The sequence below is a fragment of the Lysobacter sp. P5_C4 genome (genome assembly GCF_054049695.1).
Window position 1 is genome coordinate 453291 of sequence record NZ_JBFULX010000002.1, and the last position, 55708, is coordinate 508998.

The window sequence follows — 55708 nt, forward strand, 5'->3', positions numbered from 1 at the left end:
GCCGACGCTGGTGTACGCGTCGAGGTCGTAACGATAGCGACCGACGAAATCGTCCGCCGATTGTTCGAGGAAACGGAAGGACGACCCCAGCGGACCCGGCACGAGCAACTGCGTCGTCGCATCGCGCGCGAGGATCGCGCCGTAGGCCTGGCCGCCGTTTCGCCCGGTGATGCGCAGCCCGCCGTCGGGGTCGGCGATCTGGCGCGTGTAGAGCACCTGCAGCGGCGTGGTGAAGTAGTCCGCGCCTTCCAGGAAGAACGGCCGCTTCTCGGGGAAGAACAACGCGAAGCTCGTGTTGAGGTCGAGCTGCGCCTGGTCGGTTTCGACCTGCGAGAAATCCGGGTTCAGCGTTGCGTTGAGCGTCAGGTTCGGACTCGGCGCCCAGGCGACATCGACGCCGGGCTCGATGTCGGTGCCCTCGCCGGTCCATTCCGCGCCGGGGCGCGCGCGCTCTTGCGCGTGCAGCATCGTGAGCGTCGGCGTGATCTCCAGGTTCTTGCCCTGCTTCACGCCGACGAACCCCTCGACCTTGTCGAACGTGCACGTCAAACACTTCGAACCGCGTTCCACGCGATTGCTGAAGTATTGGTAGCGGAAATCGCGAGGCCGCACGCGCAGGAAGGTCGCGCCCCAGCGGCGCGTGCCGTCGGTGTCGCGGAAGCGCAGCGTCGCGAAGGGAATGCGGATTTCGACGTCGTAGCCGTGCTCGGTCACCTTCGCGGCGCTTTCCCACAAGCCATCCCAGCTGTCGTCCTCGGAGTTGGTCGACTCTTCCTTGATCAGGTCGGCCTGCACGCCGAAGGGATTGACGAAGAACTCGTACGCACGACGCTGGTCGTCGAAGGTATCGAGCATCACGCCGACGAAATCGTCGCTGTAAAGCGCGTCGCGGTCGCGCAGGAACGCGCGCAGCTTCGAAGGGTCGGGGTCTTCGGCGTGGAAGGCGATCAGCAGTGCATCGTCGGTGTAGGCCATGCGCGCGGTCGTCTTCACCGGCGCGGGCGTGTTGTCGTTCGGCGTGACTTCGAAGACCAGGTCGACCGGCGTCGCAGTGGCCCACGCGGCATCGTCGAGCACGCCGTCGACGACGATGTCGGACGGCGCGCGCGGAATGTCGCGCACGATCGTTTGCGTCGCGGGCGCGGCGGGCGCCGCGGTCTGCGCGAAGGTGGGAGTGGTCGCGACCAGGGCGACAAGGCAGAACAGGGCGCGCCGGAGCGGGCCGCACGAAGTCAGGGCAGGCATGGGCGCGGAGCATGGCGATTCGCCTCGCGCGGCGAGCGTGCCGGAAGTCGGGGCGCGGAGGCATTGCGTCCCGCTCCGCATCGCCCCTCACCAAAGGCCGATGGAGCGGTGCCGATGCGACGCGCAGCATCGCCCGCACACCAACCCTGAGGTTCCAAGCAATGCAACGTTCCTGGCTCGCCCTCGCCCTGCTCGCCGCCCTGCCGTTTGCGGCATCGGCCAAGGGCTCCGACCTGTCCTACACCTACGTCGAAGGTGGTTACGTTCACAGCGATACCGGCCGAGACGCCGATGGCTGGGCGCTCAACGGCTCCTGGGCCTTGAACGAGAACTTCCACGTCTTCGGCAGCTACGCCGATCACAGCATTGCCGTTTCGGACGCCTACTCGGACCTCGAAACCACGCAGTGGTCGCTCGGCGCCGGCTATCGCCACGGCCTCGGCGACAACGTCGACTTCGTCGGCCGACTGGCCTGGACCATGGCCGATTCGGACTACACCCGCTACGGTCGCAAGTTCAGCAACGACAGCAACGGCGCTTCCATCGAAGGCGGCGTGCGCGCTGCGATGGGCAAGCACTTCGAAGGCTACGCACTCGGTGGATACGGCGACGTGGCGTACGGAAACGGCGAGTTCTACACCCGCTTCGGCGCGCAGGCCAAGTTCAACCCATCCTTCGGCATCGCGGCCGACGTGAAGTTCATCAGCGGTGATACCCAGTGGTTCGTCGGGCCGCGCATGCGCTGGTGATTCACGCCGGTCAGGCCCATGCCATCGCACCCGCAGCCCGGCTTCGGCCGGGCTGCGTCGTTCAGGGGTCCTTTGCGCGTGCGGACGTCGTCGAGGCTACACTCGGCCGCCTCGGTTCCCCGGAGATTCCGCCCGCATGCGCCACGCCCCCCTGATGCTGTCCCTGGCCGTCACGCTCGCGCTCGGCGCCTGCGCGAAGAACGAAACCCCTGCGACGCCGGGCACGCCCGCCGCGGCCTCCACCGCAGCCGCCGCCCCCGCCACGCAGGCCGCCGCCGTGACCGACGAACACTCCTATGCGCAGCCGGACAAGGTCCGCACGACCGATCTCGCGCTCGATCTGAACCTCGACTTCGCCAGGAAGACGTTGTCGGGCACCGCGACCTATTCGCTCGACTGGGTCGACCCCGCCGCCACGCAGCTCGTGCTCGATACGCGCGAGCTGACCATCGCGAAGGCCGAAGGCCTGGGCGCCGACGGCCAGTGGGCGCCGTTGCAATTCAAACTCGCCGACGGCGCCGACAAGGTACTCGGCACCAAGCTGACCATCGAAACGCCGCAGCGCCCCAAGCAAGTGCGCGTGACGTACACGACCTCGCCGACCGCCTCGGGCCTGCAGTGGCTCGAACCGTCGATGACGGCCGGCAAGAAGCAGCCCTTCATGTTCAGCCAGTCGCAGCAGATCCACGCGCGCTCGTGGGTGCCGTTGCAGGACACGCCGATCGTGCGCTTCAGCTACACCGCGCATGTCACCGCCCCGAAGGACGCGATGGTGCTGATGAGCGCCGACAACGATCCGAAGGCCGCGCGCGACGGCGACTACAGCTTCAAGATGCCGCAGAAGATCCCGTCCTACCTGCTCGCGATCGCGGCCGGCGACCTGGTCTTCCAGCCGATCACCGACCGCGCCGGCGTGTGGGCCGAACCGGGCACGGTGAAGCCGGCGGCGTCCGAATTCGCCGATACCGGCAAGATGATCGACACCGCCGAGAAGTTGTACGGCCCCTATCGCTGGGACCGCTACGACATCCTCGTGCTGCCGCCGTCGTTCCCGTACGGCGGCATGGAAAATCCGCGCCTGACCTTCGCCACGCCGACCGTGATCGTCGGCGACAAGTCGCTCGTCTCGCTCGTCGCCCATGAGCTTGCGCACAGTTGGTCGGGCAACCTGGTGACCTTCTCCACCGCGAAGGACGCCTGGCTCAACGAAGGCGTGACCAGCTACGTCGAAAACCGCATCGTCGAAGCGCTGTACGGCAAGCCGCGCGCCGACATGGAGCTGGTGATCAACCGCAACGAGTTGAAGACCGAATACACCGAAGAGAACAAGCCGCTGCAGAAGCTCGCGGGCAAGGCGGGCGAACTGAAGGATCCGGACGACAACCTCAGCTCGACGGTCTACACCAAGGGCGCCTGGTTCATGCAGTTCCTGGAACAGCGCGTCGGTCGCGAAAACTTCGATGCGTTCCTGCGCGGCTACTTCGACCACTTCGCGTTCCAGTCGATCTCCTCGCAGCAGTTCGCCGACTACGCGAAAGCCAACCTGCTCGACAAGTACCCGGGCAAGGTGACGCAGGATGAGTTCGACGAATGGCTGTACCAGCCGGGCGTGCCATCCGATGCACCGCAGATCGCATCGCCGCGTTTCGACGCGATCGACGCCGCGCGCAAGGCGTGGTTGGAAGACGGCACGCTGCCGGCCAGCGACGCGACGGGCAAGTGGACGACGCAGGAGTGGGTGCACTTCATCGAAGGCATGCCCACCACGCTCAACACCAAGCAGATGGAAGAACTGGACAAGGCCTACAAGTTCACCGGCACGCCGAACGGCGAGATCGCGCAGCGCTGGTATCCGCTCGCGGTGCGCAGCGGGTATACGCAGGCGAACGAAGCAATCGCAGCTTTCCTGCAGAAGATCGGCCGTCGCAAGCTGATCATGCCGACGTACAACGAACTGGTAAAAACGCCGGAAGGCCTGAAGCTCGCCGAGGACACCTTCGCCAAGGCCAAGCCGGGCTACCACCCGATCACGACCGGTTCGGTGCAGTCGGTGATCGACAACGCGAAGTCCAAGCCGGCGCAGTAACCTGATGACGCGACCCCGCCAAGTCGCCCTCGCGGCCGCCCTCGTGGCGGCCGCGTTGCTTGCGTTGTTCGCGTACGTGATCGTCCAGCCCGATGCGGCGATCCGCATGGAGTTCGCGCGGCAGCGCTTCGACGCGAAGTTGTCCAGGCAGACGAGGGAAGTGGCGGGCCATCGCTGGGTCTACGCGACGCGCGAAGCGAAGACGGCCGATGCACCGACCATCGTGATGGTGCACGGCTTCGTCGGCAGCAAGGAAAACTTCTACCCGGTCGCGCGTGCGCTTGCCGGCAAATACCGGCTCGTGATTCCCGACCTGCCGGGCTGGGGCGAAAGCCAGCGCATCCCGCGCGAAAACTACGGCTTCCTCGCGCAGAGCGAGCGGGTCGCAGCCTTCATTCGAAACGTTTCGCCAGGCAAGCCCGTCGTGCTCGTCGGCCATTCGATGGGCGGTGGCATCGCGGCGCTCGTTGCGGCGGGGCATCCGGAACTGGTGTCGCGTGTCGCGTTGATCGATGCCGCCGGCGTGCGCTTCGACGCCAACGCATTCGGCAAGGACGTCCTCGCCGGGCAAAATCCCTATGCGGTGAACGACCGCGCGAGCATGGCGCGGTTCTTCGCCACCGTCTTCCATCGCGCGGAAGCCAGGCCGTGGGTGCCGTGGCCGGCCGACAAGGCCTACATCGCGCGGCGCGTGCACGATGCCGCGTTCGAGCAAGCGGTTCTCACCGCGATCGGCCGCGGCCCCGAACGATTCCTGCCCGGCAACGAAGCCGCGCGCATCACGCAGCCGGCGTTGCTGCTGTGGTGTCGACAGGACGCCGTGATCGATCCCAGCGCCCTCGCGCTGTACGCTCGGCAGATTCCGCAGGCGACGGGCGTATTGCTCGACGATTGCGGCCACATGTCGATCATGGAGCGGCCCGAAGACGTCGCCATCGCCATCGACCAACTCATCGAACGAGGCCAGCCCCGATGAACGCCCGCACCTGCACCACGCTCGCCGCCCTGCTGCTGCTCGCCGCGTGCGGGCCGAAGGAAGATCCGCAGGCAGCCGCGAAGGCCGCGGCCGCCGAAACGGCGCGCGTCGAACAACTCGCCGCGTCCAAGGAAAAGGAATTCGACGATGCGTTCGCGCGGAGCGATTGGAAGCTCGCGCGCGGATACGGCGATACGCTGCAGATGGATTACCCCGCTTCCGCCGCCGCAAAGCGGATCCAGCCGAAACTCGACGAAGTGCGCAGCCATCTCCACGCCGAGGAAGACGCGCGTCGCCTCGCCGCGTTGTGGGCCTACCAGGTGCAGCCTGCGAAAGGCGGCACGCAGATCTCGGCGGCGATCTATTCGAAGCAGGAAGTCGACACCGGCGGCGGCAAGCGCCCCGTGCGCCTGATCTTCCGCGACCACCCCGACTGGGGAAAGAGCGCGTATCTCGTGCTCGAGAAAGGCGACTTCGATTGCTACGCAGGCTGCAGGGTGAAGGTGACGATCGACGACGGCAAACCGAAGGCGATGGCCGCCTCGCGCCCGAAGACCGACGAGGCCATCGCGATGTTCATCACCGACCAGGGCGCGTTGTGGCGCATGGCGCGGCAGGCGAAGACGGGGCTTTCGATCGAATTCCCCGTGAAGGCCGGCGGCACGCGCACGGCGGTGTTCGAAACCGGCGGCGTGGACAAGGGCAAGCTGCCGAAGTGGAATTGATCCGACGAACGATCACGCCGGGTTAGCGCGACGGGTCTAAGCTCGACATCCCCACCGGAGCGGAGGCGACCATGCTGTCACCGCGCCTGCACAACTATCTCGACCAGCAACATTCCCACTATTCCACGCTGGTGCACGACCGCACGGTCACCGCGCACGAGACCGCGAGCGCGGCGCACGTCAGCCGCCAGTTGTTCGCCAAGACCGTGATGCTGAAGGTCGATGGCACGCTCGCGATGATGGTGATGCCCGCGGCGTATCGCGTGGACCTGACGCGCCTGTCGCGCGCGCTCGGCGGCCGAATCACGGAGCTCGCCGAGGAAACCGAATTCAAGGGTGCATTCCCCGACTGCGAAGTCGGCGCGATGCCGCCGTTCGGCAATCTCTACGGCCTGCCGGTGTTCGTCGATTCCCGCCTTGCCTCGCAACGCGAGATCGCGTTCAACGCGGGCACGCACACCGATGCGGTGCAGATGCCCTACAAGGAATTCGAGCGCCTCGCGCAGCCGGAATTACTCTGGCTGGCGCACGTGATGTGATGCGTCAGAGCGCGTAGCCGAACTGCTGCGCGAATTGTTCGCTGAAGTCCTGGTAATCGAAGCGCTGGTTCTGCGTGCCCGGGTGTTCCACCTTCAGTGCGCCCATCAGGTTGCCGATGCGGCCGATCGTCATCCAGTCCGCGCCCTTTTCGATGCCGAAGATCAGGCCTGCGCGGAATGCATCGCCGCAACCGGTGGGATCGGTGACGCGGCGCTCGTGCGCGGGCGGCACGTCGTAGGACTTGCCCGGCGTGTGGATCTGCGCGCCCTGCGGGCCGCGCGTCACGATGTAGGCTTTCACGCGCGAAACGATGTCCTTCTCGTTCCAGCCCGTGCGCTCCTGCAACAGGTTGGATTCGTAATCGTTGACGGTGACGTAGTCGGCGAGTTCGATGAAGTCGCGCAGTTCCTGCCCGTTGAACAACGGCATCGCCTGGCCCGGATCGAAGATGAAGGGAATGCCGCCCTCGGCGAATTCCTTCGCGTTCTGCAGCATGCCTTCGCGGCCGTCGGGGCTCACGATGCCGAACGTCACGCCCTGCACGTCCCTCACGTGGTTCTCGTAGCTGCGCATCATCGCGCCGGGATGGAAGGCGGTGATCTGGTTGTTGTCGTGGTCGGTGGTGATGAAGGCCTGCGGCGTGAACAGCTCGTCGATCACCTTGACCTGGTCCAGGCGGATGTCCTGCTCGACGAACCACTCGCGGTACGGGCCGAAATCCTGGCCGACGGTGGCCATCGGGATCGGATCGCCGCCCAGCAGCTTGAGGTTGTAGGCGATGTTGCCCGCGCAACCGCCGAACTCGCGACGCATCCTCGGCACGAGGAAGGAGACATTCAGGATGTGCACCTTGTCCGGGAGGATGTGGTTCTTGAACTGGTCGGGGAACACCATGATGGTGTCGTAGGCCAGGGAACCGCAGATCAGGGCGGACATCGGGAAACCTTGTATTCGGGCCGGGCTGGGCCCGCGGGGCGCACAGGGTAGCGGCCCGTTGCCCGCAAGGCCAGATCGGCCCGCTTTGCGGGCGATTCTGCGGAGGCCGTCGAATTGCCCGAAATCCCCGGAAAAAACGCGCACTCCGCGCTTGCTGGGGGGCAGGGGGAAGGATAGGCTAGCGCACCTTCGCGGCACGATTTCCAGTGCCGCCCGCATGCAGGCGACTCCCCCCGAATGTTCAAGTTCCTCGGCCGCTACTTCTCCAGCGACCTGTCCATCGATCTGGGCACGGCCAACACCCTCATCTACGTCCGCGGGCAGGGCATCGTGCTCAACGAGCCGTCCGTGGTCGCCGTTCGCCAGGATCGCCTCGGCGGCGGCACCAAGACGGTGGCCGCCGTCGGCACGGAGGCCAAGCAGATGCTCGGCCGCACGCCCGGGCATATCACCACGATCCGGCCGATGAAGGATGGCGTCATCGCCGACTTCACCTACACCGAGGAAATGCTCAAGCACTTCATCCGCAAGGTGCACAAGTCGCGCCTGCTGCGCCCCAGCCCGCGCGTGCTGGTGTGCGTGCCCTGCGGTTCGACGCAGGTCGAGCGCCGCGCGATCAAGGAATCGGCCGAAGAAGCCGGCGCCCGCGAGGTCCACCTGGTCGAAGAACCCATGGCCGCCGCCATCGGCGCCGGCATGCCCGTGACCGAAGCCTGTGGCTCGATGGTCGTGGACATCGGCGGCGGCACGACGGAAGTCGCGGTCATCGCCCTCAACGGCATCGTGTATTCGCAGTCGGCCCGCATCGGCGGCGACCGGTTCGACGAGGCGATCATCGCCTACGTGCGCCGCACGCAGGGCATGTTGATCGGCGACGCGACGGCCGAACGCATCAAGCTGGAAATCGGTTGCGCCTACCCGCCGAAGGAAGTGCGCACGATGGAGATCTCGGGCCGCCACCTGGCAGAGGGCGTGCCGAAGATGATCACGATCACCTCCAACGAAGTGCTCGAAGCGCTGCGCGAGCCGCTCGCCGGCATCGTCGCGGCGGTGAAGCAGGCGCTGGAGCAGACCCCGCCGGAACTGTGCGCCGACGTCGCCGAGCGCGGCATCGTGCTGACCGGTGGTGGCGCGCTGTTGCGCGACCTGGACCGCCTGCTGAGCGAAGAAACCGGCCTGCACGTGCAGGTGGCCGATGATCCGCTGACGTGCGTGGCGCGTGGCGGTGGCCGTGCGCTGGAGATGCTCGACATGCACGGCAACGAGTTCTTCGCGCCGGAATAACCGTATTCGGGGATGGGCCGCTCGCGGCCCATGACATCTCAGGCCAAGCCGCTCAAACCACACTACCAACGTGCCGCCCTACGCCGGTCCCGCAGCTGCCCGCCCCGGCGAAATCGTCGGCACGCTTCGGCTGCTGGCGTATCTGGCCGCGGCGTTCGCGCTGATCCTGCTCGACCATCGCGGCGGCTGGTTGTCGCAGGTCCGCCAGCAGGCGCAGGCGTTCGTGCAGCCGATGTGGGCCGTCGCCGGCTGGCCCGGCGCGGTCATCGACTCGATCAGCGACGACGCCGGCACCCGCACCTCGCTCATCGAAGAAAACCGGCGCCTGCGCAACCAGATGTTGGTCGACAGCGCGCGCATGGCGCGCCTGCAGGCGGCCTCCGCCGACAACGATCGCCTGCGCCGCATGCTGGGCGTCGTGCAGCGTGGCGGCCTGGACGTGCAACTCGCGCCGATCCTCGACATCGACCTGGATCCCACGCGCCAGCGCCTGGTGCTCGATGCGGGCAGCAGCGATGGCGTGCGCGTCGGCCAGGTCGTGATCGATGCCGGTGGCGTCGTCGGCCAGGTCATTGCCACCACCACACTGCACTCGACTGCCTTGTTGCTCACCGATCCCGACCATGCCGTGCCCGTCGCCGTGATGCGCAACGGCGTGCGCCTGGTCGCCTACGGCACCGGGCGGAGCGATCGCCTCGCGCTCGCGAGCATCCCCCTGTCGAGCGACGTCAAGGTGGGCGATGTCGTCGTCACCTCGGGCCTCGGCGAACGATTCCCCGCGGGCTTTCCCGTGGGCAGGATTTCGGCGCTGCGCCCCGACGACAGCCGTGCCTTCCTCGTCGGCGACGTCACGCCCGCCGCACAACTCGATCGCGGCCGCGACGTGCTGCTGCTCCGCAGCGCACCCGAGCGCCCGGTGATCGGACCGGCACCGGCGCGCACCGCGCCCGCCAGCGCAGCAACGGCCGTCGTGCCCGCATCCACCGTCGTCGTGCCCAGCAGGGCGTCCCTCAAGGCCCGCTCGCCGGCTGCAAGGACGTTGCCCGCACCGGCCACCACCGGAGCACGCCGCCCGTGAGCCGCGAACGCGCCGCCTGGGTCCTGCCCGTCAGCATCGTCGTCGCGCTGCTGCTCGGCCTGCTGCCGTTGCCGACGCAGGTGGCGCCGCTGCGGCCGTACTGGCTTGCGCTCGCGCTCGCCTACTGGGTGCTCGAAGAACCCGATCGCGTGGGCCTGGGCTTCGCATTCGTCGTCGGCCTGATCGCGGACCTGTGCTTCGGCAGCCTGCTCGGCGAACAGGCGCTGCGCCTGACGATTCTCGCGTTCATCCTGCAGCGGTTCCGCGCGCGGCTGCGGTTCTTCCCGCTGTCGCAACAGGCACTGGCGATCGGCGCGCTGTTGCTCAACGATCGCATCGTGACCACCGCGCTGCACCTGGCGCTGGGCGAAGCCTTGCTGCCGCCGCTGTCGTGGGTGGCCCCCGGTATCGGGATGGTGTTGTGGGCGCCGTTGTTCCTGCTGTTCGACACGCTACGCCTGCGGGCGTGGCGCAACCGCTGAAGGCCGTCGCATGCGCCGCCGCCAGCTGAAGAATGCATTCGCCGAGGCGATGCGGTTCCGAAATCGCGCGCTCATCGCGTTCGCGGCGGTCTCGCTCGCCCTGTTGGGGCTGGGCGGTTGGTACTTCCGCCTGCAGGTACTCGAACACGACGAATACGCCACGCGCTCGGAAGCCAACCGCATCAAGCCGCGCCCCGTCGTGCCCGGCCGCGGGTTGATCCTCGACCGCAAGGGCCGCGTGCTCGCCGAAAACGTGCCGGCCTTCCGCCTCGACGTCGTGCCCGACCAGGCGGGCGATACGAAGCAGCTGGTCGCCAATCTCTCGAAGATCGTCGCACTCGATCCCGAGGAACTCGAACGCTTCGACGTCGAACGCAAGGGCAAACACGGCTGGCGCCCGATCACCCTGAAGATGCGCGTCGGCGAGGAAGAAGCCGCGCGCTTCGCGGTCGACCGTTGGCGTTTCCCCGGCGTCGAGCTCGTGCCGTATCTCAATCGCCATTACCCCTACGGCGATCTGCTCGCGCACATCATCGGTTACGTCGGCCGCATCGACCAGGCGGACCTGGCGAAGATGGGCGAAGTCGATGCAGCGCTCACCCACACGGGCAAGACCGGGCTGGAGCGCTATTACGAAGACGCGCTGCGCGGCAAGGTCGGTTACGAGAAGATCGAAACCAATGTCGAGGGCCGTGCGCTGCGTCGCCTCGGCCAGGTGCCGGCGGTGCCTGGTGCGGACCTGCGTTTGTCGATCGACCTGGATTTGCAGAAGGCGATGGTCGCCGCGTTCGAGGATCACGACGGCTCGGCGGTCGCGATCGACCCGCGCACCGGCGAAATCCTCGCGATGGTGAGCCTGCCTTCGTACGACCCGAACCTCTTCGTCAACGGCATCTCGCATACGCAATACAAGGCGCTGATGGACGACCCGTCGCGGCCCTTGTTCAACCGCAACGTGCTCGGCGGTGGGCCGCCGGGTTCGACGGTGAAGCCGTTGATCGCGCTCGCCGGCCTCGACAGCGGCCTGCGCCGTCCCGAAGACAAGGTGTTCTCCACCGGCGAATTCCACATCCCCGGGCAGAAGCGCGGCTATCGCGATGCGCATGGCGGCGCCGGTTGGACCGACCTGCGCAAGTCGATCGCAGCGTCGGTGAACTTCTACTATTACAAGCTCGCCTACGACATGGGCATCGACCGCTTCTCCTCGTACATGCACAAGTACGGGTTCGGCGGGCCGTCGGGCATCGACCTGGCCGGCGAAACCAGCGGCATCGTGCCGTCGGCGGAATGGAAGGCGGGGCGTTCGAAAGAGCCTTGGTATGCCGGTGAAACCGTGATCGCGGGCATCGGGCAAGGCTATTGGGTCGCGACGACGTTGCAGCTCGCGCGCGGCGTGTCCGCGATCGCCAACGGCGGACGCCTCATGCGGCCGCACCTGGCTTCGTCGCGTCGCGACGGCTACGACACGCCGTGGTTGCCGATCGCGCAGCCGCAAGCGGTTCGCATCACCGACAACCCCGCCAACCTGCGCGCCGTGCAGGAAGGCATGATGATGACGATGCAGCCGGGCGGCACGGGTTTCAGTCTCGTGCGCGGCGCGCCGTACCTGATGGCGGGCAAGACCGGCACCGCGCAGAAGATCAGCCGCCGCGGCGGCGTGAGCGTGGACCCGCACCAGTTGCCGTTCAACCTTCGCCACCAGGCCCTGTTCGTCGGTTATGCGCCGGCGGACAACCCGACGATCGCGGTCGCCGTCGCGGTCGAACATGGTGGCTTCGGTGCAAGCACCGCGGGGCCGATCGCGCGCAAGATCTTCGACGCCTACCTGCTGGGCAAGATGCCTGAAGTGGCCCCGACGACGCAGGTTCCGGTCGCCGCTGCCGCATTGCCGGCGCCAGCACCCGCGCGATGAACGCCATCCTCCGCATCGGCGTGGATCTCACCGGGCGCATGCTGCGCACGGTGGATCCGTGGTTGCTCGGCGCGCTGCTCGCGTTGATGGGCATCGGCCTGGCCGTGCTTTACAGCGCAGGCGCCGAGACGCCGCACCTGGTGTACGCGCAGGCCGCGCGTTTCGTCGTGGGCTTGCTGGCGATGTGGGGCCTCTCGCGCATTCCGCCCACGCGGCTGCGGCATTGGTCGCCGCTGGTGTACGGCATTTCGCTGCTGCCGTTGCTGCTCGTGCTCGCGATCGGGCAGGGCAAGCACGGCAACCACTGGATCAACCTGGGCTTCTTCTACTTCCAGCCATCGGAAGTGATCAAGTTGAGCCTGCCGATGATGGTCGCGTGGTTCCTGCAGCGCGAACCATTGCCACCGAGTTTCCGCGTCGTGCTGGTCAGCGGCGCACTGATCGCGATTCCCCTGGGGCTCATCCTCCTGCAGCCGGACTTCGGGACGGGAATGCTGGTGGCATCGAGCGGCGTGTTCGCGCTGTTCCTGGCCGGGCTGTCGTGGTGGTGGTTCGTCGCCGCGTTCGCCGGCGTGGCGGCGGTCGCGCCGGCCGCGTGGTTCTTCATGCTGCGCGAGTACCAGAAGGAACGCATCCTGACCTTCCTCAATCCCGAATCCGATCCGCTCGGCGCGGGCTGGAACATCATCCAGTCGAAGATCGCCATCGGCGCGGGCGGCATGACGGGCAAGGGCTGGGGGCAGGGTTCGCAGTCGCACCTGGATTACCTGCCCGAGCACACGACCGACTTCATCTTCGCCGTGCTGAGCGAGGAATTCGGCTGGATCGGCGTGGCAACGGTGCTCACGCTGTACCTGTTCGTGATCGGGCGCTGCCTGTGGATCGCGGCCGAAGCGCGCGATGGCTATTCGCGTCTGCTCGCCGGCGCGCTGGGCCTGTCGTTCTTCGTCTACGTGATCGTCAACGGCGGCATGATCTCGGGCATGTTGCCGGTCGTCGGCGTGCCCATGCCCCTTTTGAGTTACGGCGGCACGTCGGCGGTGTCCTTGCTGGCGGGATTGGGGCTGGTGATGGCGGTGGGCGCGCATCGTCCGCGCCACGCGACCTGAAGCGCACCGCGCCACGAAATCGCGACATGGTTTGCACATTCACGCATCTGCGCTACATTCCGGCGCAATGACGAGACGCGCATTCCCGCGGTACGTCCTGTTGGTCCCCCTGGCGCTCGCCGCCGGATGCGCGACCCAGGCCCCGCCTTCCCCGCAAACCGCAGCGCCGCCCGCCACCACGCAGGTCGCGCCTGCGACGCCGGCCCCCACGCCCGCCGCGCCGATCCCGCCGCAGTTGCGCGACATCAGCGCCGCACGCGCCGAGTTCGTTCGCCTGACCGCGGCGAAGTACGACATCGATCCGGCGTACATCGCGTCGGTGCTCGACAAGGCGCAGACGCGCGACGGCATCATCGCCGCGATGTCGCGCCCGGCCGAAGCCAAACCCTGGCGCGATTACCGCCCGATCTTCATCACGCAAGGGCGCATCGACGGCGGCAAGGCCTTCATGGCGACCAACCGCGATGCGCTGGCGCGTGCCGAAGCCCGCTTCGGCGTGCCGGCGGAAATCATCACCGCGATCATCGGCGTGGAAACCAGCTACGGCGGTAACAAGGGCAGCTATCCGGTCATCGATGCGCTGTACACGCTCGCCTTCAACTACCCCCGCACCGGCGATCCGGCGAAGGCCGCGCGCGAAAACCAGCGCGAAGCCTTCTTCCGCGACGAGCTCGGGCAGTTCTTCGCGCTCGGGAAAGAAGCGGCCCTGGATATCACGCAGCTCAAGGGCAGCTATGCCGGCGCGATGGGCTACGGCCAGTTCATGCCATCGAGCTACCGCCAGTACGCGGTCGATGGCGACGACGACGGCAAGCGCGACCTGTTCGGCAACATCGACGACGCGGTCGAGTCGGTCGCCAACTATTTCGCGAAGAAGGGTGGCTGGAAACGCGGCGGCCCGGTGATGACCGCCGCGCTGCGCGATCCGTCGGCGACCGACTACAGCGCCGAGAACATCGACGTGATGCAGCCCTTCGAAAGCTTCGCGCCGATCGGCTATCGCACGACCTTGCCGCTGGCACCGGCGACGCCCGCGCAGATCGTGCGCTTCGATGGCGTGGGGGGCACCGAATACTGGATGGTGTTCGACAACTTCCGCGCGATCACCAAGTACAACACCTCGCGGTTGTACGCGACGGCCGTGTATCAACTGGCCGAGTCGATCGCCGGGCGCGATGCGCAGGTGGCGCAGCAAACGCAACTGGCCACCGTGCCGGCGCCGCCGGTGCAGGCAGAGCGCACGCCGCCATGAAGCGCGCGCTGCCGGCGTTGTGCCTGCTGCTCGCCGCGTGCGGCGGGGCGCCCACCACCAAGGCGCCGGCGCCGTCGCAGTCTTCCACCACCGTTTCGAAGGCCTCCGCGAACGCACCGGGCGGCAAGCGCCGCTCGCCTTATGCCGCCGCGCAGGAAGATCTCTCCAAGCGTGGCGATTACATCGCCGGCGGCCTGTACGCGCCGGACGTGAAGGACAGCGCACCGCCGCCGATCGAGGACGTGCACCTGATTCCCGAGCCCGATGTCGTGGCCGAACCGCGTTCGCGCTACGGCAATCGCGATTACGCGGTTCTCGGCAAGCAATACCACGTGCTCGACGATCCTGCGGGTTACGTCGAACGCGGCACGGCGTCGTTCTACGGGCAGAAATTCCACGGCCGGCGCACCTCGTCGCTCGAGGTGTACGACATGTACGCCTTCAGCGCCGCGCACAAGACGCTGCCGATCCCGTCGTTCGCGCGCGTCACGAATCTTGCGAACGGCAAGTCGGTGGTCGTGCGCGTGAACGATCGCGGCCCCTTCCACGACGGGCGCGTGATCGACCTGAGTTATGCGGCCGCGGTGAAGCTCGGCGTGTATCCGGCGGGCACCGCGAACGTGGAGGTGCGCGCGCTCACGGTGAACGACCGCGGCCCGGACATGCGCGTCGCCGCGCCCGATCCCGTGCCACCGCCCGTGTCGCCGAGCGCAATGGACCGCATGGTTGCGGCGCTTCCGATCGCGAGCGCGGAAGCGGGCGAACGCAAGCCGACCGCCGCGAACGCCGAGCCCGAACCCACGCCGCCCGGCCCGTGGCGCTTCGACATGCGCCAGGACGGCAAGGCGATGACGGCCGACGAGTTCGACCAATGGATGAAGGAACGCCAGGTGCGTGTTGCGACCGGAAAATCGGGCGCACCGGACCAGCGCCCGCCCGCGGAACCGGCGAAGGCACCCGTTCGGACTGAAACGGCCGCTTCCAATCCGCAGCCGCCCGTACCGGAAACGACACCGGCGCCCGTGGTGAAGGGCGACGCCGTCGTGCTGCAGGTCGCGAGCTTCGCCGCACGCGCGAACGCAGAGCGCGCGCTTGCGATGCTCGAAGGCGCCGGCATTCGCGATGCACGCCTGTTCGACGCCACCGCGTCGGGCCAGAAAGTGTGGCGCCTGCGCGTCGGCCCGGTGCCGGGCGAGCGCGTTGCGGAACTCAGCGCGACCGTCGCAGGTCTCGGATTCGGCCGCCCGAACATCGTGCGCGACTGAATCCCCGGCACGGCGCGGCCGTGACCTCTAGAATTCCCGTCTTCTTTCCCTTTCGCTCGCATTTTTGGAGCCCGCCGTCCTGATGAACGTCCGTCCCCTCGCCGCCCTCGCACTCGCGGCTCTCGCCACTTCCTTCATCGGCCTGTCGCTCGCCCAGGCACCGGCGCCGAAGCCCGCCGCACCTGCCGCAACCGCCGCGCTGAGCGATTCGCTGCCCGTGCCGCCGCCGCCGCAGATCCAGGGCAAGGCCTGGGTGTTGATGGACTTCGCGACCGGCCAGGTCATCGCCGGCCAGAACGGCGATGCGCAGCTGGAACCGGCGAGCATCACCAAGGTGATGACCAGCTATGTCGTCGCCGCCGAGATGAAGTCCGGCAAGGTGAAGGGCACCGATCCGGTGATGATGAGCGAGCATGCGTGGCGCGAAGGCGGCGCCGGCACCGAGGGCAGCTACAGCGGCTTCGAAGTGAACAAGACCGCGCCGCTGGTCGAGATGGAAAAGGGCATGGTCGTGCAGTCGGGCAACGATGCCGCGATCGCACTCGCCGAACACGTCGCCGGCAGTGAAGATGCATTCGCTTCGCTGATGAATGCCTACGCGCAGCGCATCGGCATGCAGCACTCGCACTTCGAAAACCCGCATGGCCTGTCGCAGCCGGGCCATGTATCGAGCGCGCACGACCTGGCGCTGCTCGGTCGGGCACTGATCCGCGATTTCCCGGAAGCGTATTCGTACAACAAGATCAAGGAATACACGGTCGGCCCGATCACGCAGCGCAACCGCAACCTCCTGCTGTGGCGCGATCCTTCCGTCGACGGCATCAAGACCGGCCACCACAGCGGCGCCGGTTACTGCCTGATGGCCTCGGCCAAGCGCGGCGACCAGCGCCTGATTTCGGTGGTCATGGGTTCGACCAGCGAGAACCAGCGCGCCGTGGATTCCCAGGCGCTGCTCAACTGGGGTTTCCGCTTCTTCGAAACCCACCGCCTGTACGAGGCCAACAAGGCGATCTCCAAGCAGAAGGTGTGGAAGGGCGCCGCCGATGAAGTGCAGCTGGGCGTGGATTCGCCGATGCTGGTGAGCACGCCGCGCGGCAAGTACGCGCAGCTCAAGCCGAGCATGGACATCCCGAAGACGCTGGTCGCGCCGATCGCGAAGGGCCAGAAGATCGGCAGCGTGAAGGTTACGCTCGACGGCAAGGTGATCGCGCAGCGCCCGATGGTGGCGCTCAACGCCGTGGAAGAAGGTGGCTTCTTCAAGCGCATGTGGGACGAATTGATGATGTGGTGGAATTCTTGATGCGCTGACGCGCATCAAGAATGGCGCCGTGCCCGCAACACCACCTGCGCCAGTTGCGCATCGGACACATCGGGCCGGCCGAAGACCGCGCGCACCAGCTCGTCGCGGCCGACGGCGCGGTCCCGGTGTTCGATCAGGGCCGTACTGCCGGGGTTGGGTTCGCCGGATCACGGTCCCATAATCCCGCGATGGAGATCAAGTCCGACAACCCCGACCACGGCTTCCAGTTCCCGGGCACCTTCGAGCTCTCCGCCATGGGCGCCGCGGCCGCGGACCTGCAGGCCGAACTTCCACGGCTCCTGATGGACGCCGGCATCGACGTGGTGAGCGAATCGGTCAGCTGGAAGCATTCCTCCAACGGGAAGTACGTTTCGGTGCGCATCGCCTTCAAGGCCGACTCGCGGGCGCAATACGACGCCGCGCACGCCGCCCTGCGCGCGCATCCCGAGGTGAAGTGGACACTTTGAGCGTCGCCGCCGCGCCGCAGGCCGGCACCGCGCGCGAATCGCAGGCGCGCCCGGCCCATGTGCGCGACCTCGGCCGCAGGCCCTATGAACCCGTCTGGCGCGCGATGCAGGCCTTCACCGATTCGCGCACCGATCAGACGCCCGACGAAATCTGGCTGGTCGAACACGACCCCGTCTTTACCCTGGGCCAGGCCGGCAAGCCCGAACACGTGCTGATGCCGGGCGACATCCCGGTCCTGCACGTCGACCGGGGCGGCCAGGTGACCTACCACGGCCCGGGCCAGATCGTGGCCTACCCGTTGCTCGACCTGAAGCGGCTGAAGGTGGGCGTGCGCGAGTACGTCAACCGCATCGAACAGGCGATCATCGACACGCTGGGCGACTGGAACATCCTCGCGCAGCGCCGCGACGGCGCGCCGGGCGTCTACGTGAACGATGCGAAGGTCGCCGCACTGGGCATCCGCGTGCGCCGTGGCTGCACTTTCCACGGACTGGCCTTCAACATCGCGATGGACCTGGAACCCTTCCACCGCATCAACCCGTGCGGCTATGCGGGTTTGCAGGTGGTTTCGATGGAAGACCTGGGTGGGCCAGGCAACCTCGACGCCATCAAACCCCGGCTGCTGGACCACCTCGCCGTACAATTCGGCTTGCAGCTCCAGCCTGCCTCCCCCGAATTATTCGTGGCACCGTCCCCATGAGCGAAATCGAGTCCAAGGCCATCCCGCTGACCATCGTCGGCGACGCCGCACCGTCGCTGGTGCCCGGCGCGAAGCAGATCGCCGGCGACAAGATCGCACGCTCGCCCGTGCAATTCGCCGACACGCCCGTGCTGCGCAAGCCCTCGTGGATCCGCGTGCGCATCCCCTCGGGCAATTCGGTGGCCAACCTCAAGGCCAAGTTGCGCGAGAACCGCCTGGTCACGGTGTGCGAGGAAGCGAGCTGCCCGAACATCCACGAGTGCTTCAGCCACGGCACGGCGACCTTCATGATCCTCGGCGAGGTCTGCACGCGCCGCTGCTCGTTCTGCGACGTCGCCCACGGCCGCCCGAAGCCCCCGGATGCCGGCGAGCCCCTCCACCTGGCGACCACCATCGCCGACATGGGCCTGAAGTACGTCGTGATCACTTCGGTCGACCGCGACGACCTGCGCGACGGCGGCGCCCAGCATTTCGTCGACTGCATCAGCGCGGTGCGCCACCACAGTCCGCGCACGAAGATCGAAATCCTCACGCCCGACTTCCGCGGCAAGGGCCGCATGGACCGCGCGCTGGAGATCCTCGCCACCAACCCGCCGGACGTGTTCAACCACAACGTCGAGACGGTGCCGGACCTTTATTCGAACGTGCGGCCCGGCGCGGACTACGCCTGGTCGCTCACGCTGTTGAAGAAGTTCAAGGCGCAGCACCCGGAGGTCGCCACCAAATCCGGGATCATGCTCGGCCTGGGCGAGACGATGGAACAGGTGCAGGCCACGCTGCGCGACATGCGCGCGCACGACGTGGACATGGTCACCATCGGCCAGTACCTCCAGCCCAGCCCGCACCACCATCCGGTGCTGCGCTACTGGACGCCCGAGGAGTTCAAGGCACTCGAGGTCTACGGCATGTCGCTCGGTTTCACCCACGTGGCCTCGGGCCCGTTGGTGCGCTCGTCGTACCACGCCGACCGGCAGGCGATCGACGCCGGCTTCGTGGCGGCGTAAAGGCGCGGTTCGGGTTCGTCTTCGGATTCCGTTAACGCCACGCGAAAGCGGGCGTCCGGCATGAATGGTCCCCCTGGGCTGAACGCGCAGTCTCATCTTTTGCCGCTGGCGCGCGCCGGAAACTTTCGGCACTGTCGGCCTATCGATGCTCGGTCGCAGTCTGGACTTGCCGTCGAACCCGCGGCACCCCGTTTGTTCCCTTGTCGGCCCGCCCCACCGGGCCCGGAAGCGCCCATGAAGCTCAGCAAGACCCTGCCCGTCCTCACCATCGCCCTCGCGCTGTCGGCACCGATCGCGCTGCTCGCGCGCGCCGACAACGACAGCAAGCTGCCCGACGGCCCCAATGCCGCGCAGGCGAAGACCGCCGAACTGGTCTATGGGCTGTTGTCGGACAGCCGCTTCGCCTACCGCCCGCGCAACCTCGACGACACGCTGTCGAAGGACATCTACAAGCGGTACATGGAAGCGATGGATCCGGGGAAGCTGTTCTTCACCGCGCAGGACGTCGCGAAGTTCGCGCCGTACCAGACGCAGCTCGACGATGCGATCAAGAGCGGGTCGATGGACGCGCCGTACGCGATGTTCGCCATCTACAAGCAACGCGTGGCCGAGCGCACCGCGTTCGCGCGCAAGGCATTGAAGACCGACAAGTTCGATTTCAGCGGCACCGACCGCTACGACTACGATCGCGAAAAGGCGGCGTGGGCCGACACGGCGACGCTCGACAAGATCTGGACGCAGTCGGTGCGCAACGACTGGCTGCGCCTGAAACTCGCCGGCAAGGCGCCAGACGAAATCCGAAAGACGCTCGACAAGCGTTACGGCAACCTCGTCAAGGGTGTCGAGGATCTCAACGGCGAAGACATCTTCCAGACCTTCCTGACCTCGTACGCGAACTCGATCGACCCGCATACCGATTACTTCAACCCGCGCACCGCGGCCAACTTCAACCTGACGATGTCGCTGTCGCTGGAAGGCATCGGCGCGGTACTGCAGAAGCAGGACGAAGTGGTGGTGATCCGCGAGATCATCCCGGGCGGCCCGGCCTCGCGCAGCGGCAAGCTCAAGCCGGGCGACCGCATCGTCGCCGTCGGGCAGGGCACGTCGGGCGAAATGAAGGACGTGGTCGGCTGGCGCATCGACGATGTCGTCGAACAGATTCGCGGCAACAAGGGCACGCCCGTGCGCCTGGACGTCGTGCCGGCCGAATCGCCCGCCGATTCCAAGCCCGAGCGCCTGGTGCTCACGCGCGACAAGGTGCGCCTGGAAGAACAGGCCGCGAAGGCGCAGACCATCACCGTGCCGGGCGCCGATGGCGCCGCGTCGCGCAAGATCGGCGTGATCAAGCTGCCGGCCTTCTACCAGGACTTCGAAGGCCGCCGGAAGAACGCGAACGACTATGCGTCGGCCACGCGCGACGTCGCCAAACTGCTCGCGCAGCTCAAGGCGCAGAAGGTCGACGGCGTGGTGCTCGACCTGCGCAACAACGGCGGCGGTTCGCTGACCGAGGCGGTCGAGCTGACCGGCTTGTTCGTCGATCGCGGCCCGGTGGTGCAGGTGGTCGAATCCGGCGGACGCGTGAGCGTCGAGGACGACACGCGCGCCGGCGTCGCGTGGGATGGCCCGCTTGCGGTGCTCACCAATCGTGGTTCGGCCTCGGCCTCGGAAATCTTCGCCGGCGCGATCCAGGATTACGGCCGCGGCCTGGTCATCGGCGAAACCACCTTCGGCAAGGGCACGGTGCAGAACCTGATCGACCTGGACCGCTGGCCGCAGAACGACGGCGACAAGTACGGCCAGGTGAAGCTGACCATCGCGCAGTTCTTCCGCATCAGCGGCGGCAGCACGCAGCACAAGGGCGTGGTGCCGGACATCGCGTTCCCGGTCTCGGTGGATGCCAGCGAGTTCGGCGAAAGCACCTACGACAACGCCTTGCCGTGGTCGCGCATCCAGGCGGTCGACCACACGCAGTACGGCAACTTCGCACCGATCATTCCGCGTCTCGACTCCCTGCACACCGCGCGCGTGGCGAAGGACAAGGAATTCCAGTGGTGGGCGCAGGACGTGGCGCAGTTCCGCGAGGAGTCGGCGAAGAAGTCGGTTTCGCTCAACGAAGGCGAGCGCCGCGCCGAGCGCGACAAGTTCGAAGCCAAGCGCAAGCAGCGCCAGGCCGAGCGCAAGGCGATGGGCCTCCCGCTGGATCCCTTCGCCGACGACAGCGACGACGGCCTGCAGGCCAACGAACGCAACATCGCCGAAGACGCCAAGCGCGAAAAGCTGGAAGAGAAGCGTCCGGATCCGCTGCTCCGCGAATCCGCCGCGATCCTCGCCGACGCCCTCACGCTGTTGACCAACGACCAAAAGCTCTCGCAGCAGGTGCTGCCGGCTGCGCGCACGCTGGGCCACTGGTCGGAGTGATCCCGAGGCGGCGCGCGGGGTTTCCCTACGCGCCACACGGCAAGAATCGGATAGCGGGCGCCTTCGGGCGCCCGTATCGTTTCCACCCATGGATATGATCGCAACCAAGGCCAGCGACACGACGATCCGCAAACTCGAGCATGCGCGCCGCGTGCTGGAGACGGACGAGCCTACCCTGGAAGCGCTCGCGGACGTCGTGGGCCTGAGTCCCTCGCATTTGCAGCGCAGCTTCACCGCGCGCTTCGGGCTGAGCCCGGCGCAATTCCTTTCGCAGCGCAAGCTCGGCGCACTGAAGTCCGCGCTGCGCGACGGCGACGATGTCAGCGGCGCGTTGTACGACGCCGGTTATGGTTCGCCATCGCGCGTGTACGAAGCCGGTGCCGCGCGACTCGGCATGACGCCGGCGCGGTATCGCGCCGGCGGGAAGGGCGAACGCATTCGCTGGAGCATCGTCGATACCGCACTCGGACAGGCACTGGTCGCGACCACCGAGCGCGGCATCTGCATGGTCGAACTCGGCCGCGATGCCGCGGGCCTGGAGCGCAGCCTGCACATGGAATTCCCGCAGGCGCACCTGGAATGCGTCGACGCTGGCCGCGACGAATTCCTCTCCCCGCGCGTGCGCGCCGTGGCAGACGCGTTATCGGGCAAGCTGGCGCACGTCGACCTCGACCTGCTCGGCACCGCCTTCCAGAGGAAAGTCTGGGATGCGCTGATGCGCATTCCGCGCGGCGAAACCCGCAGCTATTCGGCGCTGGCGGCCGACGTGGGCGCACCGCAAGGCGCGCGTGCGATCGCCAGTGCCTGTGCGCACAACCGCATCGCGATCCTCGTACCGTGCCACCGCGTGGTGCGCAACGACGGCACGCTCGGCGGCTACCGCTGGGGCCTTCCGCTCAAGGAACAACTGCTGCGTCGCGAACAAGCCGCCGCGTAGTTCACTTCTTCCGCTTCACCGGCGCGCGCGTGGGCAGATGCAATCCCATCTTGATGGGCTCGAACACCATGCGCGTCTCGTACCGCTTGAGCGTCTCGTCGCTGCCGAACAAGCGCTCCGCCACTTCGCGCGTATGCGGCAACCCGGTCGTCGCCAGGATCACGAGGTAATCCCACTCGCCGGCGAGCACGTAGCACTGCTGCACTTCCACCGAACTGCGCATGCGCGCATAGAAGGCGGCATGGTGGCGAGCCGATTCGCGCTCCAGCGCGACCAGCACCGTCGCCAGCGTGACGTTGCCGAGCATCGCCGGATTCAATACCGCGACCTGGCGCATCAGGCCCGATTCGCGATACCGCTTGATGCGTCGCTGCACGGCGCTGGCCGACAGGCCCACCTCGTCGCCCAGCGTGGACAGCGTGGCGTCGGCGTCGGCCTGCAACAGTTCGAGCAGCCGGTGGTCGAATTCGTCCAGTGCGAAGGGCGTGGTCGACATCGTGTGCGCTCGCAGGGTGATGCGCGTTCTCGCGCCGTGCAAGATTCTTGCGCGCAAGCGCACGAATTTTCAAGCGCGATTCCGGGCGGATCGCTAGAGTGCTGGCTTCCGACCTCCCCCTCGTCGGGAGCCCCGATGCAGGACCCGATCCTCGCTTCCCTCGCGCAGTTCCCCCAGGTCCTGCGCGCGCACTATGCCGCGATTCCGCCCCGCCACGCCCACTTCCGGCCGGAGGCCTGGGACGGCTGCCCGAGCGAACACTTCGACCCGCTGCACCAGCTCTGGCACGTGCGCGACATCGAGCGCGAGGGCTACCACGTCCGCTTCCGGCGAACGTTGGAAGAGAACGCACCGCTGCTCGCCGACATCGACAGTTACGCGCTCGCCGAATCGAACGGCGAACGTGGCAGCGCGGAACAGGCGCTCGACGAGTTCGAAGCCGCGCGAGCGCAAACCGTTGCGCTGCTCGCGGCACTCACGCCCGAGGAACTCGAGCGTCCCGCGACCTTCGCCGGCTTCGGCCCGGTCACCGTCCGCGGCCTGATGCACCTGTTGTGCAGCCACGACCACCAACACCTCGCCGGCCTGCAATGGCTCGCCTGCCGCATCGATGCGAGCGAGCCGCGCGCGCTTCCCCACGCCTTCTTCGCACAAGCCCCCGCATGAGCACGCCTTTGAAACCCGCCACACCGCTCGCGATCGGATTGGCGCTCGCATCCGTCTACATCCTGTGGGGATCGACCTACCTCGCGATCCGCTTCGCGCTGCACGGCTATCCACCTTTCCTGCTCGCGGCGATCCGCATGGCGATCGCCGGATCGATCATGTACGCGGTGCTGCGCATGCGCGGCGTCGCTGCACCGACGAAGAAGCAATGGATCACGCTCGGCAAGTTGTCGATCTTCATGGTCGTCTTGTCCAACGCGCTGGTGAACAAGGCCGAGACGCAGGTCGGCTCGGGCCTGGCGGCGATCGCGGTCGCGTCGATGCCCCTGTTCGCCGGCGTGTTCGCGATGCTGCGCGGCCGCCATCCCTCCCGCATGGAATGGGGCGGCCTGATCATCGGCTTCCTCGGCGTGATCTGGTTGAGCGTCGGCGGCGCGTTGTCGGGTTCGACGCTCGGTTTGATCTGCCTGATCATCGCGCCGCTCGCGTGGGCGTGGGGGTCGATCTGGTCGCGCGACCAGGATCTTCCGGAGCCCTTCATGGCGGCCGCCGGCCAGATGCTTGTCGGCACGCTATGGCTGATCGTGGTCGCGCTCGTCGCGGGCGAGCGCATCACGACGATGCCGAGTGTTGAATCCACCGCCGCGCTGCTGTATCTCGTCGTCGCCGGTTCGATCTTCGGCTTCACCGCCTACATCTGGTTGCTGCACCACGTGCGGCCGGCGCTCGCGACCAGCTATGCCTACGTCAACCCGCCGCTCGCGGTGTTGATCGGTGCGTTGATCGGTGGCGAATCGTTCACCACGCACGACCTGGGCGCGATGGCCGTGATCCTCGCCGGTGTCGTGCTGATCACGCTGGCGAAGGCGCGTGCCGCATCGCCGGCGTCATCGCAAGCGGACTTGCGCGATGCAGCCGAGGAGCCGGCGGCGTGAGCGAACACACGCTGGACCGTCGCGGCCTGTGGATCGCGATCGCCTCCTTCCTGCTGTGGGGCGTCATGCCGCTGTGGTGGCACCTGATGAAGTCGGTGCCCTCGCTGCAGATCGTGCTGCATCGCATCGCATGGAGCGCCGTGATCGTCGGTGGGTTCTTGTTCTGGCGCGACGGACGCGGTTGGCTGAAGCGCGCGCTGTCGAAACCGAACACGTGGTGGATGCTCGCGCTCTCCGGCGTGCTGATCGGCTTCAACTGGGGGCTGTACATCTGGGCGGTGAACGCCGGCCATGTCGTGGAATCGAGCTTGGGTTACTTCATCAATCCGCTGCTCAACGTGTTGCTCGGCGTCGTCTTCCTGCGCGAGCGCCTCGGGCACGTGCAGTGGGTATCGGTGGCGATCGCGACACTCGGCGTAGCGTGGCTGACGTTCCGCTTCGGCCAGCTGCCGTGGATCGCGCTGGCGCTCGCGGCGTCGTTCGCGCTGTACGGATTGATCCGCAAGCTCGCGGCGGTCGACTCGATCGATGGCCTCGGCGTCGAAGGCGCGTATCTGTTCCTGCCGGTCCTCGCGATGCTCGCCTGGAGCGAAACGCACGGGCAGGGCGGCTTCTTCGACGGCTACGGCATCGCGATGAGCGTGATGCTGATCGTCAGCGGCGCGCTGACCGCACTGCCGCTCGTGGGCTTCGCCTACGCGGTGCGCCGCGTGCCCTTGTCGATCATCGGGTTGTTGCAGTACGTCGCGCCGATGATGCAATTCCTGATCGGCGTGTTCGTCTTCCATGAAGCCTTCGACCGCGACCGCGCGGTGGGCTTCGCGTGCATCTGGATCGCCCTGGCGATCTTCGCCATCGACGGGGCGTTGCGTGCGCGTCGTGCGAACGCACGTGCGGCACTGGTTCCCGCCAACGCGTCACGCTGAGAGGTTGCCATGCTCCAGATGCGCCCCAACTGCGAGTGCTGCGACAAGGACCTGCCGCCCGACGCACACGACGCGGTGATCTGTTCGTTCGAGTGCACGTTCTGCGCCGACTGTGCGACGCGTGTGCTGAAGGGCCGCTGCCCCAATTGCGGTGGCACCTTCGCCCCACGCCCGACGCGCGCGGCGCACCTGCTTGCGAAGAGCCCCGCGTCGACGCAACGCGTGCTGAAGCCCGATGGCTGCAGGCAAGCGGGCTGAGCGACGAACCCGGTGAGAGACGGGCGCGTGCGGCGCCCGTCCCGGTGACGCTTACGGCGCGCCGCGCACCGCGAACTGCTGTGCGACCAGCGTCGAATTACAGGGTTGCATCGTCAGATGCGTGCCGGTCGTCCCCAGCGTAATGCAACGCTGGACACCCGCAATCATGCTGCGCAGCTGCCCGGTCTGTGTCCGCTCCCACTGCTGATTCGACTGGTCGTGGCACGCCTGCGCAACGATACGCGTGCCGTTGCCGGAGAATGCAGCAAGACACAGGTTGCCGACTTCGATCCTGTCGTTCGCGAACCGGAACGTCTGGTTCGGGCGACCACGGCAGGGATACGCCGCGAGCGAACGCCCCGGCGCGATGCTGCCTGCGACTTCGACGCAGTGGCCGTTGACGGCGCTGACCAGCAATGTGTCCTGCGTGACCCGCACGTTGCGGACTTCATGATGGGGCCGCCCATGATGTTCGCCCCAGAGGCCGAACTGCACCTGCGCCGGTAGCGTTTTTGCGACCGCCAGTTGCGTATAGATCGGCTTTCCGTCGACTTTCACGTCCAATGTGTAGCCGGCAACGCCGAAGTTGGGCGTGACCGTCGCATCGACTGCGCGGACGAATCCGCGTGCAACGGCTTCCTCGCGCGTGGCGCAATGCCGCGCCTCGATGCGATCTCCGTGCATGTTGTTGTAGTTGCCGCAGGTGAGCCACATCGGCGCCTGGTCGCGCGCAATCACCGTGTTGTCGGCGCGGACGACGACGCGGTTGTACCTGCCCCAGAACTCGTGGGGACCATTGCATGCGTCGTAATACGGCCCTTCGTAGCCCAACTTCACCATGAGCGCCGACGAAGCGCATTCGAACGCCTTGCCTGCCTGGTGCAACTCCGGACCCTTCGTCGGGTCGAGGAGATGGAACCCGGCGGTGGCGCCGACGTTGTACCGCGTGTCGTACGACAGGAACTCGTACTGGATGCGGATCGGCAGCCGCGTATCCAGCAGCGTGGACGACGTCGCATAGGACATCTGTTCCTTCGAAGGCGCGTTCGCCATCAGGCTCAGCCAACCGCTTCCGTTCATCGACGGCGGTGTACGCAGCGTCTCCGGATTGGCCAGCCAGAACAGTTCGGAGGACAACGCCCAACCCTGGGCCGTCGTCTCATTGGTGAAATCGCCGACGATGTCCTCGGCGGCGGCGCCGCTTGCGAACATGGACAACAGGAGCGCGCTCAGCGCGATCGATCGTTTACAACGATGCATTGTGGGAGGAGTCCTTTTGGGACGCGGGGTGCGCCGCGCGCCACGATGTTGGATCCCTCGCCACTGGCCTATGCGAAGTCTCTACGTTGCAGGCAGAGCCGACCGCCAAAAAAGAGGCCGCGCAGTGCGCGGCCTCCGGATGCAACACCTGTTTGAACGATCACGCCGCGCGCAAGGCCTCCGTCACCGGCAATCGCGCCGCGCGCAACGCCGGGAACAGGCCGCCGACCAGGCCGATGCCCAGCGCCCACTTCAGTCCCGTCCACAACAATTCCGGCGTGACGCGGAACTGGAAGACCACCTGGCTGAAGTTGTTGCCCAGCGTCGACACGGTGTGCCCGTTGAACAGCAGCCACGCGATCGCCGCGCCCAGCAAGCCGCCGAGCAGCGCGAGCAACATCGTCTCCAGCATCACCGCCGTCACCACGGGCAGACCGCGGAAGCCGATGGCGCGCATGGTCGCGATCTCGCGTGCACGTCCCGCCACGGCTGCGTACATGGAGTTCAGCGCGCCGAAGATCGCACCCACCGCCATGATCGTGCCGATCACGATGCCGAGGATCGACAGGAACTTCGTCAGGTTCTCCGATTGCTTGGCGTAGTAGTCGTGCGTGGTCGACACGTCGAGCTTCAGGCGCGGATCGGCGGCCAACGCGCCGCTCAATTGCTTGAAGCCGGTCTTGCCGTCGAGTTTCACCGTCACCGACTGGAAGGCCTGGCGCTGGTAAGCCGGGCCGAGCACGTCGGCATCGGCCCACAGTTCGGACTCATTCGAATCGCCCGATTCGAACACGCCCACCACCGTCCAGATCTGGTTGGCGAGGTTGAGTTGCTTGCCCACTTCCAACCCGCGGAACTGCTTCTGCGCGCCGCGCCCGACGACCATCTCGCGCAGGCCGCCGTTGAACTTGCGCCCCTCGACGACCTTCAGGTTCGGTCGGATGGCCCATGCATCCGGCCCGACGCCGCGGAACTGCACGTTGGTATCGGTGCCGTCGGCCATGCTCTGCAGGTTGACGACCTGCGACAGCTCCGGTGAAACGATCGGACGCCCGTCGGGGCCCCGTGCGATGCCTGCGAGCGCCGAAATCAGCGGCACCTGGTCGCGCGTGATCACCGAGTTGGTCTCGGCCTGCGAACCACCGCGCAACACGATCGCGGTGTCGGTGCCACCGGTGTTCGACAGCGTGGCCCGGAAGCCTTCGCCCATCGCGAGCATCGCGACGAGCACGCCAACGACACCGGCGATGCCGACGACGATGACGAGCGAGGCACCCCAGCGTTGCGGCAAACCCGCGATACCGATGCCTGTCGCCGCACGTGCGAGTCCGCCGCTGCGGGTGGTGAACAACCAGATCAGCACGATCACGGCGAGGCCGATCATCCCGTAGGGCAGGAACGCCGCAACGCCGAGCACGGCGGCCAACAAGAGCAGGAGGAGCAAATTCACGAAGAATTTCATGGGGGTCTCCTCAGCGGCCCGCGAGGGCGTCGACGATGTTGAGGCGCATCGCGCGCAGTGCCGGCAACAAGCCCGACAGCACGCCGAATACGAGCATGAGCAGCAACCCGGTGATCCAGCTTTCTGCCGGCAAGGACTGCGGCAACTGGATGAAGCCGCCGCTGCCCTTCGTCGTGGCGATCATCGCGATGGGCGCGAGCGCCAGGCCGATGACCGCACCGATGGCGACGAGCAGGACCGATTCGCCCAGCACCAGCATCAGGATGCTGCGGTTGGTGAACCCGATCGTCTTGAGCACCGCCAGTTCCGGGATGCGTTCGCGCACGGCTTGCGCCATCGTGTTGCCGGTGAGCAGCAGCAGCGTGAAGAACACCGCGCCCATGATCCCGCTCACGATCATGCCGATGTCGGCGATCTGCTTGATGAACGCCTGGTTGAACGCTTCCTCGGTTTGCGTCTTGGTCTCGTGGTCGGAGTTCGCCGAGAGCTTGTCGATCGCCTTGGAGACGCGATCGGCGCTCCCCGCGTTGTCGAGTTGCACGATGTACCAGCCGACGCGGCCCTTGACGTAATCGTTGGACTCGTCGAAGTAGTTCCAGTGGAACAACATCACCGCTTCCTGGCCTTTCCGCTTCTCATCGGCGACATGGAAGATGCCGTCCAGGCGGAAGGTCCAGTCGTTGCTGCCCTTGGTCGGGAAGATCGTCGCCTGCAACGGGATCGTGTCGCCGATCTTCCAGCCGAACTTCTTCGCGAGCGATTCGCCGACGACGGCGCCGACGCGATCGGATTCCCAGGCCTTGCGCTGGTCCGCCGGCAACACGTACTCGGGATACAGATCGAGATAGTCGGGGCCGACGGAGAAGTTCGGGAAGAAGTTCTCCGGCTTCTGGTAGATGCCGCCGAACCATGCCGCGTACGAGGATTTCTTCACGCCCTGGATCGAACGGATCTGCGAATCCAGGCTGTACGGCAGCATCTGCGTCAGCGACAGGCGCGAGGACGCGATCATGCGGTTGGCGCCGGTCACGCTGCCACCGGAATTGAAGGCGACGCGGACCGAATCCAGCATGCCGAACAGGAAGAACGCCGTGATCACCGAGAACAAGGTGAGGAACGTGCGTGTCTTGGAGCGGAACAGGGCCGCCCAGATCAGATGGAAATATTTCATCGCTGGCCTCCGGCGATCAAGCGTGGACGGCTTGTTCGACGAGGTTGCCCTTGTCGAGGTGCAGCGTGTGCGTCGCGTATTCCGCGGCCTTCGGATCGTGCGTCACCATCACGATGGTCTTGCCGTGGTCGCGATTGAGCATCTGCAGCAAGCCCAGGATGTCCTCGGCCGATGCGCGGTCCAGGTCGCCGGTCGGTTCGTCGCAGATGAGCAGCGTGGGATCGGAGACGATCGCGCGTGCGATCGCCACGCGCTGCTGCTGGCCGCCGGAGAGCTCGGACGGGCGATGCTTGCCGCGGTCCTTCAGGCCGACCAGTTCCAGCGCGATCTCCGCGTTGCGCTTGCGCTGCGCGGCCGAGAGCTTGGTGAGCAGCAGCGGCAGTTCGACGTTCTTCTGCGCGGTGAGCGTCGGCATCAGGTTGTAGAACTGGAAGACGAAGCCGACGTGGTTGCTGCGCCAGTTCGACAACTGGCCCGAGGCGAGCTGGTCGATGCGCGCACCGCCCACGGAGATCTCGCCGCCGGAGGGCGTATCGAGACCGCCGATGAGATTCAGCAGCGTGGTCTTGCCCGAGCCCGAGGGCCCCATCAGCGCGACGAAATCGCCCTCGTCGATATCCAGGTCCAGGCCGTGCAGGACGTCGACGGTCTCCGGACCGCGGCGGTACTTCTTGTGCAGGTTGCGGATGCTGACGAGGGTGGACATGCGAACTCCGGGGGGTCTGTGTAGCGGGTAGGGAGTTACTGCGCTTCTGTTTTCTTCTGCTTGATGCGGCCGCCATCGGCGAGCGATTCGGGCGGTGCGAGGACGACGGTATCGCCGCCGGCCAGGCCATCGGTGATCTCGCGATCATCGCCGAGCGTGCGACCGACCTTGACCGCGCGCTGCTGCACCTTGTCTTCGGCGACGACGAAGACGACGTCGTTTCCGCCGCGATCGACGATCGCGCTCGCCGGCGCAAGCACCGTCGGCTTGCGCGGCGCGGCATCTTTCGGCGGCGCGGTTTCCAGGAAGCTGACGCGCACGCCCATGTCGGGCACGATGCGCGCGTCTTTCTGATCGACCGCAACGCGCACCTTCACCGTCGCCTTGCCGCGGTCGGCGGCGGGGATGATGGCGATGACGTGGCCGGGGATCTTCCAGTCCGGATACGCGTTGAGCATGGTCTGCGTCGGCATGCCGGGCTTGACGCGGCCGATGAAGGCTTCGCCCACTTCGACTTCGACTTCCAGCGAATCCATGTCGACGATCGTGCCGATGCCCGTGCGCGTGAAGCCGCCCCCGGCCGACAGCGGCGAAACGATTTCGCCCGGCTGTGCGGCCTTGGCGATGACGATGCCCGCGAACGGCGCGCGCACGATGGTGTTGTCGACACCCTGGTCGGCGATGCGCAGGCGATCGCCCGCGACACGCGCGTTGCGTTGTGCGGTCAGCAATTGCGCGCGCAATGCATCGCGTTCGGCGACGGCCTGGTCGTACTGCGCTTTCGCGACGAGTTGCTGCTTGACCAGTCCGTTCAAGCGCCCGACGTTCGCCTCGGCTTCCTTGAGCTGCGCCTGGACCATGCCGATCTGGCTCTGCGCGGCGCCGACCTGCGAGGACATCAGTGTGCGTTCGGCGTCGGCATCGATCGGATCGAGGGTGGCCATGATCTGGCCGGCTTCGACGTGCATGCCTTCTTCGATCTTGATCTCGCGCACCTTGCCGGTGATCTTCGCCGACACCGTCGCCATGCGGCGCGCGACCATGTAACCGGTCGCGTCGAGCACCGTGGCGGCACTATTGCCGCTTGCGCCGCCGACGGCCGTCACTTGCGCCGTCTCGACTTCCGTCGCGCCGTTGCGCCCGAAGGCCGTCCAGGCACCGACGAGTGCCGCGAACAAGCCGCCGAAAATGGCGAGCAACGCCCAGCGCTTGCGCGAGTGCGGCGCGGGTGGGGGCGCGCTGCGGTCGATGCGCAATTCCTTCAACAGATCGGCGGACGCGTTGGGCATGGTGGTCCAGGGACGGGGGGAGGCGCCTAGTGTGACCAAGCGGGCAGGCGGATGCCATTGCACGGGGCGCAGCGTACGGAAGGCCACGCCTGGACGCACCTGACGCATGTCATGTCCTTTGCATGAAGGTCCGGACTACGACGCCGACCGGTGCAGGCGCAGCATCTTCGCCACATCCTCGAGGAGCTTCGACATGGCCATCGGCGAAGGCGCACTCGCGCGCCTGCACCAGGCAAGCAAGTCCTACGGCAAGGTGCGCGCGCTGGACGGCGTGGACCTGATCCTGCGCGGCGGCGAGCTGCTCGCACTGCTGGGCCCCAACGGCGCGGGCAAGACCACCGCGATCGGCCTGTTCCTCGGACTGCTGCGCGCCGACGGCGGCTCGGTCGAACTGTTCGGCCAGGATCCACAGGACATCGGCGCGCGCCGCCACATCGGCGTGATGTTGCAGGACGCGCAACTGCCGGCGACGTTGCGCGTGGGCGAACTCATTCGCCTGGCCGCCAGTTACTACCCGGCGCCGCGCACCGTCCAGGAAAGCGCGGAGCTGGCGGGTGTCGCCGATCTGTTGAAGCGCCCGTACGGCAAGTTGTCCGGCGGCCAGCAACGCCGCGTGCAATTCGCGCTCGCCTTGTGCGGCCGGCCGAAGCTGCTGTTCCTGGACGAACCGACCGTCGGCATGGACATCGAAGCGCGCCAGAAACTCTGGGCCGCGATTCGCCATCTGGTCGCCGAGGGCAATGGCGTCGTGTTGACCACGCACTACCTGGAGGAAGCAGAAGCGCTCGCCGACCGCGTGTGCGTGATGGCGAAGGGCCGTGTGATCAGCGAAGGCAGCTTGGATGCGCTTCGCGCGCGCGTTGCGATGAAGCGCGTGCGCTGCGTGACGCAACTGCCGATCGAGATCATCGAAGCCTGGCCGGGCGTCATCGAGGTCACGCGCGAAAGCGATCGGTTGTGCATCAACACCGAGCATGCCGAAGCCGTCGTGCGTCGCCTGCTTGCGCTGGATGCGCAATTGAGCGGGCTGGAAGTGCGCGCCGCAGGCCTGGCCGAAGCCTTCACCGAACTCACCCGCGACGATGCCGCCGCGACCTTGCAGGAGGCTGCGTGATGTCCACGAAGCTGTCGATCCGCTCCGAACGCCCGCGCATCGACGCCATGCCGCGCGCCCGCGTCTTCAACGCCTACCTGCAGGAAATGCGCGCCGAATGCCTGCGTTACCTGCGCAACCCGGGCTTCATGCTGCCGACGCTGTTGTTCCCGACCGTGTTCTACATGATGTTCGGCGTGTTCCTCGCGCGCCCGGGCAGCGAGGCCGGGCGTTATCTGCTCGCCGCGTACGGCACGTTCGGCGTGATGGCGCCCGGGCTGTTCGGCTTCGGCGTGTCGCTGGCGATGGAACGCGAGAACGGCTTGCTCACGCTCAAGCGCGCGATGCCGGCGCCGCCGTATGCCTACCTCATCGGCAAGATGGTCATGGCGATGGGCGTCGCCGCGGGTGTGTTGACCTTGCTGGTCCTGCTCGCGGTGTTCGTCGCGCACGTGCCCGTCACGGGTGCGCAGATCGCGGCGTTGTATCTGTCGAACGTGCCGGGCGTGCTGCCCTTCTGCGCGCTGGGGCTGTTGCTCGGCACGCTGGTGAAGGGGCAGGGCGCACCTGCGGTCATCAACATGCTCTACCTGCCGATGGCCTTCCTCTCGGGCCTTTGGTTCCCGCTGGAAAGCCTGCCGAAGACGCTGCAGTCGATCGCACCGGCGCTTCCCAGCTATCACCTCAATGCGCTCGCGCTGGATGCAGTGGACATCGCGGAAGTGAAAGCACTGCCGCATGTCGCGTTCCTGGTGGTGTTCACCCTGGTCGTCCTGTGGCTGGCCGCAAGGCGCCTGCGCAAGGTCGGCTGAAGCTTTAGCATTCACCGCATGCACGCCACCGCCGCGCCCATCCCGCCCCGCATCGCGCAATTCTTCGCGCGACGCGGGTTCACGCCCGCGCCGGATTCGGCGATCGCCGACCTCATCCGCCAGGGCAAGTCGCCGTGGACCGACGCCGTCCACCTGCTCTGGTCGATGTGGGTGTTCGTCACCCCGATGTTCGGCCCGGGGTACACGTGGCAGTGGGTCGCGCTGACGGCGGCGTCGTATCCGGTGTTCATCGCGTTGTATGCCAAGACGCTGCTCTCCTCGCGCCGCGTATCGGATTGTTACGCCTATGGCATGGCTGCGCTGTGTTTCGTGTTGTTGCCCTGGTATTCCTCGGGCATCAGCTACTTCGTGTTCGGCTGCGTGATGCTGCACGCGGGCAAGCGCCACCGCGCGCTCCCGGTGTTCCTGGTGCAATGGCTGGGGCTGAACGTGTTGTATGCGGCGATCTGCATGGCGGTGGGCTATCCGTGGCAGATGATCGCGTGGATGCCGGCCATGACGCTGATCATCGGTGTGATCGTCAACGTCGAACGCATGAGCGCGGACAAGGACATCGCGTTGAAGCTTTCGCACGACGAAGTGCGCCGCCTGGCCGCGACCGCCGAACGCGAGCGCATCGGCCGCGACCTGCACGACCTGCTCGGCCACACGCTGTCGCTGATCACGCTGAAGCTGGAACTCGCGCGCAAGCTGAGCGAACGCGATCCTGTGGGATCCCGGCGCGAAATGGAGGAGGCCGAACGCGTCGCCCGCCACGCGCTGGCCGAGGTGCGTAGCGCCGTCACCGGCATCCGGTCGGCTGATCTGGCCGCCGAACTCGCTTCGGCGCGCCTGCTGCTCGAATCCTCGAACGTGCATCTGGAATACGGCGCACCGCCCGCAGGCCTGCCGCCGGACGTCGAACGCGGCCTGGCGCTGGTGCTGCGCGAAGCGGCGACCAATATCGCTCGCCACGCGCAGGCGACGAACGCGCGTGTCGCCTTCGACACCGATGCGCGCAGCGTGCGCATGTGCGTGGAAGACAACGGCCGCGGTGGCGTCACCGAGGACGGCAACGGCCTGGCCGGCATGCGTGATCGCGTGCGCTGCATGGACGGCACGTTGAGCGTCGAATCGACGAAGGGCAACGGCACGAAGGTCCTGGTGCGCGTGGGGTTGCCCGCGTGATCCGCATCGTGTTGGCGGAAGACCAGGCACTCGTGCGCGGGGCGCTGTCGGCGCTGCTGTCGCTGGAAAGCGACCTGGAAGTCGTCGGCACGGCGCCCGACGGCGAGGCCGCGTGGCGCGAAGTGCAGCGCCTGAAGCCCGACGTGCTCGTCACCGACATCGAAATGCCCGGGATGTCGGGCCTGGAACTCGCGCAACGCATCCAGCGGCACGCGCTCCCGATCAAGGTCGTGATCGTCACGACGTTCGGACGCGCGGGGTTCCTGCGCCGTGCGCTCGATGCCGGCGTCTCGGGTTATCTGTTGAAGGACGCGCCGGCCGAGGATCTCGCAGAAGCGCTGCGCAAGGTGCATCGCGGTGGGCGCGCGATCGATCCGCAACTGGCGATCGATGCGTGGAGCGAGGCCGATCCCCTCAACGATCGCGAACGGCAGGTGTTGCGGCTGGCGGGCGACGGCATGTCGGCGTCGGAAATCGCTGCGCAATTGAATCTGTCGAGCGGCACGGTCCGGAACTATCTGTCCGAGGCGATCGGCAAACTCGGCGTCGGCAATCGCATCGAGGCCTATCGCCTCGCGCGGCAGAAAGGCTGGTTGTAAACCTTACGCGAACCGCTGCTTCAACATGCCCCACGCCGCACGCAAACCCTGCGCCTCGCCACCCGTCGGCTTGCCCGGGCGATCGGTGTCGTTCCACGAATACACATCCAGGTGCGCCCACGGCTGCGTGGCGGGCACGAAGCGTTCGAGATACAAGGCCGCGGTCACGCTCCCGGCCATGCGCGAGGGCCCGCCGTTCGCGATGTCGGCGACATTGCTCACGAGATAACGCAGGTAAGGCCGCCACAACGGCATGCGCCACACCGGATCGCGTTGCACGCCCGACGCTTCGAGCCAATCGGCGGCCACCGATTCATCGTTCGCGTACAACGCCGGCAGGTCCGGCCCCAGCGCGATGCGCGCCGCGCCCGTCAAGGTCGCGAAGTCGACCAACAACGCCGGCTTGTCTTCGGCCGCGCGGGCCAGCGCATCGCACAACACCACGCGCCCTTCGGCATCGGTGTTGTCGATTTCCACCGACACGCCCAGCCGCGTGTTCAACACGTCGCCCGGGCGATAACTGAGCGGCCCGATCGCGTTTTCCACCGCCGCGACGAACAGGGTCAACCGCACCGGCAGCTTGCGCGCCATGACCAGGCCCGCGAGCGCAATCGCATGCGCCGCCCCGCCCATGTCCTTCTTCATGTTGCGCATGCCGTCGGCGGCCTTGACGTTCAGGCCGCCGGTGTCGAAGCACACGCCCTTGCCGACGAGCGTCAACTTCGGCGCATCGGCGTCGCCCCAATGCACCGCGATCAGGCGCGGCGCGCGATGCGACGCACGGCCGACGGCATAGATCGCCGGGTAGTTATGGTCGAGCAAGTCTTCGCCGCTGACCACTTCGATGCGCGCGCCATGGGCTTCGGCGAGTTCGCAGCACGCTTGTTCGAGCTGGTCGGGGCCCATGTCTTCGGCGGGCGTGTTGACCAGGTCGCGCACACGCATGCAGGCAGCCATGACGTCGAGCGTTTCGGCATCGATCGCGCCCGCGACCAGGCGCGCCGGTGCGCGCAGCGGCACCTTGTAGCGCGTGAACCGGTAGGCGCCCAGGCCCCAGCCCAGGTGCAGCGCGCGCAGCGCGTCCTCATCGAGTTCGCTCGCCAGCGCCCAGTCCCCCGGCGGCAACGCGAACGGCGCGTGCGCATAGGAGAAGGGATCCAGCGGATCGCCGACACCGAGCACCGCGCCCGCGATGCCACCATTCCCGGGCAGCAGCAACACGCTGCCAGAAACACCGGTGAACGAATGCGCGTCGATCCAGCTTCCCAGTTCGGGCACCTGCAATTGCCGCCATGCATCGAAGCCCGTGCGTTCGACGCAATACAGCGGCAAGCCTTTCGTTCCCTGCGGTGCGAAGCCGTTCGAATCGGTCATGCGACGTCGTCCGGGAGGTGCGCGTCCAGCCAGTCGGCCAGCGCATCGAGGGTGGGAAATGCGAGATCGGGGCGCACGTGCGCGTGCGGCCACGTCGGTTCGGGATGCAGGTCGTCGCGATGGATCCAGCACGTGCGCAACCCGGCGCGCGCGGCGCCGAGCACATCGAGTTCGATGTCGTCTCCGACGTGCAACACATGCTGCGGGGCTTGCCCAAGGCGTTCGCACGCGGCGCGGAAGATCGACGGATCCGGCTTTGGCGCGCCGTGCTGGCTGGCGCCGAGCTGGAAGGCGAAGTGATGCTTCAAGCCGATACGTTCCAGGTCGGCGTTGCCGTTCGTCACCGCGGCGACGGGCAGGCGTGCGGCGATGCGTTCGAGCGCTGCGATCGCGTCGGGGTAGCACGCCACGCGATTGCGTTCGGCGAAGAAGGCTTCGAATGCGGGCTCGACATGGGCCACGTCGTCGCCGGCCAGTTCCATCGCACGCGCCAGCGTGAGCTTGCGCAGCCGGCTGAAGTCGTGGGCCAGGTGCGGATGTTCGGCGTTGACCACATCGCGCAGTCGGCGCATGGCATCGACCGGGAAGCGTTCGGCCGTGCGCGGGCAATTGGCGCGCAGCCAATCGTGCTGCACATGGTCCACGCGCGCGCCGATGGGCGCGAAGGGCCACAACGTGTCGTCGAGGTCGAGGGTGATGGCGCGGATGCGGAGGTTCACCGGCCCATTCTAAGGGGCCGGCCAGCCGCTGCCGTCATTCCAGCAGCTTGGCCCACCCATCGAGGCCATCGATGCGCGCCAGCACCAGCTTCACGCACACCAGCAGCGGCACCGCCAGCAGCAGGCCGATGATCCCCCACAGCCAGCCGAAGACCATCAGCGACAGGATCAGGATCAGCGGGGACAGGGCCATGCGACGGCCGAGCACGATCGGCGTGACGATCTGCCCTTCCAGCGTGTGCAGGCCCAGGTACAGCGCCGCCGGCCCGAACGCCTCGAGCGATTCGCCATAGCTGACCAGCCCCATCACCAACATGATGCAGATGCCGATCAACGGGCCGACGTAGGGCGCGAAATTCAACAGCCCGGCCATCGTGCCCCAGAGCATCGCTTCGTCGGCGGGCACGCCGAGGAGGAAATACAGCAAGCCCGCGAACACCAGGCCGACGATCACGTTGATGATGCTGATGGTCAGCACATAGCGCGAGATCTCGGTCTCGATCGCGTGCAGGATCTCCACGGTGAGTTTCTTCTGTTGTCGCGAGGGCAACAACGCGATCGCATTGCGCTGCAGGTCCCCGCCGTAGACCATGAAGAAGAACGTCAGCAACACGACGGCCAGGATGGACGCGACCACGCGCGGCGTCGCCGTCAGCACGCGATAGGGGTCGTTGACCTCGGTCTTGACGACTTGGACCTTCGACGCCGTTTCGCCACCCGCCGCGCGCGCGATGTTCTCGGCGGCGCGATTGGCTTCGGTCATCGGCTTGGTGAGCGAACGCAACTTGGGGGCGAGCCCGCGCATCTGCTGCGGCACTTCGCGGATCCACTCAGCGCCTGGCTGCAACAGTTCGCGCCCAAGCGTATACGTGGCGAACGTGCCCAGGCCCAGGACCAGGATCGCGGAGACGAAACGCGGGATCCACAGCTTGCGCAGCAGGCGGATGATCGGGTTGCCGACCAGCGCGAAGAACCCCGCAAGCAACACCGGCAGCAGCAAATCCTGCGCGACGTAGGTGGTGAAGGCCACCGCCAGCACCGCGAGCACGATGGCCGCGCTCGACGAACCCGGACGCGGCGGTTGCTGCGGTTGTTCGGGATCGTCGTTCTCGAAGCGGAAGCTCATGCATCCACCGGTGGCGTTTGCGCCACTTGCTCGGCGGACTGCGCCGCGTCCTGGGCCTTGCCCGCGGCCGCCTGCGCGCTGCCGCCTGCGAACATCCCGGCGACGGCCGTCATCATCTGCAGGATCGTGTTGCCCTTCGCAACGCTCTTGGCCGGCTCGAGTTTGCCGACGACGAAGCCCGAAACCAGACCGGCGACGACGATGCGCCCCGGCGTCCACGACGCGAGCCACGTCGATTTCACCTGTCGCCAATCGGCTGCGGCCTGGCGCTCCTTCGCCTCGAGCGCGACTTCGGCTTGCCGGACTTTCCGCTGGAGGGATTCGAAGCTCACGCGCGACTCTGCAGTTAGGGTACGGGGATGCTGGCTGACAGCCGGTTGAGGAGCGCGTGAATCAGGGGGGAGTGACGTCGACACCGAGGCCCTTCTTGACGCCTTCGTCCGCCACTTCCGCGACCTGCTCGGTTGCCGCTTCGGCGGATTTGGCGGAGCCCGCGTCCGGCGTCATGTCGCCGAGTTCGCCGATCCCCAGGCGTGCGAGTTGTCGGCGCGTCGCCTTCATGCGCGTGTGTTCGAAGTAGTGCATGCCGAGCCAACCGGCAGCAACGGCGAGCAGCACGCTGGCGCCGCCGCATACCAGCAGCGAGATCCACCACGCCCAGCCCGCGCGCATCGACAGCCACGCGATCAGCGAGGCCATCAACAGCAACCACGCCGACGCGCCGAAGATGATCGCCACCGCCGTCAACGCGAGCGTGCGCCCGAAGGCGCTGCGCGCAAGCGAGAAGTCCGCGGTGATCAGGATGCGGAGGGCGGTGGCTGCCTCGCGGCCCGCCGACCACGTCGCCTTGCCCGTGTCGCCGAGTTCCTTCAGCGCATCGAAGATCCCGGGCGCGGCGGCACGCGCTTGCGTACCGTCGTCCGTGGCCTCACCGCTGTCCTCGCTCCCCATCGCGGCGATCGCTTACTTGTCGCTGCTGCGACCGAGCTTGGCGATGATCCAACCCGCGGCGAAGGCGACGCCGAAGGAAGCGAGCGGACGCTCGCGGATCAATTCGGCCGCGCTGTCGATCAGGTCGCGGCCCTTGTCCATGATCGCGTCCACTTGTTCGCGCGAGGCCGCGCCGAGGTTTTCGGCCGCGGAAATGGAAGAGAGCGTGCCGTCGGCGAGTTCGGCCTTCATCTGTGCCTTGCCCAGCCGCATCTCGTCGCCCGCGGCCGTGGCCGCACCCTTGATCGCATCGCCCGCGGCCACCGCAGCGCCCTTGAAATGCTGGCCCGCTTCGCCGAGATCCGACTTCACGTTTTCAGTCGCACGACCGTTGTTGTCCGGGGACATCGCGTTCTCCTTGGGGGTGGGGGGTATCACACGCTGATTTACTGCATGGCCAGGTCGCCGCGCGCGTTGCCACGCAGCACGCGCAGCACCAGGCGTTGCGGGGACTGCCCGAAACTGGCGCGGAAGCCGCCCAGGTCGCTGAACTCTCCGCTGGTGGCGGCGAGGACCACGTCGTCTTTCTGCAAGCCATTCTGCGCCGCGCGGCTGCCCTTCGCGACCGCGCTCACCAGCACGCCGTCGAGCCCCGCCTGGCGCAGACGCTCGGGCAGCTCGGCGAAGGTGGCGCCCGACAGGCGCGCATCGAGCACGCTGCCATCGTAGGCCCGCGGCTGTTCGCGCAGCGTGGCCTTGACCGTGACCGGCGCTCTGTCCCGGCGCAGCTCGAGCGCGACATCGCTGCCGACCGCCTGCAAGCCTTCGAAGTTGTGCAGCGCCTCGCGCGAGTCCATGCGCTGGCCGTTGGCGGACAGCACGACGTCGCCCACGCGCACGCCGGCGGCGGACGCGGCAGAGTTCGGGAACACGCGCGTCACCACCGCGCCGCGCGGCGTCTCCAGGCCCAGGCCCTTGGCGAGCTGGTCGTCGACCGTCTGCGTTTCGATGCCCAGCGTGCCGCGCCGCACCTCGCCCGTGCTCGCAAGCTGGCGCATCACGTTGCCGGCGAGGTTGGCGGGAATCGCGAAGCCCAGGCCGATGTCGCCGGCGCGGCTGCCTTGCGGATTGAACGTCGCCGTGTTGATGCCGACCAGTTCGCCGCGCAGGTTCACCAGTGCGCCGCCCGAGTTGCCGGGGTTGATCGAGGCATCGGTCTGGATGAAGTTCTGGAAGCCCAGCCCCGGCAGGCCATTGCGCCCGACCGCCGAGACAATGCCCGAGGTCACCGTTTGGCTGAAACCGAAGGGATTGCCGACGGCGACGACGAAATCGCCGACGCGCAGCTGATCGGAGTTGGCGAGCGGCAACGCGGTGAGCTTGTCGGCCTGGATGCGCATCAGCGCGACGTCGGTGTCCGGGTCCGAGCCGACGAAGGTCGCGACGAAGGTGCGTCCGTCGGCCAGCGTCACCGACACTTCATCCGCACCTTCGATCACGTGATGGTTCGTCAGCACCAGGCCCTTGGCGGCATCGACGATCACGCCCGAGCCCAGCGACTGGTTGATCCGTTCCTGCGGCACCTGCGGGAACAGGCGGCGGAACATCGGATCGTCGGCGAAGGGATTGCGCACGCGTACGCGTTGCTTGGTGTGCACGCTCACCACCGCAGGCGTGACCTTTTCCAGCATCGGTGCAAGCGAAGGCAGCGCCTGACCGTCGACGGCCGTCGGCAACGCGGCCACCAGCGGCACGGCGGCGGTCGCCGGTTCGGCCATCGCGGGGGCTTGCAGGCCATCGCGCATCGCGGTGGCGGCAAAGCCGCCGAAACCGGCGGCAATCGTCAGTGCGGCGAGCGTTTTCAGGGGAGCGTGGCGCATGAGTTCATTGTCCCGGGGGGAAGTGAGTCAGCGATGTGAAATCGCGGCAGGGTGCCATCGAAGCAAGAGCCCGCTGAACAGGGGCCTATTTTGGAAACGTGGCCGGATGCATTGGAAGACCGCGTTTCTGCGCCGCCGCACCGCACATCACCGCGTCGGAAATTATTTTCGCCGGACCGTTGACACACTCGACGCGCAGGGCTAGTTTCGCCTTCCGTTGCCACTACATATAGTGGTGGCAGCGAAGGACGGACCTGAATGTTGTGTTCCACGAAGTTTCAGGCACGTCCACGAACACAGGCGATAACGTGACCGGAATCCCGGTTGCGTCAGGGGAAAACCAGAGTTCGCAGGGGGCAGGACGCGCCAGATGGGTGGCGTTTCCGGCTTGCTTCCGTGGAACCGGGTTGGCTCGTCGCCAGCAGATAAAAAACGATGAGAACCGGGCACGACCCGGCCACGACGAGGAGATGGAGCAGCATGAGCACGGTGCGCCTCGAGGCGGTCAAGATGGACAACGCAGCGCAGGAGATCCCGATGCAGCCGGCCTCGGCCGACATCTGGGACAAGAAGTACCGGCTGAAGACCAAGTCGGGCGAGGCGATCGACGCCGACATCGACGGCACCTACCAGCGTGTCGCCAAGGCGCTCGCCGAATCCGAAGGGTTGCCGGAGAAGCAGAAGTACTGGCACGAGCGTTTCGTGTGGGCGCTGCGCCGCGGGGCGATCCCCGCCGGCCGCATCACCTCGAATGCAGGCGCGCTGGAACACAAGCCGGCGACCTCGACGATCAACTGCACGGTCTCGGGCACCATCGAAGACTCGATGGACGGCATCCTGGAGAAGGTGCACGAAGCGGGCCTCACGCTGAAGGCCGGCTGCGGCATCGGCTATGAATTCTCGACGCTGCGCCCGCGCGGCGCGTTCGTCGCCGGCGCCGGCGCCTATACGTCGGGCCCGATGTCCTTCATGGATATCTACGACAAGATGTGTTTCACCGTCTCCTCCGCCGGTGGCCGCCGCGGCGCGCAGATGGGCACCTTCGACGTCTCGCACCCGGACGTGAAGGACTTTATCCGCGCCAAGCGCGAAGACGGGCGCCTGCGCCAGTTCAACCTCTCGCTGCTGATCACCGACGGCTTCATGGAAGCGGTGGAGCACGACGGCGACTGGCCGCTGGTGTTCCCGATCAACATCAAGGAACAGGGCGACATCGACCTGGCCGACCCGCAGACGGTGGTCTGGCGCGACTGGCCGACGCACAAGAACTACGTCGTGCGCGACGACGGCCTGGTGGCCTGCCGCATCTACGGCCACATCCGCGCGCGGCACCTGTGGGACATGATCATGGTCTCGACGTACGACTACGCCGAGCCGGGCTTCATCCTGATCGACCGCGTCAACGAGATGAACAACAACTGGTGGTGCGAAAACATCCGCGCGACCAACCCCTGCGGCGAGCAACCCCTGCCGGCCTACGGCGCGTGCCTGCTCGGCTCGGTGAACCTGACCAAGTTCGTGCGCAACGCCTTCACCGACCAGGCGGAATTCGACTGGGAGGAATACAAGGAAGTCGTGCGCGTGTTCACCCGCATGCTCGACAACGTGGTCGAAGTGAACGGCCTGCCGCTGCAGCAGCAGCGCGACGAGATCATGCGCAAGCGCCGCCACGGCATGGGCTTCCTGGGCCTGGGCAGCACGATGACGATGCTGCGCATGAAGTATGGCTCGGCCGAATCCTGCGAGTTCACCGACCGCATCGCCCGCGACATGGCGGTGGCCGGCTGGGAAATGGGCCTGGTCCTGGCGAAGGAAAAGGGCGCCGCGCCGATCATGGAAGAACGCTTCCCGGTGACCGCCGAGATGTTGCGCAAGCGCCCGGAAATGGTGGCCGACGGTTGGAAGGTCGGCCAGGAAATCGAAGGCAAGGTGCTGCACGCCAAGTATTCGCGCTACATGCAGCGCGTGGCCGAGGTGGCGCCGGAGCTGGTGGAAGAACTCGCCGAAGTCGGCGCGCGCTTCACCCACCATTCCTCGATCGCCCCGACCGGCACGATCTCCCTGTCGCTGGCCAACAACGCCTCCAACGGGATCGAGCCGTCCTTCGCGCACCACTACAGCCGCAACGTGATCCGCGAAGGGAAGAAGACCAAGGAGAAGGTGGACGTCTACTCCTTCGAGCTGCTGGCCTACCGCGAGCTGATCAACGCCAAGGCCATGCCGTTCTCGGACGAGGCCGGCGCCAAGCTTCCCGACTACTTCATCTCCGCCGACGACATCTCGCCGAAGGAACACGTCGACGTGCAGGCCGCCGCCCAGAAGTGGGTGGACTCCTCGATCTCCAAGACGGCGAACGTCCCCACGGACTACCCGTACGAAGACTTCAAGGACATTTACCGCTACGCCCACCAACAGGGTTTGAAGGGCTGCACCACCTTCCGCTTCAACCCCGCCGCCTTCCAGGGCGTGCTGGTGAAGGAAGCGGACCTGGAGAACACGACCTACCGCTTCGAGCTGGAAGACGGCTCGGTCCTGGAGGTCAAGGGCAACGAGCAGATCGAGTACGACGGCGAGATGCACACCGCCGCCAACCTGTTCGATGCACTGAAGGAAGGCTATTACGGGAAGTTCTGACCAGCGTCTCGACTACTTGTTCACACACGTGACGGGTATAGGATCGCGTTGTTCCACAACCAGGCCCACTCAGGAGGCCAAATGAGCAACGGCAACGGGGTCACGGCGACCCTTTCCAACGCCGCCGATACGGTGGTCGAGACCGCGAAGTCCGTCGCCAAGCGCGCGGGCAAGGCAGTATCCGGTGCGAAGAAGACGGCATCGAAAGCGGCCAAGTCCGCCAAGAAGGCCGTCACCAAGGCCAAGAAGTCACTCACCGCGGCAAGCGCTGCGGCGAAGAAAGAAGCCGCATCGCTGAAGCGCAAGGTGGCCGGCAAGAAGGCCGCCGCCAAGCGTGCGGGCAAGAAGGCCACGCGCAAGGTGGCCGGCAAGAAGGCGGCTGCCAAGCGTTCGGTCAAGAAGGCAGGGAAGAAAGTCACGCGGAAGGTCGCGGGCAAGAAGGCCGCCGCCAAGCGCGCGGTCAAGAAGGTCGGTCGCAAGGTCGCCGCCCGCAAGGGCGCCGCCAAGCGTGCGACGAAGAAGACCGCACGCAAGACGACGGGCGTTCGCAAGACCGCCGCGAAGAAGACCGGCGCTCGCAAGACCGCCGCGAAGAAGACTGGCGCACGCAAGACCACCGCTCGCAAGGGCGGCGCACGCAAGACCGCTCGCAAGAGCGCGTAAAGCGACACGTCCCCTCCCGACAACGGGAGGGGACTTTTTGACCAAATTCAGAGAACGCACATGGCCGTCAAAATCGACAAGAAGATCAAGGGCTACGCCGTCATCACCGCCGAGGACAAGGCACGCGAGGCGAAAGCCGATGCCGTGGCCCGCGCGACGCTGGAAGCGGAGCTCCCGACGGCCGACGTGATCCAGATGCACGAGCGCATCGAGCGCCCGGAAGTGCTGATCGGCAGCACCTACAAGATCAAGTCGCCGCTCGTCGAGCACGCCATGTACGTGACCCTCAACGACATCGTGCTCAACGCCGGCACCGAACACGAACTGCGCCGCCCCTTCGAGATCTTCATCAACTCCAAGTCGATGGAGCACTTCCAGTGGATCGTCGCGCTCACGCGCATCATGTCGGCCGTGTTCCGCAAGGGCGGCGACGTGACCTTCCTGGTGGAAGAAATGAAAGCGGTGTTCGACCCGCGCGGCGGCTACTTCAAGGCCGGCGGCGTCTACATGCCGTCCCTGGTGGCCGAACTCGGCGCGATCGTCGAAGACCACATGAAGTCGATCGGCCTGATCCACGACCCCGAGATGAGCCCGGCGCAACGCGCCCTCATCGCGGAAAAGCGCGCGGCCTACGAGAACCGCGGCTCAAAAAAAAACAATGAAGTGAGCCTGGGCCTGGCGACGGGCAGCGATGCGCGCACGGAAGAAGTGATCGAAGTGACGGGCGACGGCGCGAGTTTTCCGCCTAGCGCGACGATGTGCCATAAGTGCAGCACGAAGGCTGTTGTCATCATGGATGGGTGTGCGACCTGTCTAAATTGCGGCTATAGCAAGTGCGGTTAAAAAAGAGCCCGGCATCGCCGGGCTTTTCCTTTTCGGCATGAGGGATTTTCGACATGGCGATGAAGAAGACTGCAAAAAAGTCTGCAAAGAAGGTGGCACGAAAGAGTGTTGCGAAGAAGGCAGCCAAAAAGACGGCAAAGAAAGCCACAAGAAAAACTGCGAAAAAGGCCGCAAGAAAGACCGTTAAGAAGGCCGCAAAAAAGACTGCTAGGAAGGCTGTTCGGGGCGTAAAGCGGGCAGCGAAAAAAGTCCGCAAAGCTGCGAAGAAGGCGGCATCTGCAATTGGGATTGGAGTAGGCGGGTGACGCAGGAACACCCTGATCGCGCGCCCATCGACGAGCGGGTTTACAAGAGCCCTGCTGAGGGGTTGCGAGCGCTCCAAGCTGATTACCTGCGGTGGACTTCGAGAATTACCGACATCAGCTTTCAGTGCTGCTTGGCACTGATCGCGGCAAATTGGGCATTGCATTCTGGCAAAGGGGAGTTGCTGAAGAACGCGTGGGCGACCTGGTCGGTGTCGCTCGCACTGGGCGCAGTGCTCCTTAGTTTGCTGGGCGCGTTCGTGCTGGCGACTGGAACGTACAACGCGTTTTACGAGGCTTCAAAGGACCCAGGCAACTGGCGGAGTCGCTGGGACCCCTCGGAGCGAATTCCATCGGAATGGCCCTACACAAGCGGCTTAATTAAAACCGCATTGTTTTTCACGCACTTGAAAGTATGGGTCCCAATCATCAGTGGAGCGTGCTTCGTGTTCGGCGCATTCTGACTCGCGACGTTTCAATTCCTAGGCCATCAAGCGCCAGTTACTCTTGGTAGCTGCCTAGCGCAGTGGCCGTAGATCATGCATCTTGGCGTATACGTTTCAAGCAGCTCCATGAAGGGGCGCGACAAAGCCTTGGGGGAAGGTAGTGTCGACAGTCGTTCTTGATCCGCAGACGCCTCAAAAGGTCGCGGCCGCATTGCTGATTATTCAAGCGGCCATCGTGATTTCGGTGTTCGCCGGAGCAGTAATTTCCGGCTATTGGAATAGGTCAAGGCCGACCTACTTGTTCGCACGAGGGTTGCTGAGCCCGGGCGTGCTCGACTTCGCGATCCTACTGCTTTGGTTCTTAGCGACCATTACGCCAATTCTTCTCACTACCTACTTCAAGATCGGCTGGGATGCATTGGGCTTCGAATTTGGTGTCGTGCCAGTGCGAAAGGCGACAAAAATCGCCTTCTTCTTCAACATCGTGACCTGCTCTTGGTTTATTTTCCGCTCTGGCGGGTGGCAATCAAGCCCGTTCGTTTCAGTCATCGGTGCATTGCCCGCATTCGCGATCCTTATAGGCGAGCCGCTTGATAGGACTCTGGGGTACGTCGTTGCAATCATCATCCTGATGGGACTCGGTACGTTTGGGCTGATCTATTACCCGGAGCATGGGCGGCCCGACGATCATTCAGGACGAGTCAGACACGGGGCAGCGACATGGTTGCTGGCCGCCGCAATGCTGTTGCTAACAACAGCTTTGGGATACATCCGCGCGCTACCCTTCGCTTAGTTCTCGAAGGGTCCGAAAAAGCAAGCGCGTATTTCTGGACTGCGTCAAATCAACTGGAATTCCAGGAGCAGGGCTCGCTGGGATAGACCTGCCAAGTCGCCCAAGGGGAATTGCATGCTCGGTTTTGGAAAGTCACCCGATTACTTTACCGATCTCCTCGAGTACGCAGTGGACAACTTCGGAATGCGCACTCGATATGCGTCGGCATTTCTTTATGCGTACCGAGCTCCCATTTCAAAGCTCCACGACAAGGGACTGAAGAACTTAGAGCACATCAAGACGCACGGGAACTCGGAACAAAGAATGATTGCGATCATGTCGGAGCCGGAAGCATTCGCTCTGGTTGGTCAGGCGTATCAAGCCTACTTGGGGGATTTGCGTAGGGGAAAGCACGTGAATTCGGAAGTTGAACTAGCAGTCTGGGGCGTTTTGCTGAAACGCGTGGACTTGCTCGAAACCATTGACCGCGGCCTTGCCAATTTCATTCGGACAGAACAGCCGGAGCGGTTCCCCAATTTGGTTGACGAGGTATTTACCGACTTTTCTGGGATGAGCGAGTTCTAGGGGGAAATGCGATGGCGATGACAACGTGCAAGGAATGCAAGGCACAGATCAGCACGACTGCGGAAGCCTGTCCCCAGTGCGGGGCCAAGCCAGCAAAAACTTCGGGGTGCGCAACCGTCTTGTTAGTAGTGGTTGTACTGTTCGTGGTGGCATCAATGTCACGTAGTTGCTCAGGTTCAAATGACAACGACGTGCCCATGCCGAAATCCACGACTGCATCGAGTGCGCCTACCGAGTCTGAGGCGCCGGCGGCCGCCAAAGCTGACCCAGCTGCGCTGCTTGCCGAATCGAAGCAAACCGTGGAGGAAGTGGGGCGGCGCATCAAGCAAAACGATACGCATCTGAAGCACTACTACGCCACGACCGACCAAGTGAAAGAAGCCACAGGCGACCTGATTAAACTCGCTGTCGTTAAGGGGATGTACGAAGACTCGAAAGCGAAGGACGAGCGGGTGTTGAGTGCCCGCGCAGACACCTTGATCAAGAGCGTCTCGCAACAACAGCGCGCTCTTTATGCCTCGAGCTTGGAACAAGTTTTCGTCAAGAGCGGTCTGGACGTTGACGTCAGCGTGAGCGGCAAATCCAAGGATCAACTTCGGTTGAAGTATGTCCTCATGTCCAAGCCCCTTGTGTACAAGTTCCAGAACGAGATGGAACTTCAGCAGCAGGCTAGGTTGTTTGGTTTCAAGCGGATCGTTTACTCGGACGGGTATGACGAATCCTGGACTGTTGATCTATAGACCGAAACTTCGGTCGGCGCGGTTCCGGGCGCGGGAAGGCGATAGAAGCGATAGCGACGTATTCAAAAGCCATCGTCGCTGTTTACGGCGACGCCCGGAGATGTCTCCGAAGTCGTCGCCGACGTCTCGGTAGATACTCCACCGCGTCTCCGGGGTCGCCGCCAACGTCTACGTAGACCCTCGTCGAGATTCCGGAGTCGTCGCCAGCCTCTCCGTAGACACTACCCCACGTCTCCCGAGTCATCGCGAACGTCTCCGTAGACACTCGTCAGGTCTCCGGAGCCACTGCGAATCTCTCTGTAGACACTCGCAAAGTCTCCGGAGTGGCCGCCAACGTCTCCTCATGCGTCGCGGACGTCTTCCCAGTCCTCGCGGTCCCATCGCGAACGCCGTACGTCCCCTCACAAGATTCCGAACATGTTGCCCGCGGGGACAATTACGTTATTTCGCGTCTGAGAGAAGACTTCGGCCTACGACATCGACGGAGTCTTCTCCATGACGCAGCAACAAGACCTCGTGTCCATGACGGTCACTAGGGAAACGCAGGCCCAGGTGCTCGCGCTGATCGCGCAGATCCGGCAGTTGCTGCCGAAGCTGTTGTCGCTGTCGACCGACCAGCGCCGCTCGCTCCAGTTGTTCGGTCCGAACAGCCAGAACTACGGGCGCCTGGCGCTGGTGACGATCGCGCAGAACCTGCACCTGTTGCCGCGCGGCATCGACATCGATGCGGCGTTCGCCGATCTCGAAGCGCGCGACAACCTGATTCCGATCCTGACGGCGGTGCAGCAGTTGCTCGCAGACGTCGACGACACGGTGGCCGCGCTCGGCAGCGATGTCATGGTGGTCGCGAATCAGTCTTACGGCGTGATCAAGGGCGCCGGCGGCGATGCGGGCCTCGACGAGGCCGCCAAGGAATTGGGCATGCGCTATCGAAAGACCCGTAAGAAGTCAGAAAAACCTGAAGGCGAATCCGAGGCGTGAAGTGATCAGTCTGTTGGATCGTGCGCCTGCGTCTAATCCCGCTCGGCAAGCGGCAGGCGCACGATCCACTTCGGAGTTTCAAATCTCCTCAGCTCTCGATTGCTTCAACGCATGCCCTCTGCGTCGGGAGGGGACGAATACGAGACCTCGCAAGAGGAAATAAGTCCACCGGATCGAGTGCTGCCGGATTTGAACCTCCCGACACCTTGCGTCGCACCGGCGCAAGGTTCACTTCATTGAGGAGGTTGCCATGTCGCTTGTCACGGATGCGCCGCTGCGCGCGCCCACCGTTTATGCCCTTCCCGAAGCAGCACATCTCCAGCTTGTGCAGATGTGCGAGCACCTGCGGTTGATGGCGCAACTCACCGAGCTTGGCTCCAATGCGAGCAACCCGGATGCCCGTTTGCGTCCTGATGCACTCGGCTGGTGGTTCTCGCGGTTGGAGCGGGATATCGATGAAATCATCAGCGCGAGTTCGGTTTGCGTCGAACTTGCAAATGCGCATGCTGCGTCGTGTCGCGACGAGACTTAGGGCGCGCTGGTTGCGGGGCCGGGTGGCAGGGCTACGGATCGGATGCCCGCTGCGCAGCCTAGAGGCCCGGCGACAGACCATTTTGCTGGCGCCGACAAAATGGTCCGCAGATATGATCGTCTTACCGGCGCCGGTAAAATGATCAGATCCAAGACGAGGCCCCACTATGACCGCAACCGAAGACCGCTACGAAGGCCGCCCCTTCCTCCGCTTGCTGGAGTGCCTCGCACTCGATGCCATCGATGCGCTCGATCCCGAACAGCGCGCTACCTTGGAAGAGATGGCACCCAAGCTCGCGACGTCCCTCGGTCGCGAAGGCACCTGGCAGCAAATCGTGGCCGCCCAGATGAACTGGGGCGATGGAATCGACGTTGCAATTCGCGAGCTTTGGGATCGCAACCGCGAAGTGGCGAAAGAAGAGGGGATCGAACTGACGAGCGACGAGTTCGCGATGTTGTTCGCGCAGGCGAATACGTCGGACGACGAGTGAAGAGAAGGCCCACGGCTCTGGCCCCACGAAAATGATCGGCTATCTGCAAAGCTTGCTTTGCAGCCACCAACGAACGATCGGGCGGAAGCCCCTTGATCGAAGCGACCCGCAAGGTGATGCCCCAGCGTGGGGAGTTTCAAATTTTTTTCCCAAAAAAATTTGGAACTTCCCACGTTCGGGCGGCGCGCCAATGATGGAGTAGCGCTCTTGGTGGAAGACCAATTTACCGACGCCGGTAAAAAGGTCCGCCTCCCCCCAACCGCACTGCACAACCGCCTTTAGACTCCGCAGCAACGCCCACCCGCGGAGAGCCCCATGCTCCGGTACCTGCTCGCGCTGTCGCTCGGCCTGCTCCTCGCATCCCCGGTCTTTGCCGCAGAACCCACGCTCAAGGAATACCACTCCAACGCGAACCACCCAGACGCCTGGCAGGGCGGCGTCCGCATGATCCCGATCCACACCCCGGTCGGCGACTTCAAAGTCTGGACCAAGCGCGTCGGCAACAACCCGCGCATCAAAGTGCTGCTGTTGCACGGCGGCCCGGGCGCGACGCACGAACCCTTCGAAGTGTTCGACAGCTTCCTGCCGGCCGACGGCGTCGAGTACTACTACTACGACCAACTCGGCTCGTACTACAGCGACCAGCCCGACGATCCGAAGCTGCTCAACATCGATCGCTTCGTCGACGAAGTGGAGCAAGTGCGCCAGGCGCTCGGCCTGGACAAGGACAACTTCTACCTGCTCGGCCATTCGTGGGGCGGCATGCTCGCGATCGAATACGCGCTCAAGTACCAGGACCACCTGAAAGGCCTGATCATCTCGAACATGGTCTCCAGCATCCCCGCGTACAACAAATACGCGAACGACGTGCTGATGCCGGAACTCGGCCCGGAAGCCCTCGCGGAACTGCGCAAACTCGACGCAGCGAAAGACTACGACAACCCGCGCTTCGAACAACTCCTGCAACCCCACTACGAACACCACGTCCTGCGCCGCCCGATGGCCGAGTGGCCCGAGCCGCTGCTGCGCGGCTCCGCGCGCCACCTCAACAAGAAGGTCTACATCCCGATGCAGGGCCCGAGCGAACTCGGCGCCAGCGGCATCCTCGTAGATTGGGATCGCACGGACGACCTGAAAAATATCAGCGTCCCCACGCTCGTCATCGGCGCGCGCTACGACACGATGGACCCGAAGTACATGGAGATGATGAGCAAGAAGCTGCCGCACGGCGACTATCTGTATCTGCCCAACGGGAGCCACTGTGCGTACTACGACGATCAGGATGCTTACTTCGCCGGCTTGTTGAAGTTCCTGCACGCCGTGGACGCCGCCAAGGCGGGCGGGTGATCGTTCGCTAGAATGCCCCGGTCCGGCAGGGGGCCGGTGCGTTCAGGGGGCTTCATGCGCTTTGCAGGTCGCATCACCGAATGGCATGACGATAAAGGCTACGGGTTCGTCGTTCCCAATGGCGGCGGCGAGCGCGCATTCGTGCACGTCAAGAAATTCGAGCGCATGCGGCGTCGGCCGGAACAGGGCGATCTGTTGTCCTATGAAGTCGGGCGGGACGAAAAGGGGCGGCTCGCCGCATTGCGCGTGCGGATGGCGGGGCAGCCGGCCGCGGTGCGGGACAACCGGAGCACATGGCGTATCCCGCACGCATTCCTGGGCTTCGTGGCGATTGCCGCAATCGCGTTCGCTGCGTGGCGGGGCTGGCTCCCCATACCGGCAGTCGTCGTCTACGGCCTGATGAGCGTTGCGACGTTTGTCTACTATCGACGCGACAAAAGTGCTGCACAGGAGAACGCAAGGCGAACGCCCGAAGCTGAACTGCATTTCGTGTCGCTTGCGGGCGGCTGGCCCGGCGCATTGCTCGCACAGGGCCTGCTGCGGCACAAGTCGAAGAAAGCATCGTTCCAGGCCGTGTTCTGGGTGACGGTGTTCTTCAACATCGGACTGATGGCTTGGTGGTTGTCGTCCAACCGATAAAACAGCGGCGTCGTGCCGCATGGAGATCGCTGATGCGTCACGCGCTGTTACTCGCAGTCCTCGCCCCACTCGCCGCCTTCGCGCAAAGCAAGCCCGAAGCCACGGTGCACCTAACGCCCGGCGCGCCACCCGCATCGCCCGAAGTCATCGCCACGCTCGCCGAAAAAGACCGCCAACTCTTCGACGCCGTCTTCAACTGCAAGATCGATCAACTCAAGGCGCTGGTTGCCGACGACTTCGAGTTCTTCCACGACAAGAGCGGCATGGCGGCGGGCAGCGGCGCGCAGTTCATCGGCAATGTCGCCGACGGTTGCAAGCGCGAGTCCGAAGGCACCAACTTCCACGCGCGGCGCGAATTGGTCGGCGGCACGATGACCGTGCACATGATCGGTGGCTACGGCGCGATGCAGATGGGGACGCACCGCTTCTTCGCGTTGTCGAAGGGCAAGCCGGATCGGCTCACGGAGACCGGCAAGTTCATCGACCTGTGGAAAAAGGACGGCGACACCTGGAAACTCGCACGCGTCATCAGCTACGACCACGTGCTTGCGCCGCAGCCGAAGTGATCGTCACTTCTTCTTTTTCTTCTTCGATTTCGACTTGCTCTTGGATTTCGCTTTCGCTGCTTCGGCCTCCGCGGCGAAGCGCGCCTGCACGTCGATGATCGCCGCGGGCAATTTTTCCTGCAGTATCGCCAGCAGGCCCGCGCTCGCATCGGTATCGATCGGCTTGCCTTCCGGCGTCGTTGCGGTGACGCGCGTGGTGGTCTTGCGAATCGTGTCCGAAAGCAGCAACGCCTTCGTCAGCACCATCAGTTCCTCCCCGCGATAGCGCAGCGTGTACATGTCGAGCATCTGCGAGCGCCCTTCGTACTCGACGCCCGGTGTGTTCACGACGATGGCGCCGACTGCATTCCACGTTTCATTCTTGTCGGCTTCGATCGTGAACTCGCCGCGCGTGGTGGTCGGCGCAACGGGGATCTCGGGCGTCGGTGGCGCTTCCGGCGCCGGTTTCGGTTTGGTGGCACAGCCCACGGCGAGCAACACCATCGTCACCAGGCCCCACCATTTGCCTTGCACGCGCATTCGACCTCCGAGGTTGTACGCTCCGCCCGATGCGCGCGCCCGTCTTCACGCTCTGCCTGTTCGCGGCCTTTGCCGCGTGGCCTGCGCACGCACGTACGGTGTACCGCTGCATGCGCGATGGCACCGTCAGTCTCTCGACGGCGCCTGAACCGGGTTCGAAGTGCGTCGCCAAACATTTCGATGACGACGCGGCGAAGGTGCCGAATCTCTGGGGCAACCTCGGCGTGGTGCAGGGCACCCTGTACGAACGCCAGCAGGACGGGCAAACGGTGTACGGCACGCGCAAGTTGCCGGGCTCGAGGCCGGTGCTCGCCTTCACCGTGCAAACGCCGCCGGATTCCTCGGCGCATGTCGGGCTGGGCGAACTCGGGCCGCCGCAGTTGAAGCGCTTCAATGCCGAGTTCCGCGCAGCGGCGAAGCGAACCGGCGTGGAGGACGCGATGCTGCGTGCCTTCGCGCACGCCGAAAGCGGGTTCGATCCGTTCGCGACATCGAAGAAGGGCGCACGGGGCGTCATGCAATTGATGCCCGAGGTCGCGCGCGAATACGCGGTCGCCGATCCCTACTCGGCCGCGCAATCCATCGACGGCGGCGCGCGGCACCTCAAGCAGTTGTTGCGGCGCTACAAGGGCGACCTCGACCTGGTCGCCGCGGCGTACAACGCCGGCATCGGCACGGTGACGCAATACAAGGGCGTACCGCCGTATCGCGAGACCATCGAATACGTGGCCAAGGTGCAGGCCTTGTACGACCGCTATCGCACCGCGATGACGAAGCCGGTCAGGACGCGCCGTTAAGCCACCATTGTTGCGGCGCACACGCGGCCTTCACGCGATGCTGAGCAGTCCGCGCGTTTCATGGCGCCCGATGTACGCCCGCCTCGCCACTGCCGCTTTGCTGTGCCTGCTGCCCATCGCCGGCGCGCAGGCGCGCACGGTTTACGAATGCCTGCGGGATGATCGGCTGAGCCTCTCGACCGCACCCGAGCCGGGTTCGCACTGCAAACCCAAGCGCGTCAACGACCGCAAGGCCAAGGTGCCGAATTTCTGGGGCGACCAGGGCCCCGTGCGCGGCAACCTGTACACGACGCGCATGAATGGCATCGCCGTGTACAGCACGCGGCCGATCCGCGGATGGAAGGAAGTCGCCGAGCCGGTGCGCATTCGCACGCCGCGCGATTCGTGGGCGCACGAGGGGTACGGTGAGGTCGGCAAGCCGCGTCTTGACGCGTTCGCCGCGCAATTCGTTGCGGCTGCGAAGAAAACGGGCGTCGAGGATGCCTGGTTGCGCGCCATCGCCCATGCCGAGAGCGACTTCAACGCGCGGGCGCTCTCGCCCAAGGGCGCGCAAGGCGTGATGCAGATGATGCCGGCACTCGCGCGTGCGTATGGCGTGGCCGATCCCTATCAGTCGGCGCAATGCATCGATGGTGCAGCACGCCACATTCGCGATCTCATGCGTCGTTACAAGGGGGACCTGGTGCTCGTGGCCGCCGCATACAACGCGGGGACCGGCGCCGTCGATCGTTACGGTGGCGTGCCGCCGTATGCGGAGACCGAGGACTACGTCGACAAGGTGCAGGCCTTGTACGCGCGCTACCGTGCGGCGCTGAAAAAGTCCGCGATGCGTAAAAGCTGAGCCTGCGGACGCTGCGCTCACCGCGTGGGCGCTAGCCTCCGTGGCTCACGCCTGAGCCGCACTTGCGCGCACGGAAGCACGATGTCGTTCGCTCATCGTTATGAAGCCACCGAGCCCGAACGGGCCAGCGTCGATGCGCGCGCAGGCCCGGCTGTCATCGAGTTCGGCGCGAACTGGTGCGGCCATTGCGTCGCGGCGCAGCCGGCGGCCGAAGCGGCCTTCGCCGCGCACCCCGACGTGCACCACATGAAGATCGAAGACGGCCGTGGCAAGCCGCTCGGGCGCTCGTTCCGCGTGAAGCTGTGGCCGACGTTGATCTTCCTCCGCGATGGCGAGGAAGTCGCGCGCCTGGTGCGTCCGACGACGACCGGTCCGATCGCCGATGCCCTGTCCCTGATCGATCCGCCGCCGTGATCGACGAGCCCGCGTCGCCGGCCATGGAACCGCGCGCGGGCGAAGCGCCGCAGCCCTCGGCGCGCTGGCTGGAGATCGCCGACCGTGCGGATGTCGGCCTGCTGCGCGTGGACGCCGGCGGACACCTGGTCGACGTGAACCCGGCGGCTGCACGCCTGCTCGGGCGCGGCATCGATGTGTTGCGCGGCATGGCCTTCGAATCGCTGGGCGGCATTCCCGACCGCGATGCGTTGCGGCGCGC

The 55708-nt window shown here is 65.7% G+C and carries 58 protein-coding genes and 2 pseudogenes (2 of these 60 only partly in view); 44 read left to right on the forward strand and 16 right to left on the reverse strand.

Going from position 1 to position 55708, the window contains the following annotated elements:
* Positions 1–1245, reverse strand: the 5' portion of a protein-coding gene (locus ACXJJ8_RS06515) for a carbohydrate binding family 9 domain-containing protein (RefSeq protein WP_499027894.1). The gene continues 1008 nt to the left of window position 1, outside the view; only the first 1245 of its 2253 coding nucleotides appear in the window; it begins with the start codon at positions 1243–1245; its stop codon lies off the left edge, out of view.
* A gap of 161 nt (positions 1246–1406) precedes the next feature.
* Between ACXJJ8_RS06515 and ACXJJ8_RS06520 the strand changes: the two genes are divergently transcribed.
* The 5 genes from ACXJJ8_RS06520 (at position 1407) to ACXJJ8_RS06540 (ending at position 6320) form a co-directional block, all read left to right on the forward strand.
* Positions 1407–1994: an outer membrane beta-barrel protein gene (locus ACXJJ8_RS06520; protein ID WP_499027896.1), complete on the forward strand. Its 588-nt coding sequence runs from the start codon at positions 1407–1409 to the stop codon at positions 1992–1994.
* A gap of 136 nt (positions 1995–2130) precedes the next feature.
* Positions 2131–4080 carry a M1 family metallopeptidase gene (locus tag ACXJJ8_RS06525; protein ID WP_499027898.1) on the forward strand — a complete coding sequence of 650 codons (1950 nt, stop codon included), beginning with the start codon at positions 2131–2133 and terminating at the stop codon, positions 4078–4080.
* Between the two features lie 4 nt (positions 4081–4084).
* Positions 4085–5056: an alpha/beta fold hydrolase gene (locus ACXJJ8_RS06530; RefSeq protein ID WP_499027900.1), complete on the forward strand. Its 972-nt coding sequence runs from the start codon at positions 4085–4087 to the stop codon at positions 5054–5056.
* The gene (locus tag ACXJJ8_RS06535; protein ID WP_499027903.1) at positions 5053–5781 is read left to right on the forward strand and encodes a hypothetical protein; all 729 of its coding nucleotides are present in this window, start codon (positions 5053–5055) and stop codon (positions 5779–5781) included. The genes ACXJJ8_RS06530 and ACXJJ8_RS06535 overlap by 4 nt, the downstream gene beginning before the upstream one ends.
* Positions 5782–5852: 71 nt before the next feature.
* Positions 5853–6320 (forward strand): aminoacyl-tRNA deacylase, encoded by a 468-nt coding sequence (locus ACXJJ8_RS06540; protein ID WP_499027905.1) that lies wholly within the window; start codon positions 5853–5855, stop codon positions 6318–6320.
* Between the two features lie 4 nt (positions 6321–6324).
* Here ACXJJ8_RS06540 and ACXJJ8_RS06545 read toward each other — a convergent pair whose 3' ends face one another.
* Complete coding sequence (locus ACXJJ8_RS06545; RefSeq protein ID WP_499027907.1) at positions 6325–7257, reverse strand: carbohydrate kinase family protein; 933 nt, start codon at positions 7255–7257, stop codon at positions 6325–6327.
* Between the two features lie 237 nt (positions 7258–7494).
* On the opposite strand from ACXJJ8_RS06545, the gene ACXJJ8_RS06550 reads away from it, so the two are divergent.
* The 13 genes and pseudogenes from ACXJJ8_RS06550 (at position 7495) to ACXJJ8_RS06610 (ending at position 22466) form a co-directional block, all read left to right on the forward strand.
* Complete coding sequence (locus ACXJJ8_RS06550) at positions 7495–8541, forward strand: rod shape-determining protein (protein ID WP_499027909.1); 1047 nt, start codon at positions 7495–7497, stop codon at positions 8539–8541.
* A gap of 70 nt (positions 8542–8611) precedes the next feature.
* Positions 8612–9616 (forward strand): annotated as a pseudogene (gene mreC / locus ACXJJ8_RS06555) (rod shape-determining protein MreC); the annotation flags it as partial.
* Positions 9616–10101, forward strand: coding sequence for a rod shape-determining protein MreD (gene mreD, locus ACXJJ8_RS06560; protein ID WP_499027912.1), 486 nt, complete (start codon positions 9616–9618; stop codon positions 10099–10101). The pseudogene mreC and the gene mreD, both read left to right, overlap by 1 nt.
* Before the next feature lie 10 nt (positions 10102–10111).
* A pseudogene (gene mrdA, locus ACXJJ8_RS06565) lies at positions 10112–11944 on the forward strand (penicillin-binding protein 2); the annotation flags it as partial.
* A 65-nt stretch (positions 11945–12009) separates the two neighbouring features.
* Positions 12010–13122, forward strand: coding sequence for a rod shape-determining protein RodA (gene rodA, locus ACXJJ8_RS06570; RefSeq protein WP_499027914.1), 1113 nt, complete (start codon positions 12010–12012; stop codon positions 13120–13122).
* A gap of 67 nt (positions 13123–13189) precedes the next feature.
* The gene (gene mltB, locus ACXJJ8_RS06575; protein ID WP_499027916.1) at positions 13190–14374 is read left to right on the forward strand and encodes a lytic murein transglycosylase B; all 1185 of its coding nucleotides are present in this window, start codon (positions 13190–13192) and stop codon (positions 14372–14374) included.
* Complete coding sequence (locus ACXJJ8_RS06580) at positions 14371–15639, forward strand: septal ring lytic transglycosylase RlpA family protein (protein WP_499027918.1); 1269 nt, start codon at positions 14371–14373, stop codon at positions 15637–15639. Before mltB ends, ACXJJ8_RS06580 begins: the two co-directional genes overlap by 4 nt.
* 82 nt (positions 15640–15721) lie before the next feature.
* Entirely contained in the window at positions 15722–16939 is a 1218-nt protein-coding gene (locus ACXJJ8_RS06585; protein WP_499027921.1) for a D-alanyl-D-alanine carboxypeptidase family protein, read from the forward strand.
* Positions 16940–17127: 188 nt separating this feature from the next.
* A complete protein-coding gene (locus ACXJJ8_RS06590; RefSeq protein ID WP_499028607.1) occupies positions 17128–17406 on the forward strand; it encodes a DUF493 family protein in 279 nt (92 codons plus the stop codon).
* Positions 17403–18107, forward strand: coding sequence for a lipoyl(octanoyl) transferase LipB (gene lipB, locus ACXJJ8_RS06595; protein ID WP_499028610.1), 705 nt, complete (start codon positions 17403–17405; stop codon positions 18105–18107). The genes ACXJJ8_RS06590 and lipB overlap by 4 nt, the downstream gene beginning before the upstream one ends.
* Entirely contained in the window at positions 18104–19111 is a 1008-nt protein-coding gene (gene lipA / locus ACXJJ8_RS06600) for a lipoyl synthase (protein WP_499027924.1), read from the forward strand. Before lipB ends, lipA begins: the two co-directional genes overlap by 4 nt.
* A gap of 234 nt (positions 19112–19345) precedes the next feature.
* Positions 19346–21529, forward strand: coding sequence for a carboxy terminal-processing peptidase (locus ACXJJ8_RS06605; protein ID WP_499027926.1), 2184 nt, complete (start codon positions 19346–19348; stop codon positions 21527–21529).
* A gap of 88 nt (positions 21530–21617) precedes the next feature.
* On the forward strand, positions 21618–22466 hold the full coding sequence (locus ACXJJ8_RS06610; protein ID WP_499027929.1) for a methylated-DNA--[protein]-cysteine S-methyltransferase: 849 nt from the start codon (positions 21618–21620) through the stop codon (positions 22464–22466).
* Between the two features lies 1 nt (position 22467).
* Here ACXJJ8_RS06610 and ACXJJ8_RS06615 read toward each other — a convergent pair whose 3' ends face one another.
* Positions 22468–22962 carry an Lrp/AsnC family transcriptional regulator gene (locus ACXJJ8_RS06615; RefSeq protein WP_499027931.1) on the reverse strand — a complete coding sequence of 165 codons (495 nt, stop codon included), beginning with the start codon at positions 22960–22962 and terminating at the stop codon, positions 22468–22470.
* 135 nt (positions 22963–23097) lie between these two features.
* Between ACXJJ8_RS06615 and ACXJJ8_RS06620 the strand changes: the two genes are divergently transcribed.
* Genes ACXJJ8_RS06620 through ACXJJ8_RS06635 form a run of 4 tightly spaced genes read left to right on the forward strand, consistent with a single transcriptional unit; the run spans position 23098 to position 25747 of the window.
* Positions 23098–23628, forward strand: coding sequence for a DinB family protein (locus ACXJJ8_RS06620; protein WP_499027933.1), 531 nt, complete (start codon positions 23098–23100; stop codon positions 23626–23628).
* The gene (yedA, locus tag ACXJJ8_RS06625; RefSeq protein WP_499027935.1) at positions 23625–24563 is read left to right on the forward strand and encodes a drug/metabolite exporter YedA; all 939 of its coding nucleotides are present in this window, start codon (positions 23625–23627) and stop codon (positions 24561–24563) included. The genes ACXJJ8_RS06620 and yedA overlap by 4 nt, the downstream gene beginning before the upstream one ends.
* The gene (gene rarD / locus ACXJJ8_RS06630; protein ID WP_499027939.1) at positions 24560–25489 is read left to right on the forward strand and encodes an EamA family transporter RarD; all 930 of its coding nucleotides are present in this window, start codon (positions 24560–24562) and stop codon (positions 25487–25489) included. The genes yedA and rarD overlap by 4 nt, the downstream gene beginning before the upstream one ends.
* 9 nt (positions 25490–25498) lie before the next feature.
* Positions 25499–25747 (forward strand): DUF1272 domain-containing protein, encoded by a 249-nt coding sequence (locus ACXJJ8_RS06635; protein ID WP_499027945.1) that lies wholly within the window; start codon positions 25499–25501, stop codon positions 25745–25747.
* Positions 25748–25798: 51 nt separating this feature from the next.
* On the opposite strand, the gene ACXJJ8_RS06640 is transcribed toward ACXJJ8_RS06635, so the two are convergent.
* The 5 genes from ACXJJ8_RS06640 to ACXJJ8_RS06660 form a co-directional block, all read right to left on the reverse strand.
* Entirely contained in the window at positions 25799–27007 is a 1209-nt protein-coding gene (locus ACXJJ8_RS06640; RefSeq protein ID WP_499027947.1) for a ricin-type beta-trefoil lectin domain protein, read from the reverse strand.
* Between the two features lie 160 nt (positions 27008–27167).
* The gene (locus ACXJJ8_RS06645) at positions 27168–28469 is read right to left on the reverse strand and encodes an ABC transporter permease (RefSeq protein ID WP_499027951.1); all 1302 of its coding nucleotides are present in this window, start codon (positions 28467–28469) and stop codon (positions 27168–27170) included.
* 10 nt (positions 28470–28479) lie between these two features.
* Complete coding sequence (locus ACXJJ8_RS06650) at positions 28480–29640, reverse strand: ABC transporter permease (protein WP_499027955.1); 1161 nt, start codon at positions 29638–29640, stop codon at positions 28480–28482.
* A gap of 16 nt (positions 29641–29656) precedes the next feature.
* On the reverse strand, positions 29657–30346 hold the full coding sequence (locus ACXJJ8_RS06655) for an ABC transporter ATP-binding protein (protein WP_499027958.1): 690 nt from the start codon (positions 30344–30346) through the stop codon (positions 29657–29659).
* A gap of 35 nt (positions 30347–30381) precedes the next feature.
* Complete coding sequence (locus ACXJJ8_RS06660; protein ID WP_499027961.1) at positions 30382–31635, reverse strand: efflux RND transporter periplasmic adaptor subunit; 1254 nt, start codon at positions 31633–31635, stop codon at positions 30382–30384.
* Positions 31636–31828: 193 nt separating this feature from the next.
* On the opposite strand from ACXJJ8_RS06660, the gene ACXJJ8_RS06665 reads away from it, so the two are divergent.
* The 4 genes from ACXJJ8_RS06665 to ACXJJ8_RS06680 are packed head-to-tail and all read left to right on the forward strand — an operon-like array spanning position 31829 to position 35327.
* On the forward strand, positions 31829–32749 hold the full coding sequence (locus ACXJJ8_RS06665) for an ABC transporter ATP-binding protein (protein ID WP_499027965.1): 921 nt from the start codon (positions 31829–31831) through the stop codon (positions 32747–32749).
* Complete coding sequence (locus ACXJJ8_RS06670; protein ID WP_499027968.1) at positions 32749–33540, forward strand: ABC transporter permease; 792 nt, start codon at positions 32749–32751, stop codon at positions 33538–33540. The genes ACXJJ8_RS06665 and ACXJJ8_RS06670 overlap by 1 nt, the downstream gene beginning before the upstream one ends.
* An 18-nt stretch (positions 33541–33558) precedes the next feature.
* Positions 33559–34728, forward strand: a complete 1170-nt coding sequence (locus ACXJJ8_RS06675) for a sensor histidine kinase (RefSeq protein WP_499027970.1) — start codon at positions 33559–33561, stop codon at positions 34726–34728.
* The gene (locus ACXJJ8_RS06680; RefSeq protein WP_499027972.1) at positions 34725–35327 is read left to right on the forward strand and encodes a response regulator transcription factor; all 603 of its coding nucleotides are present in this window, start codon (positions 34725–34727) and stop codon (positions 35325–35327) included. The genes ACXJJ8_RS06675 and ACXJJ8_RS06680 overlap by 4 nt, the downstream gene beginning before the upstream one ends.
* Before the next feature lie 3 nt (positions 35328–35330).
* Here ACXJJ8_RS06680 and ACXJJ8_RS06685 read toward each other — a convergent pair whose 3' ends face one another.
* The 7 genes from ACXJJ8_RS06685 to ACXJJ8_RS06715 all read right to left on the reverse strand — a co-directional run bounded on the left by ACXJJ8_RS06685 (position 35331) and on the right by ACXJJ8_RS06715 (position 41356).
* Positions 35331–36701, reverse strand: a complete 1371-nt coding sequence (locus ACXJJ8_RS06685) for a leucyl aminopeptidase family protein (protein ID WP_499027974.1) — start codon at positions 36699–36701, stop codon at positions 35331–35333.
* On the reverse strand, positions 36698–37420 hold the full coding sequence (locus tag ACXJJ8_RS06690; protein WP_499027976.1) for an HAD family hydrolase: 723 nt from the start codon (positions 37418–37420) through the stop codon (positions 36698–36700). The genes ACXJJ8_RS06685 and ACXJJ8_RS06690 overlap by 4 nt, the downstream gene beginning before the upstream one ends.
* A 34-nt stretch (positions 37421–37454) precedes the next feature.
* Complete coding sequence (locus ACXJJ8_RS06695; RefSeq protein ID WP_499027978.1) at positions 37455–38546, reverse strand: AI-2E family transporter; 1092 nt, start codon at positions 38544–38546, stop codon at positions 37455–37457.
* On the reverse strand, positions 38543–38878 hold the full coding sequence (locus ACXJJ8_RS06700) for a hypothetical protein (RefSeq protein WP_499027980.1): 336 nt from the start codon (positions 38876–38878) through the stop codon (positions 38543–38545). Before ACXJJ8_RS06700 ends, ACXJJ8_RS06695 begins: the two co-directional genes overlap by 4 nt.
* A gap of 61 nt (positions 38879–38939) precedes the next feature.
* Positions 38940–39497, reverse strand: a complete 558-nt coding sequence (locus tag ACXJJ8_RS06705) for a phage holin family protein (RefSeq protein WP_499027982.1) — start codon at positions 39495–39497, stop codon at positions 38940–38942.
* A gap of 12 nt (positions 39498–39509) precedes the next feature.
* A complete protein-coding gene (locus ACXJJ8_RS06710; protein ID WP_499027984.1) occupies positions 39510–39884 on the reverse strand; it encodes a hypothetical protein in 375 nt (124 codons plus the stop codon).
* 38 nt (positions 39885–39922) lie between these two features.
* Positions 39923–41356 (reverse strand): Do family serine endopeptidase, encoded by a 1434-nt coding sequence (locus tag ACXJJ8_RS06715; RefSeq protein ID WP_499027988.1) that lies wholly within the window; start codon positions 41354–41356, stop codon positions 39923–39925.
* Positions 41357–41836: 480 nt separating this feature from the next.
* Between ACXJJ8_RS06715 and ACXJJ8_RS06720 the strand changes: the two genes are divergently transcribed.
* The 14 genes from ACXJJ8_RS06720 (at position 41837) to ACXJJ8_RS06785 (ending at position 52896) form a co-directional block, all read left to right on the forward strand.
* The gene (locus tag ACXJJ8_RS06720; RefSeq protein WP_499027992.1) at positions 41837–43990 is read left to right on the forward strand and encodes an adenosylcobalamin-dependent ribonucleoside-diphosphate reductase; all 2154 of its coding nucleotides are present in this window, start codon (positions 41837–41839) and stop codon (positions 43988–43990) included.
* An 81-nt stretch (positions 43991–44071) separates the two neighbouring features.
* Entirely contained in the window at positions 44072–44653 is a 582-nt protein-coding gene (locus ACXJJ8_RS06725; RefSeq protein WP_499027996.1) for a hypothetical protein, read from the forward strand.
* A 60-nt stretch (positions 44654–44713) separates the two neighbouring features.
* On the forward strand, positions 44714–45496 hold the full coding sequence (locus ACXJJ8_RS06730) for a TSCPD domain-containing protein (RefSeq protein ID WP_499027998.1): 783 nt from the start codon (positions 44714–44716) through the stop codon (positions 45494–45496).
* Positions 45497–45549: 53 nt separating this feature from the next.
* Entirely contained in the window at positions 45550–45801 is a 252-nt protein-coding gene (locus tag ACXJJ8_RS06735; RefSeq protein WP_499028002.1) for a hypothetical protein, read from the forward strand.
* Positions 45798–46262, forward strand: coding sequence for a hypothetical protein (locus ACXJJ8_RS06740; protein WP_499028004.1), 465 nt, complete (start codon positions 45798–45800; stop codon positions 46260–46262). Before ACXJJ8_RS06735 ends, ACXJJ8_RS06740 begins: the two co-directional genes overlap by 4 nt.
* Positions 46263–46404: 142 nt before the next feature.
* Complete coding sequence (locus tag ACXJJ8_RS06745) at positions 46405–47037, forward strand: hypothetical protein (RefSeq protein WP_499028007.1); 633 nt, start codon at positions 46405–46407, stop codon at positions 47035–47037.
* A 114-nt stretch (positions 47038–47151) separates the two neighbouring features.
* Complete coding sequence (locus tag ACXJJ8_RS06750; RefSeq protein ID WP_499028009.1) at positions 47152–47601, forward strand: hypothetical protein; 450 nt, start codon at positions 47152–47154, stop codon at positions 47599–47601.
* A 197-nt stretch (positions 47602–47798) separates the two neighbouring features.
* Positions 47799–48341, forward strand: a complete 543-nt coding sequence (locus ACXJJ8_RS06755) for a hypothetical protein (RefSeq protein WP_499028012.1) — start codon at positions 47799–47801, stop codon at positions 48339–48341.
* A 495-nt stretch (positions 48342–48836) separates the two neighbouring features.
* Entirely contained in the window at positions 48837–49322 is a 486-nt protein-coding gene (locus ACXJJ8_RS06760) for a hypothetical protein (protein WP_499028015.1), read from the forward strand.
* A 250-nt stretch (positions 49323–49572) separates the two neighbouring features.
* Positions 49573–49854: an XAC0095 family protein gene (locus ACXJJ8_RS06765; protein WP_499028018.1), complete on the forward strand. Its 282-nt coding sequence runs from the start codon at positions 49573–49575 to the stop codon at positions 49852–49854.
* Between the two features lie 166 nt (positions 49855–50020).
* A complete protein-coding gene (locus ACXJJ8_RS06770; protein WP_499028022.1) occupies positions 50021–50344 on the forward strand; it encodes a hypothetical protein in 324 nt (107 codons plus the stop codon).
* Positions 50345–50659: 315 nt separating this feature from the next.
* Positions 50660–51691: a proline iminopeptidase-family hydrolase gene (locus tag ACXJJ8_RS06775; protein WP_499028024.1), complete on the forward strand. Its 1032-nt coding sequence runs from the start codon at positions 50660–50662 to the stop codon at positions 51689–51691.
* 12 nt (positions 51692–51703) lie between these two features.
* Positions 51704–52330, forward strand: coding sequence for a DUF1294 domain-containing protein (locus tag ACXJJ8_RS06780; RefSeq protein WP_499028029.1), 627 nt, complete (start codon positions 51704–51706; stop codon positions 52328–52330).
* 32 nt (positions 52331–52362) lie between these two features.
* Positions 52363–52896, forward strand: a complete 534-nt coding sequence (locus ACXJJ8_RS06785) for a nuclear transport factor 2 family protein (RefSeq protein ID WP_499028033.1) — start codon at positions 52363–52365, stop codon at positions 52894–52896.
* Positions 52897–52899: 3 nt separating this feature from the next.
* Here ACXJJ8_RS06785 and ACXJJ8_RS06790 read toward each other — a convergent pair whose 3' ends face one another.
* A complete protein-coding gene (locus ACXJJ8_RS06790) occupies positions 52900–53415 on the reverse strand; it encodes a hypothetical protein (RefSeq protein ID WP_499028036.1) in 516 nt (171 codons plus the stop codon).
* A 29-nt stretch (positions 53416–53444) separates the two neighbouring features.
* Between ACXJJ8_RS06790 and ACXJJ8_RS06795 the strand changes: the two genes are divergently transcribed.
* The 4 genes from ACXJJ8_RS06795 to ACXJJ8_RS06810 all read left to right on the forward strand — a co-directional run.
* Entirely contained in the window at positions 53445–54212 is a 768-nt protein-coding gene (locus ACXJJ8_RS06795) for a lytic transglycosylase domain-containing protein (RefSeq protein WP_499028040.1), read from the forward strand.
* A 70-nt stretch (positions 54213–54282) separates the two neighbouring features.
* On the forward strand, positions 54283–55053 hold the full coding sequence (locus ACXJJ8_RS06800) for a lytic transglycosylase domain-containing protein (protein WP_499028042.1): 771 nt from the start codon (positions 54283–54285) through the stop codon (positions 55051–55053).
* An 81-nt stretch (positions 55054–55134) separates the two neighbouring features.
* The gene (locus tag ACXJJ8_RS06805) at positions 55135–55467 is read left to right on the forward strand and encodes a thioredoxin family protein (protein WP_499028045.1); all 333 of its coding nucleotides are present in this window, start codon (positions 55135–55137) and stop codon (positions 55465–55467) included.
* A protein-coding gene (locus tag ACXJJ8_RS06810) for a PAS domain-containing hybrid sensor histidine kinase/response regulator (RefSeq protein WP_499028047.1) crosses the window boundary here: on the forward strand, positions 55464–55708 show its 5' portion. 2089 nt of this gene lie beyond the right edge of the window; the window shows 245 of its 2334 coding nt (coding positions 1–245); its start codon is at positions 55464–55466; the stop codon falls past the right edge of the window. The genes ACXJJ8_RS06805 and ACXJJ8_RS06810 overlap by 4 nt, the downstream gene beginning before the upstream one ends.

Coding starts and splice junctions, on each gene's coding strand:
- ACXJJ8_RS06520 (WP_499027896.1), top strand. CDS start 1,407: ATGCAACGTTCCTGGCTCGCCCTCGCCCTGCTCGCCGCCCTGCCGTTT.
- ACXJJ8_RS06525 (WP_499027898.1), top strand. CDS start 2,131: ATGCGCCACGCCCCCCTGATGCTGTCCCTGGCCGTCACGCTCGCGCTC.
- ACXJJ8_RS06530 (WP_499027900.1), top strand. CDS start 4,085: ATGACGCGACCCCGCCAAGTCGCCCTCGCGGCCGCCCTCGTGGCGGCC.
- ACXJJ8_RS06535 (WP_499027903.1), top strand. CDS start 5,053: ATGAACGCCCGCACCTGCACCACGCTCGCCGCCCTGCTGCTGCTCGCC.
- ACXJJ8_RS06540 (WP_499027905.1), top strand. CDS start 5,853: ATGCTGTCACCGCGCCTGCACAACTATCTCGACCAGCAACATTCCCAC.
- ACXJJ8_RS06545 (WP_499027907.1), bottom strand. CDS start 7,257: ATGTCCGCCCTGATCTGCGGTTCCCTGGCCTACGACACCATCATGGTG.
- ACXJJ8_RS06550 (WP_499027909.1), top strand. CDS start 7,495: ATGTTCAAGTTCCTCGGCCGCTACTTCTCCAGCGACCTGTCCATCGAT.
- rodA (WP_499027914.1), top strand. CDS start 12,010: ATGAACGCCATCCTCCGCATCGGCGTGGATCTCACCGGGCGCATGCTG.
- mltB (WP_499027916.1), top strand. CDS start 13,190: ATGACGAGACGCGCATTCCCGCGGTACGTCCTGTTGGTCCCCCTGGCG.
- ACXJJ8_RS06580 (WP_499027918.1), top strand. CDS start 14,371: ATGAAGCGCGCGCTGCCGGCGTTGTGCCTGCTGCTCGCCGCGTGCGGC.
- ACXJJ8_RS06585 (WP_499027921.1), top strand. CDS start 15,722: ATGAACGTCCGTCCCCTCGCCGCCCTCGCACTCGCGGCTCTCGCCACT.
- ACXJJ8_RS06590 (WP_499028607.1), top strand. CDS start 17,128: ATGGAGATCAAGTCCGACAACCCCGACCACGGCTTCCAGTTCCCGGGC.
- lipA (WP_499027924.1), top strand. CDS start 18,104: ATGAGCGAAATCGAGTCCAAGGCCATCCCGCTGACCATCGTCGGCGAC.
- ACXJJ8_RS06605 (WP_499027926.1), top strand. CDS start 19,346: ATGAAGCTCAGCAAGACCCTGCCCGTCCTCACCATCGCCCTCGCGCTG.
- ACXJJ8_RS06610 (WP_499027929.1), top strand. CDS start 21,618: ATGGATATGATCGCAACCAAGGCCAGCGACACGACGATCCGCAAACTC.
- ACXJJ8_RS06615 (WP_499027931.1), bottom strand. CDS start 22,962: ATGTCGACCACGCCCTTCGCACTGGACGAATTCGACCACCGGCTGCTC.
- ACXJJ8_RS06620 (WP_499027933.1), top strand. CDS start 23,098: ATGCAGGACCCGATCCTCGCTTCCCTCGCGCAGTTCCCCCAGGTCCTG.
- yedA (WP_499027935.1), top strand. CDS start 23,625: ATGAGCACGCCTTTGAAACCCGCCACACCGCTCGCGATCGGATTGGCG.
- ACXJJ8_RS06635 (WP_499027945.1), top strand. CDS start 25,499: ATGCTCCAGATGCGCCCCAACTGCGAGTGCTGCGACAAGGACCTGCCG.
- ACXJJ8_RS06640 (WP_499027947.1), bottom strand. CDS start 27,007: ATGCATCGTTGTAAACGATCGATCGCGCTGAGCGCGCTCCTGTTGTCC.
- ACXJJ8_RS06645 (WP_499027951.1), bottom strand. CDS start 28,469: ATGAAATTCTTCGTGAATTTGCTCCTCCTGCTCTTGTTGGCCGCCGTG.
- ACXJJ8_RS06650 (WP_499027955.1), bottom strand. CDS start 29,640: ATGAAATATTTCCATCTGATCTGGGCGGCCCTGTTCCGCTCCAAGACA.
- ACXJJ8_RS06655 (WP_499027958.1), bottom strand. CDS start 30,346: ATGTCCACCCTCGTCAGCATCCGCAACCTGCACAAGAAGTACCGCCGC.
- ACXJJ8_RS06660 (WP_499027961.1), bottom strand. CDS start 31,635: ATGCCCAACGCGTCCGCCGATCTGTTGAAGGAATTGCGCATCGACCGC.
- ACXJJ8_RS06665 (WP_499027965.1), top strand. CDS start 31,829: ATGGCCATCGGCGAAGGCGCACTCGCGCGCCTGCACCAGGCAAGCAAG.
- ACXJJ8_RS06670 (WP_499027968.1), top strand. CDS start 32,749: ATGTCCACGAAGCTGTCGATCCGCTCCGAACGCCCGCGCATCGACGCC.
- ACXJJ8_RS06675 (WP_499027970.1), top strand. CDS start 33,559: ATGCACGCCACCGCCGCGCCCATCCCGCCCCGCATCGCGCAATTCTTC.
- ACXJJ8_RS06685 (WP_499027974.1), bottom strand. CDS start 36,701: ATGACCGATTCGAACGGCTTCGCACCGCAGGGAACGAAAGGCTTGCCG.
- ACXJJ8_RS06695 (WP_499027978.1), bottom strand. CDS start 38,546: ATGAGCTTCCGCTTCGAGAACGACGATCCCGAACAACCGCAGCAACCG.
- ACXJJ8_RS06705 (WP_499027982.1), bottom strand. CDS start 39,497: ATGGGGAGCGAGGACAGCGGTGAGGCCACGGACGACGGTACGCAAGCG.
- ACXJJ8_RS06710 (WP_499027984.1), bottom strand. CDS start 39,884: ATGTCCCCGGACAACAACGGTCGTGCGACTGAAAACGTGAAGTCGGAT.
- ACXJJ8_RS06715 (WP_499027988.1), bottom strand. CDS start 41,356: ATGCGCCACGCTCCCCTGAAAACGCTCGCCGCACTGACGATTGCCGCC.
- ACXJJ8_RS06720 (WP_499027992.1), top strand. CDS start 41,837: ATGAGCACGGTGCGCCTCGAGGCGGTCAAGATGGACAACGCAGCGCAG.
- ACXJJ8_RS06725 (WP_499027996.1), top strand. CDS start 44,072: ATGAGCAACGGCAACGGGGTCACGGCGACCCTTTCCAACGCCGCCGAT.
- ACXJJ8_RS06730 (WP_499027998.1), top strand. CDS start 44,714: ATGGCCGTCAAAATCGACAAGAAGATCAAGGGCTACGCCGTCATCACC.
- ACXJJ8_RS06735 (WP_499028002.1), top strand. CDS start 45,550: ATGGCGATGAAGAAGACTGCAAAAAAGTCTGCAAAGAAGGTGGCACGA.
- ACXJJ8_RS06750 (WP_499028009.1), top strand. CDS start 47,152: ATGCTCGGTTTTGGAAAGTCACCCGATTACTTTACCGATCTCCTCGAG.
- ACXJJ8_RS06755 (WP_499028012.1), top strand. CDS start 47,799: ATGCCGAAATCCACGACTGCATCGAGTGCGCCTACCGAGTCTGAGGCG.
- ACXJJ8_RS06760 (WP_499028015.1), top strand. CDS start 48,837: ATGACGCAGCAACAAGACCTCGTGTCCATGACGGTCACTAGGGAAACG.
- ACXJJ8_RS06765 (WP_499028018.1), top strand. CDS start 49,573: ATGTCGCTTGTCACGGATGCGCCGCTGCGCGCGCCCACCGTTTATGCC.
- ACXJJ8_RS06770 (WP_499028022.1), top strand. CDS start 50,021: ATGACCGCAACCGAAGACCGCTACGAAGGCCGCCCCTTCCTCCGCTTG.
- ACXJJ8_RS06775 (WP_499028024.1), top strand. CDS start 50,660: ATGCTCCGGTACCTGCTCGCGCTGTCGCTCGGCCTGCTCCTCGCATCC.
- ACXJJ8_RS06780 (WP_499028029.1), top strand. CDS start 51,704: ATGCCCCGGTCCGGCAGGGGGCCGGTGCGTTCAGGGGGCTTCATGCGC.
- ACXJJ8_RS06785 (WP_499028033.1), top strand. CDS start 52,363: ATGCGTCACGCGCTGTTACTCGCAGTCCTCGCCCCACTCGCCGCCTTC.
- ACXJJ8_RS06790 (WP_499028036.1), bottom strand. CDS start 53,415: ATGCGCGTGCAAGGCAAATGGTGGGGCCTGGTGACGATGGTGTTGCTC.
- ACXJJ8_RS06795 (WP_499028040.1), top strand. CDS start 53,445: ATGCGCGCGCCCGTCTTCACGCTCTGCCTGTTCGCGGCCTTTGCCGCG.
- ACXJJ8_RS06800 (WP_499028042.1), top strand. CDS start 54,283: ATGTACGCCCGCCTCGCCACTGCCGCTTTGCTGTGCCTGCTGCCCATC.
- ACXJJ8_RS06805 (WP_499028045.1), top strand. CDS start 55,135: ATGTCGTTCGCTCATCGTTATGAAGCCACCGAGCCCGAACGGGCCAGC.